Origin of the sequence: Pseudomonas sp. W15Feb34 (assembly GCF_023127765.1) — a bacterium.
In the GTDB taxonomy this organism is placed as follows: Bacteria; Pseudomonadota; Gammaproteobacteria; order Pseudomonadales; family Pseudomonadaceae; genus Aquipseudomonas; species Aquipseudomonas synxantha_A.
The window spans coordinates 1-57,671 of sequence record NZ_SPKN01000016.1 but is presented as its reverse complement, the minus strand read 5'-3'; the positions used below and the strand labels follow the sequence as shown (position 1 = coordinate 57,671).

General features: G+C 63.3%; 42 protein-coding genes (1 of these 42 running past the window's edge). 31 read left to right on the top strand and 11 right to left on the bottom strand.

Features of this window, described 5'->3' with window-relative positions:
- The 3 genes in view from E4O97_RS07585 to E4O97_RS07575 are tightly spaced (at most 33 nt apart) and all read right to left on the bottom strand, a layout consistent with a single transcriptional unit that may run on beyond the window.
- On the bottom strand, window positions 1-1,253 hold the 5' portion of the coding sequence (locus tag E4O97_RS07585) for a TonB-dependent receptor (protein WP_248161069.1). 895 nt of this gene lie to the left of the window's left edge; only the first 1,253 of its 2,148 coding nucleotides appear in the window; its start codon is at window positions 1,251-1,253; the stop codon falls past the left edge of the window.
- A gap of 33 nt (window positions 1,254-1,286) precedes the next feature.
- Window positions 1,287-4,349: a hypothetical protein gene (locus tag E4O97_RS07580; RefSeq protein ID WP_248161068.1), complete on the bottom strand. Its 3,063-nt coding sequence runs from the start codon at window positions 4,347-4,349 to the stop codon at window positions 1,287-1,289.
- On the bottom strand, window positions 4,346-5,230 hold the full coding sequence (locus E4O97_RS07575; RefSeq protein ID WP_248161067.1) for an ABC transporter ATP-binding protein: 885 nt from the start codon (window positions 5,228-5,230) through the stop codon (window positions 4,346-4,348). The genes E4O97_RS07580 and E4O97_RS07575 overlap by 4 nt, the downstream gene beginning before the upstream one ends.
- 300 nt (window positions 5,231-5,530) lie before the next feature.
- Here E4O97_RS07575 and E4O97_RS07570 point away from each other — a divergent pair, with 300 nt between their 5' ends.
- From E4O97_RS07570 to E4O97_RS07505, 14 genes are read left to right on the top strand one after another with little or no spacing between them, the layout of a single operon-like run.
- The gene (locus E4O97_RS07570; protein ID WP_248161066.1) at window positions 5,531-11,941 is read left to right on the top strand and encodes a non-ribosomal peptide synthetase; all 6,411 of its coding nucleotides are present in this window, start codon (window positions 5,531-5,533) and stop codon (window positions 11,939-11,941) included.
- Between the two features lie 38 nt (window positions 11,942-11,979).
- On the top strand, window positions 11,980-17,433 hold the full coding sequence (locus tag E4O97_RS07565; protein WP_248161065.1) for a non-ribosomal peptide synthetase: 5,454 nt from the start codon (window positions 11,980-11,982) through the stop codon (window positions 17,431-17,433).
- Window positions 17,430-19,169, top strand: a complete 1,740-nt coding sequence (locus tag E4O97_RS07560; RefSeq protein WP_216091180.1) for an ABC transporter ATP-binding protein — start codon at window positions 17,430-17,432, stop codon at window positions 19,167-19,169. The genes E4O97_RS07565 and E4O97_RS07560 overlap by 4 nt, the downstream gene beginning before the upstream one ends.
- Window positions 19,166-20,911, top strand: a complete 1,746-nt coding sequence (locus E4O97_RS07555) for an ABC transporter ATP-binding protein (protein ID WP_248161064.1) — start codon at window positions 19,166-19,168, stop codon at window positions 20,909-20,911. The genes E4O97_RS07560 and E4O97_RS07555 overlap by 4 nt, the downstream gene beginning before the upstream one ends.
- The gene (locus tag E4O97_RS07550; protein ID WP_248161062.1) at window positions 20,905-22,008 is read left to right on the top strand and encodes a saccharopine dehydrogenase NADP-binding domain-containing protein; all 1,104 of its coding nucleotides are present in this window, start codon (window positions 20,905-20,907) and stop codon (window positions 22,006-22,008) included. The genes E4O97_RS07555 and E4O97_RS07550 overlap by 7 nt, the downstream gene beginning before the upstream one ends.
- Window positions 22,005-23,033, top strand: a complete 1,029-nt coding sequence (locus E4O97_RS07545; RefSeq protein WP_248161061.1) for a class I SAM-dependent methyltransferase — start codon at window positions 22,005-22,007, stop codon at window positions 23,031-23,033. Before E4O97_RS07550 ends, E4O97_RS07545 begins: the two co-directional genes overlap by 4 nt.
- Before the next feature lie 2 nt (window positions 23,034-23,035).
- Complete coding sequence (locus tag E4O97_RS07540; RefSeq protein WP_248131596.1) at window positions 23,036-24,712, top strand: class I SAM-dependent methyltransferase; 1,677 nt, start codon at window positions 23,036-23,038, stop codon at window positions 24,710-24,712.
- Window positions 24,709-25,887 (top strand): cytochrome P450, encoded by a 1,179-nt coding sequence (locus E4O97_RS07535; protein WP_248161059.1) that lies wholly within the window; start codon window positions 24,709-24,711, stop codon window positions 25,885-25,887. Before E4O97_RS07540 ends, E4O97_RS07535 begins: the two co-directional genes overlap by 4 nt.
- Window positions 25,884-27,023: a Gfo/Idh/MocA family oxidoreductase gene (locus E4O97_RS07530; protein ID WP_078821034.1), complete on the top strand. Its 1,140-nt coding sequence runs from the start codon at window positions 25,884-25,886 to the stop codon at window positions 27,021-27,023. The genes E4O97_RS07535 and E4O97_RS07530 overlap by 4 nt, the downstream gene beginning before the upstream one ends.
- Window positions 27,020-27,739, top strand: coding sequence for a VOC family protein (locus E4O97_RS07525; protein ID WP_248161058.1), 720 nt, complete (start codon window positions 27,020-27,022; stop codon window positions 27,737-27,739). The genes E4O97_RS07530 and E4O97_RS07525 overlap by 4 nt, the downstream gene beginning before the upstream one ends.
- The gene (locus E4O97_RS07520) at window positions 27,732-29,330 is read left to right on the top strand and encodes an AMP-binding protein (RefSeq protein WP_248161057.1); all 1,599 of its coding nucleotides are present in this window, start codon (window positions 27,732-27,734) and stop codon (window positions 29,328-29,330) included. Before E4O97_RS07525 ends, E4O97_RS07520 begins: the two co-directional genes overlap by 8 nt.
- Window positions 29,327-30,073, top strand: coding sequence for an alpha/beta fold hydrolase (locus E4O97_RS07515; protein WP_248161056.1), 747 nt, complete (start codon window positions 29,327-29,329; stop codon window positions 30,071-30,073). Before E4O97_RS07520 ends, E4O97_RS07515 begins: the two co-directional genes overlap by 4 nt.
- A complete protein-coding gene (locus E4O97_RS07510; RefSeq protein ID WP_005787433.1) occupies window positions 30,070-30,378 on the top strand; it encodes an isochorismate lyase in 309 nt (102 codons plus the stop codon). The genes E4O97_RS07515 and E4O97_RS07510 overlap by 4 nt, the downstream gene beginning before the upstream one ends.
- On the top strand, window positions 30,375-31,802 hold the full coding sequence (locus tag E4O97_RS07505; RefSeq protein ID WP_248161055.1) for an isochorismate synthase: 1,428 nt from the start codon (window positions 30,375-30,377) through the stop codon (window positions 31,800-31,802). Before E4O97_RS07510 ends, E4O97_RS07505 begins: the two co-directional genes overlap by 4 nt.
- Here the strand turns inward: E4O97_RS07505 and E4O97_RS07500 are convergent.
- The 4 genes from E4O97_RS07500 to E4O97_RS07485 form a co-directional block, all read right to left on the bottom strand.
- Entirely contained in the window at window positions 31,690-32,895 is a 1,206-nt protein-coding gene (locus tag E4O97_RS07500; RefSeq protein WP_078821030.1) for a XylR family transcriptional regulator, read from the bottom strand. The two genes, E4O97_RS07505 and E4O97_RS07500, sit on opposite strands and share 113 nt — an antisense overlap.
- 194 nt (window positions 32,896-33,089) lie before the next feature.
- The gene (locus tag E4O97_RS07495; RefSeq protein WP_078821029.1) at window positions 33,090-33,479 is read right to left on the bottom strand and encodes a hypothetical protein; all 390 of its coding nucleotides are present in this window, start codon (window positions 33,477-33,479) and stop codon (window positions 33,090-33,092) included.
- Window positions 33,476-34,876: a PAAR domain-containing protein gene (locus E4O97_RS07490; RefSeq protein WP_248161054.1), complete on the bottom strand. Its 1,401-nt coding sequence runs from the start codon at window positions 34,874-34,876 to the stop codon at window positions 33,476-33,478. The genes E4O97_RS07495 and E4O97_RS07490 overlap by 4 nt, the downstream gene beginning before the upstream one ends.
- A 70-nt stretch (window positions 34,877-34,946) precedes the next feature.
- On the bottom strand, window positions 34,947-35,429 hold the full coding sequence (locus E4O97_RS07485) for a hypothetical protein (protein ID WP_248161053.1): 483 nt from the start codon (window positions 35,427-35,429) through the stop codon (window positions 34,947-34,949).
- Between the two features lie 215 nt (window positions 35,430-35,644).
- Here E4O97_RS07485 and xylA point away from each other — a divergent pair, with 215 nt between their 5' ends.
- From xylA to E4O97_RS07465, 4 genes are all read left to right on the top strand, one after another.
- A complete protein-coding gene (xylA, locus tag E4O97_RS07480; RefSeq protein WP_248161052.1) occupies window positions 35,645-36,961 on the top strand; it encodes a xylose isomerase in 1,317 nt (438 codons plus the stop codon).
- A gap of 88 nt (window positions 36,962-37,049) precedes the next feature.
- Window positions 37,050-38,051 carry a D-xylose ABC transporter substrate-binding protein gene (xylF, locus tag E4O97_RS07475; RefSeq protein WP_032876549.1) on the top strand — a complete coding sequence of 334 codons (1,002 nt, stop codon included), beginning with the start codon at window positions 37,050-37,052 and terminating at the stop codon, window positions 38,049-38,051.
- Window positions 38,048-39,604, top strand: a complete 1,557-nt coding sequence (gene xylG / locus E4O97_RS07470; RefSeq protein WP_248161051.1) for a D-xylose ABC transporter ATP-binding protein — start codon at window positions 38,048-38,050, stop codon at window positions 39,602-39,604. The genes xylF and xylG overlap by 4 nt, the downstream gene beginning before the upstream one ends.
- Complete coding sequence (locus E4O97_RS07465; protein ID WP_078821023.1) at window positions 39,605-40,741, top strand: sugar ABC transporter permease; 1,137 nt, start codon at window positions 39,605-39,607, stop codon at window positions 40,739-40,741.
- A 75-nt stretch (window positions 40,742-40,816) separates the two neighbouring features.
- Here the strand turns inward: E4O97_RS07465 and E4O97_RS07460 are convergent, their stop codons facing one another.
- Entirely contained in the window at window positions 40,817-43,309 is a 2,493-nt protein-coding gene (locus E4O97_RS07460; RefSeq protein ID WP_248161050.1) for a hypothetical protein, read from the bottom strand.
- A 436-nt stretch (window positions 43,310-43,745) separates the two neighbouring features.
- Between E4O97_RS07460 and E4O97_RS07455 the strand changes: the two genes are divergently transcribed.
- Genes E4O97_RS07455 through E4O97_RS07445 form a run of 3 tightly spaced genes read left to right on the top strand, consistent with a single transcriptional unit; the run spans window position 43,746 to window position 46,466 of the window.
- On the top strand, window positions 43,746-44,693 hold the full coding sequence (locus E4O97_RS07455; protein ID WP_228309713.1) for an ornithine cyclodeaminase family protein: 948 nt from the start codon (window positions 43,746-43,748) through the stop codon (window positions 44,691-44,693).
- 13 nt (window positions 44,694-44,706) lie between these two features.
- Complete coding sequence (locus E4O97_RS07450; protein ID WP_216091164.1) at window positions 44,707-45,840, top strand: FAD-binding oxidoreductase; 1,134 nt, start codon at window positions 44,707-44,709, stop codon at window positions 45,838-45,840.
- Window positions 45,840-46,466 (top strand): PAS domain-containing protein, encoded by a 627-nt coding sequence (locus E4O97_RS07445; protein WP_005787407.1) that lies wholly within the window; start codon window positions 45,840-45,842, stop codon window positions 46,464-46,466. The genes E4O97_RS07450 and E4O97_RS07445 overlap by 1 nt, the downstream gene beginning before the upstream one ends.
- Window positions 46,467-46,539: 73 nt before the next feature.
- Here the strand turns inward: E4O97_RS07445 and E4O97_RS07440 are convergent, their stop codons facing one another.
- Entirely contained in the window at window positions 46,540-47,316 is a 777-nt protein-coding gene (locus E4O97_RS07440; RefSeq protein ID WP_032876562.1) for an ABC transporter substrate-binding protein, read from the bottom strand.
- Between the two features lie 245 nt (window positions 47,317-47,561).
- Window positions 47,562-49,061: a CoA-acylating methylmalonate-semialdehyde dehydrogenase gene (locus E4O97_RS07435; protein ID WP_248161049.1), complete on the bottom strand. Its 1,500-nt coding sequence runs from the start codon at window positions 49,059-49,061 to the stop codon at window positions 47,562-47,564.
- 109 nt (window positions 49,062-49,170) lie between these two features.
- Here E4O97_RS07435 and E4O97_RS07430 point away from each other — a divergent pair, with 109 nt between their 5' ends.
- The 4 genes from E4O97_RS07430 (at window position 49,171) to E4O97_RS07415 (ending at window position 54,351) form a co-directional block, all read left to right on the top strand.
- A complete protein-coding gene (locus E4O97_RS07430) occupies window positions 49,171-50,112 on the top strand; it encodes a LysR family transcriptional regulator (RefSeq protein ID WP_248161048.1) in 942 nt (313 codons plus the stop codon).
- Between the two features lie 189 nt (window positions 50,113-50,301).
- Window positions 50,302-50,760, top strand: coding sequence for a (2Fe-2S)-binding protein (locus E4O97_RS07425; RefSeq protein ID WP_078821018.1), 459 nt, complete (start codon window positions 50,302-50,304; stop codon window positions 50,758-50,760).
- Complete coding sequence (locus E4O97_RS07420; protein WP_103735315.1) at window positions 50,760-52,994, top strand: xanthine dehydrogenase family protein molybdopterin-binding subunit; 2,235 nt, start codon at window positions 50,760-50,762, stop codon at window positions 52,992-52,994. The genes E4O97_RS07425 and E4O97_RS07420 overlap by 1 nt, the downstream gene beginning before the upstream one ends.
- A gap of 16 nt (window positions 52,995-53,010) precedes the next feature.
- Window positions 53,011-54,351: a cytochrome c gene (locus E4O97_RS07415; protein ID WP_248131573.1), complete on the top strand. Its 1,341-nt coding sequence runs from the start codon at window positions 53,011-53,013 to the stop codon at window positions 54,349-54,351.
- A gap of 118 nt (window positions 54,352-54,469) precedes the next feature.
- On the opposite strand, the gene E4O97_RS07410 is transcribed toward E4O97_RS07415, so the two are convergent.
- Window positions 54,470-54,619, bottom strand: coding sequence for a hypothetical protein (locus E4O97_RS07410; protein ID WP_005787387.1), 150 nt, complete (start codon window positions 54,617-54,619; stop codon window positions 54,470-54,472).
- Window positions 54,620-54,803: 184 nt separating this feature from the next.
- Between E4O97_RS07410 and E4O97_RS07405 the strand changes: the two genes are divergently transcribed.
- The 6 genes from E4O97_RS07405 (at window position 54,804) to E4O97_RS07380 (ending at window position 57,330) form a co-directional block, all read left to right on the top strand.
- Window positions 54,804-55,058 (top strand): hypothetical protein, encoded by a 255-nt coding sequence (locus tag E4O97_RS07405; protein ID WP_248161047.1) that lies wholly within the window; start codon window positions 54,804-54,806, stop codon window positions 55,056-55,058.
- A gap of 24 nt (window positions 55,059-55,082) precedes the next feature.
- A complete protein-coding gene (locus tag E4O97_RS07400; protein ID WP_248161046.1) occupies window positions 55,083-55,361 on the top strand; it encodes a hypothetical protein in 279 nt (92 codons plus the stop codon).
- A 231-nt stretch (window positions 55,362-55,592) separates the two neighbouring features.
- Window positions 55,593-56,357, top strand: coding sequence for an OBAP family protein (locus tag E4O97_RS07395; protein WP_216091160.1), 765 nt, complete (start codon window positions 55,593-55,595; stop codon window positions 56,355-56,357).
- A gap of 98 nt (window positions 56,358-56,455) precedes the next feature.
- A complete protein-coding gene (locus E4O97_RS07390; protein WP_078821011.1) occupies window positions 56,456-56,737 on the top strand; it encodes a hypothetical protein in 282 nt (93 codons plus the stop codon).
- 99 nt (window positions 56,738-56,836) lie between these two features.
- Window positions 56,837-57,094, top strand: a complete 258-nt coding sequence (locus tag E4O97_RS07385; protein ID WP_005787382.1) for a DUF6555 family protein — start codon at window positions 56,837-56,839, stop codon at window positions 57,092-57,094.
- Complete coding sequence (locus E4O97_RS07380; RefSeq protein WP_005787380.1) at window positions 57,091-57,330, top strand: hypothetical protein; 240 nt, start codon at window positions 57,091-57,093, stop codon at window positions 57,328-57,330. The genes E4O97_RS07385 and E4O97_RS07380 overlap by 4 nt, the downstream gene beginning before the upstream one ends.
- The last annotated feature ends 341 nt before the right edge of the window (window positions 57,331-57,671 follow it).

Below are 57,671 nucleotides of genomic sequence, written 5' to 3'. Positions count from 1 at the left end.
ATCGGGAAGGTGACTTCGCCGTAGGCGGCATAACTGTTGGTGGTGAAGTCGCGCAACTGCTTCGCGCCGTTGGTGAAGTTGTTGGAGTCAAAGCTGCGCTCGGAGCGCGACAGGTTCACCCCGGTCACCCAGAACACCTCGGCATCCGCCAGCGAACCCAGCCGCAGGTCCTGGCTCCAGACCCGCTCGTGGGCCGAGTCTTCGATCAGGTATTCAAACGGTTGACCATACAGCGCCTGGGTGATGTTGCGATCATAACCCTTGACCGCATTGAAGTCGGTGCTGGTGTAGGCGCTGATCGAGGTGATCCGGGCCTGGGCCAGGTCATGGTTGAGCTCGAAGGAATAACGCTCGTTGGTCTTCTTGTTGCCATTGAACGTACCCGGGGTGTAATCGAGACTCGGGCGATTGCCGAACGGGCGCAGGATCTCCGAGCCGGCATAATGATCGGCGCGCTGGCGTTCGACGGTCAGCAGGCCGGTGGTCCCTTCATCGTTGTCCCACAACAGGCTGCCGCGCAATGCCAGGTCGCGGGGCTTGGTCAGGGGGTCGCCATCCTGCTGGTCATCGACCCAGTTATCAAAGCCGCTGCGCCGCACGGCAAGTCGCCCGGCCAGGGACTCGGTCAGCGGCCCGCCCACTGCGCCCTCGGTCATGAACTGGCCCTGGTTGCCCACTTCGCCGCGCACATAGCCTTCCAGCTCACGGGTGGGTTTGCGGGTGGTGACGTTAATCGCGCCGGCCTCGCTGTTACGTCCGAACAACGTGCCTTGCGGGCCTTTGAGAACTTCCACTTGCTGCACGTCGAGGGTGGCCATTGCCGCGTTGCGCACCGACATCGGCACGCCGTCCACGTTCAGCACCACCGAGCCGTCATCCATGCTCATCTGGTTCAGCGAGCCGACCCCGCGGATGCGCACGTTGGCGTCGTTGGCGCCGCCCCAGGAGTTCACATCCACCCCAGGCGTGGTGCGCAAGGCATCTTCCAGGGTGCGTAACCGCCGGGTCTCAAGCGTTTTCCCATCAAGCACCGAGAGACCGAATGGAATGTCCTTGGCACTTTCCTGGGTCAACCGCGCACTGACCGTCACCGGCGCCAACTCGATGGTCTCGCTACTGGCGGCGGGTTGATAGTCAGCGGCATAGGCCGTGCACATCTGGCTGGACAAGGTCAGCGCCATGGCTTGGGTCAATACGTTGGCGCGCCAACCGAAAGGACGACGCAGCGGCTGGATAGACAGTTCAGATGACATGGCAAAGCTCCAAAAGACAGGGATGATTCAACTTCATTGCACAGGCCCCCAGCGCTTGAGCGCGGCGGCAATCACAGGATCGGAGGGCGCGCCCAGCAGGCCCTGGATCGCGGTTGGCCATCCCTGGCCGTTACGGACATCGGCGGTCAGCGCCGTGAGCTGTTCGGGAGTTTGCCCGGCGACCCAGTCAAGGCTGACCAGTGCGGCATAACTGGCGGCCCACCCCTGTTCGCGGGCATCGGCCAGGGTGCCGACGGGCTCACCGTCATTGCCCAGGGCACGGGTCAGGTCGTCGGCCATCAGCTTGACCAGCGCTGCACGGGCATCAGCACCGTCGATGTCCTCCACACACAGCAGGCCCAGCGCACCTGCCACACCCTGGCTGAGCCACAGGTAGCCGGGGGTTTGGCGCAGGTTGCTCGCCTCGACCAGCGATTGGCGGGCAAGCAGTTCGGCGATATGGGCACGGCGCGTCCAGCGCCCAACGCCTGTCGGCGCCACGTCCCAATTGGGTGACTGGCCAAGCAGTAAATGGCCATGACTCAGACGGCTGGCACCCATGCCGACAGGCCACTGACTCAGTTGTTCGACGCTGGGACGGCTGCCCAGACGCCGCGCCACACAGGCGCTCATCGCGTCCAGGTCCTCCTGCACTTCACGGGCGGTGTTCTCGCGGCTGATATCCTTCTGAGCCGACGTGGCATAGGCAAAGTCCAGCGGCCCCTCACTGCTGCCGGTAATGGCCTGGCCATCGACCTCAAGCTGCCATTGCCAGTGCCCGGCCGGTGCAACGGCATCCACCGCCACCGCAGCGCCCGTCGGCAACCGGGGCACCGCTGTCGGCAACCCGGCTTCGCTGCGCTGGGCCGGTGCACGCAACAACCGCTCGCTGTCCAGGCCCAAGCGTGGCACCACATGGTGCGCTTGCAGCCACACACCCTGAGGCCCAAGCCAGAATGCTTCACCCTCGGCAGGCCAGCCGTCAGCACTCACCGTCCAGTTCAACACCACCTGACAACCGCTCGCTGCGCACCCCTCCAACGGCACCCGCAGGTGCTCGGTGGCGTGTTCAAACACAACGGGGCGCCCCATCACGCTGACCGCGGTCACCTGCATACCCGGTGGTAACTCGGCATCGAGGCCGGTAGTGAGCACCCCATCCAACGTCCACTGGCCCACCACCTGCCGGGCGGCCGAATCGACCTGCACCTGCAACTGCCCGCCCGCCACCTGCCAGGCACTCGCCCCGGGCAGCCAGCGCCGTTCCCAGTCGGCGCGTTCGGCGCGTTGCTCGGCGACAGACTGGTAATCGCCCTGCTCCACCAAATGCCGCTGCAACAACACGCCGCTGCCAAGCAAGCCGACAGCACCCAGAGCCAGCAACACACCGGGCAAGCCGAGCAAACCGCGGCGCACGTCGCTCAATCGACGACGCTCCGGCCCACGGGGCAAGGCCAGTGCCGCGATCGCGAGCATGACCAGGCAACCGGCCAGTTTCCAACCGGCCAAGGTCGTCAGAAACGCCAGCCACGGCGCCCAGCCGGTCAGCAGCGACACGCTCACATGCGCAGGAATCGCCATGGCATAGGCCGGATAGGTGACCAGGCCCAACTCATGGTTGAGTACCAGGAAAAACGTCAGCAGCATCGAGGCGGCATACGCCAGCCCGGATCGGCGGATCAGCGCATGCACCAGCACTGTGAGCATCGCCAGCTCCACCAATGGAGGCGCGAACACCAACGCCTGATACACCAGCACAAAGCCCGGCGCCAGGCTGTCGGGCGCGGCAATCGCACTGATCAGCAAGCTGGCCAGGCCCGGCACCAGCGCAAGCGTCAAGGTCGCCAGCAGCACACAAGCCACCCGCCCCAGCAATCGCAACCACGCCGGGGCCGCAGTTGCCTGCAACATAGCGCCAAACCCTTCGACGTCATCGCGCCGGCACACCAGCCCAACCAGCGCCGCAACGATAAAGGCGATCACCAGGAACAACGCACTCGACAACAACGGCAGGGTCAGGTCCGCCCGGGGCACCATCGGCCCTCGCGCATGCCACACGCCGTGGACAAAGCCACTGAGCACGCCCATCACCAACAGCAAGCCGAGCGCCACCCACCAGAGGCGCCGGGCAAACAGCTGGCGTACCTGCCAACGTGCCTCATGCCCCAGGGCGCGCGACCATTGGCTATGGGTCAGCGGGCCAGGCAAGGTCACTGCGCCTGTCAGTAACATCGGCGGCTCCGCCAGCACTGCCCCGCTGCGTTTGCCCATCAAGCCCTGGCGCGTGGTGCGCGCCAATACAGCGGCCAATAACAGCAGCGGCACAACGCACCACAACAGCCGGTTAAGCCAGAACCCCGGGGTCAAGGCCAATAGCGATTGGGATTTCTGCGCGGCGCTCCAGGTCTCGACCTGGGCCTGGGCAAAGGTGAACAGCGACGGGTCCAGGCTGGCAGCCAACAGCGGGTTTATATGCCCCCCCTTGAGCACCACCACGGCAAACATCCACAGCAGCATCAACACCGTCGCCAACCCAAACGGTGCCGCCAGGCCACGACTGCGCAAGGCCAGCAGGTAATACAAGGCCCCAACCCCGGTGCTGACCGGCAACAGCAACGCAACCCAGGCAAACCCCAGCGCCGACCACATCGGTGCACCGATACTCTCGGCCGGCACCCAGCCGAGCCAGCCCAGTACCGGGCTGACCAGAAAGCCCACGATCAGCGAACTGGCGAGCAAGCCACCCACCAGCGCCGCGCCGATAAAGCGCCCCCACAGCAGCGCCGGCAGCGACAGCGGCAAGGCCAGCAGCACCTCTTCCAATTGCGCCTCGCGGTCGCGCAGTGCCGGTTGGGCGAACACCCAGGCCCAGGCGAAAAACAGGAAAAACATGCAACCGCACGACATCAGGTAGATCAGGCTCGGCGCATTGCGTGCGATGTCGCTGGCGCCCATTTTCTGCACATAGTCGGCATTGGTCAGGGACATCAGCAAATAGCCGGTGAGGCCCAGGAAGACCAGAAGTGGAATGCCGCTGCGCAGCCCGGCGCGCACTTGCACCCAGGCCTCGCGCATCAGAAGAGCAAAGGTATTCATGCCGCAACTGCCTCGCCAGCCTGGGCCAGCGCCAGGTAATAGATGTCTTCCAGGCGCGGCGCGTGGAGCCTGAAGCGCGGATCAGCCGGACGTTCGCCGTGCACGATCACGCGGCTGCCGTCGGGGCTCGCCGCCACATGCAAGGCGTCGGGCAGCGGCTCACCACGACCGAACGACGCCTCCCATAAACGGCCCTGCTCAGCCTCGAGCAAATCCGCCGGGCGCCCTTCGACAATAATCTGCCCAGCGGCCAGCACCGCCAGACGGCTGCACAGGTTCTCGACGTCTTCAACGATATGGGTCGAGAGCAACACGATGGACTCGGCCGCCACATCCGCCAACACTCGGTGAAAACGGTTGCGCTCGGCCGGGTCGAGCCCGGCGGTCGGCTCATCGACGATCAGCAAGCGCGGCGAGCCGATCAGGGCCATGGCGATGCCGAAGCGACGCAACATGCCGCCCGAATACGTGGCCAGCGCCCGGTGCGCGGCTTCCTGCAGGTTGACCTTGGCCAGCAAGCCCTCGACTTCCTCGCGGCGCTGGCGAGTGTCGGTACGCCCCTTGAGCCAGGCAAACCGATCAAGCACATCCCGCGCACTCACCCCCGGATACGCCCCCAGCTGCTGTGGCAAGTAACCCAGGCGACGACGCAAATGCTCGGCATCGGCCAACACATCCACACCATCCAGGTGGATGCTGCCGGCGTCCGGCTGCTGCAAGGTCGCCAGGGTGCGCATCAGGCTGCTTTTGCCCGCGCCATTGGGGCCGAGCAAACCGTACATGCCCGGCCCCACATTCAGGTCAACACCGCGCAGCGCCTCAACGCCATTGTTGTAGCGCTTGCACAAACCGCGCACCTGCAAACCCGAATCGACTGACATCCACAACTCCCTCAAGGACAAGCCCTGCAAAAGGGCGGCGAGCGACGGTAGTCAAGGGCGGCGGCGCGGCTCTACCCGATTCAAGTCATTTTCCAACCGTATCCCGCACGCTGATCGGCGTTATGCCCCACCCCTCACACGCCCGAAACCGCGCGAGGGAAACGGATACGGGGCAAAAACGATTCGATCCGGGTAGTCGAGACAATGAGAATGACTAGCATCTCCTTCCACGCAATTACCTGCCCCTCAGCGCCTGGGCCAACGCCGGTCCGGGCCCTAGCGATGAGAAGACGTTGAGCCATGGCCACTCCCAGCACCTCAACCCTAACCCTGCTGCGCCGTTCCCTGTCCGAAGCCCTGGGACAGCCTGCCGAGCAGATCCCTCTGGAGGCCAACCTGATCGAATGGGGCCTGGATTCGGTCACCCTGATCCGCCTGGCAGGCCAATGGCGGCGTCAGGGTCTGGCCGCACGTTTCGCCGAGCTGGTGGCCGACCCGCGCCTGTGCGCCTGGCTGGCCCTGCTCGACACCGCGCCGGCTCCTGCCGCGCCCGTCAATCACAGCGCCGACGATGGCCAGCCCTTCGAACTGGCCCCCATGCAACATGCGTACTGGATCGGCCGTGCCCCTGGCCAGGCACTGGGCGGTGTGGCTGCACACTTCTATAACGAATTCGACGGTCACGACGTTGACCCGGCCCGCCTGGAAGCCGCCGTGCACGCCTTGTTGGCCCGCCACCCCATGTTGCGGGCGCAGTTCCTCGACGATGGCCGCCAGCAGATCCTGCCCCGCAGTCCATGGCCGGGACTCAAAGTGCATGACCTGCGCCAGGCCGATGCCGCACAGCGGCAACACCATCTGCACGCCTTGCGCGCCGAACTTTCCCATCGCCAGTTGGCCGTGGAACACGGCCAGGTGCTGGACATCCAGTTATCACTGCTGCCCCAGGGCACGCGCCTGCACCTGAACCTCGACATGCTCGCCGCCGACGCCTTGAGCCTGCGTACCCTGCTCGGCGACCTGGTGCAGTTGTACCGCCTACAGCCGCTGCCCGCGCTGGATTACAGCTTCCCGCGTTACCTGGCCGACCTGCGCCTGGAGCACGCCAGCCCCGAGCACCGCGAGCGCCATCGACACGCCCGCGACTACTGGTTGCAGCGCCTGGACGCCTTGCCCGGCGCCCCACGCTTGCCCATCAAGAGCCAGGGCGATGAGCGCCAGGTGCGCCGCCGTCACCACTGGTTGTCGGCGTCCCAACGCCAGGCGTTCGAACGCCACGCCCGCGAGCACGCCCTGACCCCGGCCATGGCCCTGGCCGCGGTGTTTTGCGAAGCCCTTGGCGCCTGGTGCGAGACGCCTGAGCTGCTGCTCAACCTGCCGTTGTTCAACCGCATGCCTTTGCATACCGATGTCGAGCACCTGGTCGGCGACTTCACCTCCTCGATCCTGCTGGCCTGGGACGGCCGCATGACCGGCACCTTCGCCGCCCGAGCCACAGCGCTGCAACGACGCTTTCATGGCGATGCCGCACACAGTGCGTTTTCCGGCCTTGAGGTGTTGCGTGAACTGTCCCGCCATCGCGGCGAGCAAGTGCTGGCGCCGGTGGTGTACACCAGCGCGCTGGGCCTGGGGGAACTGTTCGCCGAGGGCGTGCAGGAGAGTTTCGGCCAGCCGGCCTGGATCATTTCCCAGGGCCCGCAGGTGTGGCTGGACGCCCAGGTCACCGAGCTGGACGGCGGCATTCTGGTCAACCTCGACGCCCGCGAAGGGTTGTTCGCCGAGGGGGTGCTCGATGGCCTGTTCGATGCCTATACCGGCCTGTTGCAGCGCCTGTGCCATGATGCTGCGGCCTGGGATCAGACGGTGCCGGCGCTGGTTCCCGCCAGCCAGCTTGACGTACGCCGCGCCACCCAAGGCCAGCGCACAGCATTACCGGTGACACGCCTGCACGAAGGTTTTTTCACCCTGGCGCAGTTGACGCCCGCCCGGCCCGCACTGCTGCACGGCAACCACATCATCAGCTACGGCGAGCTGGCCGAGCGAGCCCTCGCCGTAGCGGCCTACCTCGAAGGCCAGGGCGTGCAGCGCGGTGACATCGTGGCGTTGCAACTGCCCAAAGGCCCCGAGCAGGTGATCGCCGTGCTGGGCATCCTGGCGTGCAGCGCCACCTACCTGCCCATCGGCGCCGACCAGCCCGAGGCGCGTTGCCGCAAGATCTGCCAGTCGTCCGGCGCACGCTTGCTGCTCACCCGCTTGCCGCACGCCGACACCACGTTGCAAGCGCCGCGCCCCGGTGCGATCAGCGACCTGGCCTATGTTCTATATACCTCCGGTTCCACTGGTGAGCCCAAGGGCGTAGAGGTCAGCCACCTGGCCGCCGCCAACACCCTGGAAGACCTGCAACGGCGTTTGCAGCTCAATGGCGAAGACCGAATCCTGGCGCTCTCCGCGCTGGAATTCGACCTGTCGGTGTTTGACCTGTTTGCCGCGCTGGCCAACGGCGGGGCGGTGATCCTCATCGAGCCCCAATTGCAACGCGACGCCCCACGCTGGCGTGAACTGGCCGTGCAGCACCGCGCCACTGTGCTCAATTGCGTGCCGGCGCTACTCGACATGTTGCTGAGTTGCGCCGACGCCCCACTGCCCCTGCGCGCTGTATTGCTCGGTGGTGACAAGGTCGCGCCGCAGTTGGCGCCACGTCTGTGGGCCCAGGCGCCCGGTTGCCGCTTCATGGCCCTGGGCGGCGCAACGGAAGCGGCGATTCACTCGACGCTGTTCGAAGTCGCCCCCGGCCAGGCACTGCACTGGCATTGCCTGCCCTACGGCAAGCCGCTGGATAACGTCAGCCTGCGCATCGTCGACCGGCATGGCCATGACTGCCCGGATTGGGTGGCCGGTGAACTGTGGATCGGTGGCGCCGGGGTGGCCGAGGGTTACCGTGGCGACCCGGTACGCAGCGCCGAACGATTTGTGCAGCACCAGGGCCTGCGTTGGTACCGCACCGGCGACAGTGCGCGCTACCACCCCGACGGCACGGTCGAGTTTCTGGGGCGCACTGACTTCCAACTCAAATTGCATGGCTACCGCATCGAAGCCGGTGAAGTAGAACAGGCGCTGCTGGCGTGCCCCGGCGTCGAACAGGCGGTGGCGCTGCTGGTCGGCCAGCACCTGGCAGCGGTGGTGCGCCTTGCAAATGGCCCGGAGCAGCCCACAGTGCTGGAGCTGCCGGACCTGGCCGAGCGCCTGCCGGCCTATATGATTCCCAGCCTGATCCTCGGCTGCGCGCAGTGGCCCCTGACAAGCAATGGCAAGGTGGATCGCAACGCACTCAACGGCTGGCTGGCCGACCACGGCAGCGCCGTCCCTGCCCAGCTGTCGCCGCCCTGCGGAGCCATCGAACAACAGGTGGCCCGCGCCTGGCAGCAATTGCTCGGCTGTGGCGAGGTCTGCCGTGAGCACAACTTCTTTGCCCTCGGTGGTGACTCCCTGAGCGCCACGCGCCTGGTGCGCCTGCTGGCCGAACAAGGGCTGGGGGGCGCACGGATCGCCCAGGTGTTTGCCAAGCCGGTGCTGGCGCAGTTCTGCACAGGCCTGCATCAACAGGCCCAGGCCGAAACACAACGCACCGTGGTACCGGACCTCGACCAACGTCACGCGCCCTTCCCCATGACCGAGGTGCAGCAAGCCTACTGGCTGGGCCGCGACCCCAGCCTGGTATTGGGCGGCGTGAGCTGCCACTTCTACCGCGAATACGACGTCGAAGACCTCGACCTGCCACGCCTGCAACACGCATTGGCACGCCTGATCGAACGCCACGAAACGCTGCGCACGGTGTTCGACCACACAGGCCAGGCACGCATCCTCCCCCAGGTGCCCACCTTCGTGATCGGCCAGCGCTACGCCTGCCTTGAAGACCTGCGCGAACACTGTGCCCACCGCGTGTTCGATCCCGCCCAATGGCCGCTGTTCGATGTGCAGGCGGTGACCCAGGGCCGGCACACGCGGCTGGCGATCAGCCTGGACAACCTGATTCTTGATGCCCTGAGCATCCTGCGTTTCTATGCCGAACTCGACGCGCTGTACCGCGAGCCGACGCTGGCCCTGGCACCGCTGCAGCTTTCATTTCGCGACTATCAAGTGCAATCCCGTGTGGAACCTGACGAATTGCACGCCGCGCAACAGTTCTGGCAGGAACGCCTGCCCACGTTGCCGCCGCACCCGCAACTGCCCCTGGCAACCGACCCCGCCAACCTGGGCCAACCGCGCTTCGAGCGCCTGCAAGGGCAGGTCAAGGCCGATGCCTGGCAAGCGATCCTGGCCAAGGCCCAGCAACACGGCCTGACTGCTTCGGCGGTACTGCTCTGCGCGTTTGCCGAAACCCTCGGGCGCTGGAGTGCGCGCCCCGACCTGAGTCTCAACCTGACCCTGTTTGACCGCCGGCCGGTGCATCCGCAGATCGATCAGGTCATGGGCGATTTCACCTCCCTGACCCTGCTCGGCTATGCGCCCAAGGTCGGCGAACGCTGGATCGACCGCGCACGGCGCACCCAGCAGCAACTCGGCGATGCGCTGGAACACCGCTGCATCGGTTCGGTGAACTTGCTGCGTCAACTGGCGCGGCAACGCGGCGAACAGCAGGTCAACATGCCGGTGGTCTTCACCAGTGCCCTGGGGGTGCCGGATGGCACCGCCGCACCGGTAGACGGGCCGTTCGCCCGGCAGGTATTCGGCCTGACCCAAACCCCACAGGTATGGCTCGATCATCAGGTGGTGGAAGCCGACGGCGGCATCGCCCTGAACTGGGACCGCGTGGTCGGCCTGTTCCCCGAAGGGCTGGTCGAAGCCATGTTCGACGCCTACCTGCGCAGCCTCCACTGGCTGGCCGAACACGCCTGGGACGACGCGCCGCCAGACTTGCTGCCCCTGGCCCAGGCGCAACTGCGCGCCCAGCTGAATGCACCCGGCCCCGGCGTGCCGGGTGATCCGACCTTGCATCAGGGCTTTTTCCAGCATGCGCACCACGCCCCGCATCGCCCTGCGCTGTTGTGGGGTGAGCATGACAGCCTGAGCTACGGCGAACTGGCCGAACGGGCGTTGCGCATCGCCCGTAGCCTGATAGACGCAGGGGTGACAGCCGGTGACCTGGTGGCGGTGTCCCTGGCCAAGGGCCCGCAACAGATCGCGAGTGTATTGGGCGTGCTGGCCGCCGGCGCCGCCTACCTGCCAGTGGGTGTCGACCAGCCGTTGCAGCGTTGCCAGCGCATCCTGCAACAGGCCGGCGTCAGCCTGATCCTTGCCGAGCACGACCCGCAACTGCCGGGCGTCAAACATCTCAAGCCGACCCAGGCGCAAAGCGCTGAACCGCTGCACGCGCCGTTACCCGTGAGCGCCAACCAACTGGCCTACGTGATTTACACCTCCGGCTCCACCGGCCAGCCCAAGGGCGTGGAAATCACCCACCGCGCCGCCATGAACACCGTGGCCGAGATCAACCGCTGCTACGGCATCGACGCGTCGGACCGCGGCCTGGCGCTATCGGCGCTGGACTTCGACCTGTCGGTGTATGACGTGTTCGGCCTGCTCTCGGTGGGCGCCGCCCTGGTGTTGATCGACGAAGACCAGCGCCGCGACGCCCGCGCCTGGCTCAAGGCCCTGCGACACCACCGCGTGAGCCTGTGGAACAGCGTACCGGCGCTGCTCGACATGCTGCTGGAAGCCAACGCCCTTGAGCGCCAACCCCTGGCGCTGAAGGTGGCCCTGCTGTCGGGCGACTGGATCGGCCTCGACCTGCCGCAACGCCTGCGCCAACAAGCCCAGGATTGCCGCTTTATCGCCCTGGGCGGCGCCACCGAAGCGGCGATCTGGTCCAACCATTACGAGGTACGGCAACTGTTGCCGGGCTGGCGCTCGATCCCCTACGGCGTGCCGCTGGCGAACCAGGCTTACCGCGTGGTCGACGCCCTTGGCCGCGACTGCCCGGACTGGGTCACGGGCGAGTTGTGGATTGGCGGCGCCGGCGTCGCACGCGGCTATCGCCATGCGCCGCAATTGAATGCCGAGCGCTTTGTCGAGGGTTGGTACCGCACCGGCGACCTGGGCCGCTACCACCCGGGTGGGTTGCTGGAGTTTCTCGGGCGTGCCGACACCCAGGTGAAGATTCACGGCCATCGTATCGAGCTGGGGGAAATCGAAGCCGCGCTGGCCCGTCATCCCAGCGTGAACCGTGCCGTGGTGCTGGTCGAGGATCAGCGCCTGCTGGCTGCTGTCACCGCCAGCACCTGCGCCGAGGTGCTGGCCAAGCACCTGGTGCAATGCCTGCCCGCCTATATGCGCCCGGAACAGATCCTGGTGCTGGAACGCCTTCCCCTGAGCAGCAATGGCAAGGTAGATCGCCGTGCCTTGCTTGCGCCATTGGCGGCGGCTGCCCGGTCCCACTGCGCCGTGGATGAAGCCCCGCTGAGCGCCGCAGAGCAACTGGTCGCCGAGCTGTGGCAGCAATTGCTCAACGTGCCCAGCGTGTCGCGCCACGACAATTTTTTCCGCCTGGGCGGCGACAGCCTGCTGGCCACGCGGTTTCTCGAAATGCTGCGCAGCCGTGTTGGCCTGGAGTTGCCCATGGGCCAGTTGTTCGGCGCCGCCAGCCTGATGGAAGTGGCCCACGCGGTAGAGCGCCAACCCACCCCGCACACCGTTGAAGAGGGCGTCATCTGATGCCCGCGCAACCTGCCCTTATCCCAGGAGCTGCCCCCATGCCCGCCGCCAAACTGTTAAGCGAACTCAAGTCCCTGGGCGTCGAACTCTGGCCCCAGGATGGTCAACTCAAATTCCGCGCGCCCCAGGGCCTGCTCGACGCCGAGCGCCTGGCGCAACTGCGCGAGCACAAGCAGCAGATCCTGCACCTGCTGCAAACCCAGGAGCGGCCCCAGGTAATGGCCGACCCGGCACAGCGCCACGCGCCGTTCCCGCTCACCGATGTGCAGAACGCCTACCTGCTCGGCCGCCAGTCATCATTCGGCTACGGCAACGTGGCCTGCCACGGTTACCTCGAACTGAGCTGGCCGAGCCTCGACCTGCAGCAGGTCGAACACGCCTGGAACCGCCTGATTGCCCGGCACGACATGCTGCGCGCGGTGATCGCCAGCGAAGGCTCCCAGCGCGTGCTGGCCGAAGTCGCCCATTACCCGGTGGAAGTCGCCGACCTGCGCGGCGCCACTCGTGAACAGCACCAGCACGCCGTGCAGCAGATACGTGAGGCCATGGAGCAGAAGCTCTACCCTACCGATATCTGGCCGTTGTTCGAATTGCGCCTGAGCCGCAGTGACAGCGGCGACACCCTGCACTTCTCCATGGACTCATTGATTGCCGACTGGGCCAGCGCGCAACTGCTGTTCAATGAACTGGAACAGCTACTGCACGACCCCCAGGCCAGCTTGCCCAGCCTGGACATCACCTTTCGCGACTACCTGCTGGCCGAACGGGGCCTGCTCGAAGGCAGCCGCCACCAACGCGACCGTGACTACTGGATGGCGCGTATCGATGAACTGCCCCCCGCCCCGCAACTGCCGGCGCCCCTGAGCGGCGAAGACACCAGCGTGCCACGCTTCCAGCGCCACTGCGCGCAACTCGACGCGCAACCATGGGCAGCCTTGAAAAGCGCCGCCGGCGCCCTCGGCCTCACCCCGTCCATCGTGGTGCTCAGCGCCTACGTCGGCACCTTGCAACGCTGGAGCCAGCAACCCACCTTCAGCCTCAACCTGACACTGCTCAACCGCTTGCCGCTGCATCCGCAAGTGGGTCAACTGGTTGGGGATTTCACCTCGGTCAGCCTGTTGCAGGTCAATGATCCCCAGGGCCAGGATTTCACCAGCCAAGCACGCCAACTGGGCAATCAACTGTTTGCCGACCTGGAGCACCGGCTGTTTTCCGGCATCCAGGTGATGCGCGAAATCGGTCGCCGGCGCGGGCGTGAAGCGGCGTCCATGCCGGTGGTGTTCACCAGTGCTATCGGCCTGGCGATCGAACCACCTCCCGCCAGCCAGCGACAGGTCGGCCACGGCATCACCCAAACTCCGCAGGTGACCCTCGACTGCCAGGTGATGGACGACGCGCAGGGTTTGCACATCCACTGGGATGTGCGCCAAGGCGTGTTCCCCGACGGCCTGATCGAAGACATGCAGCAGGCATTCGTCGCCGAGTTGCAGTTACTGGCCCTCGACCCGGCCGCCTGGGACCACCCCATGCAAGTGCCGTTGCCGGCCTGGCAACAACGTGAGCGCCTGGCCGCCAATGCCACCGCCGCGCCGCTGCCCACCGGCCGCCTGCATGACAGCCTGCTGAGCATGGCCTGGGAACAGCCGCAGGCCCTGGCAGTGATCGATGCCCACGGCAGCCTGACCTACGCCGCCCTGATGGAGCGTGCCTTGGCAGTCGCTGCTGCCCTCAGCGCCGCCGGTTGCCGCGCCCAGGAACCGGTGGCGATCCTGATGCCCAAGGGCCGTGACCAAGTGGTGGCGGCCTACGGCGTACTGCTGGCCGGCGCCGCCTACCTGCCTCTGGACAGCCATGCCCCGGCCGCCCGCCGCGACCGCGTGCTGCACAGCGCCAAGGTGCGCCACGTGCTCGGCCAGTCCCAGGCCCTGCCCCACACGCCATTGCCGGAGGGCTTGCACTGGCATGCCGTGGATCAACTGGCGCCGACCACTTCGGACTTCCCGGCACCGCACGGCAGCCCCGACGATCTCGCTTATGTGATCTACACCTCAGGCTCCACCGGTGAACCCAAGGGCGTGATGATCAGCCATCGCGCTGCGCTCAATACCGTGCAGGACATCAACCGGCGCTTTGCGGTCAACGCCGCCGACCGCGTGCTGGGCCTGGCGCAACTGAGTTTCGATTTGTCGGTGTATGACCTGTTCGGCCCCCTCGCGGTGGGCGGCACCCTGGTGCTGCCCGACCCGGCACGCGGCGCCGACCCGTCGCACTGGGCCGAGCTGGTGCAGCGCCATCAGGTGACGCTGTGGAACTCGGTACCGGCGCAATTGCAGATGCTGGCCCACTACCTGCAAGCCGAGCCGCGCCCCCTGGACAGTCTGCGCCTGGCGTTGTTGTCGGGTGACTGGATCGCGCTGAACCTGGCGCCGCAACTGCACGCGCTGTTGCCGGGCCTGGCCCTGGTGGCCCTGGGCGGCGCCACCGAGGCTTCGATCTGGTCCAACCTGCACCCCATCGGCGCAATTGACCCCGCATGGCGCAGCATTCCCTACGGCTTGCCGCTGGCCAACCAGGGCTTTCGCGTGCTGGACAACCAATGGCGCGACGTGCCGACCTGGGTGCCGGGTGACCTGTACATCACCGGCGTCGGCCTGGCCCAAGGTTACCTGGGCGACCCGGCGTTGACTGAGGCACGCTTCTTTGCACACCCGCTCGACGGTCAGCGCCTGTACCGCACCGGTGACCGTGGCCGCTATCTGCCGGGGGGTGAACTGGAGTTCCTCGGCCGTAACGACGGCCAGGTCAAGATCCGTGGACATCGGGTGGAACTGGGCGAAATCGACGCCGCACTGCTCTCCACCCCGGGCGTGGACAGCGCGGTCAGCCTGTTCAGCGACGAACTGCTGGCCTTCGTCACGCCTGCGCGGGCCGAACCCGAACCGCTATCCGGTGCGCCGTTGCTGACGGCGGTGCAGCGCTACGCCGACAGCCAGGTCGGCAGCTTTGACCCCCAACAGGTACGCGACTATCAGGCGGACCTCAGTGGCGCAGCGTTGAGTTCGATGCTGGACGTGATGCTCAAGGCCAATCTATTCAGCGGCGCGTGGCCCGAGCCGGATGCACCCACCATCCTGCAGGCCCTGCAAGCGCAGCCCCGCCATCACTGGCTGGTGCGGCGCTGGCTCGCGGCCTTGTGTGACGCGGGCCTGTTGCACCGTGAACAGTCCCGCTATCGCCTGCTCGACAGCGCGCCAAACCCGGCGCTGGCCTGGGGCCGGGTGGAACAGGCGGTCGCATCCGGGCTGTGCAGCCAGACGCTGCTCGACTACCAGCTCAACCACGTCGGGCAACTGCAAAAACTGCTGCGCGGCGAGGTCAACCCGTTCGACCTGTTGTTCCCTCAGGGCGAGCAAGACCTGGCATTGCAGCTGTATGGCGGGGATGCCGTGTCGCGCTACAACAACCACAGCATCGCTGCGCTGATCAACCGCCTTGCTACCCACCACGAAGGCGACGGCCCGCTGCGCATCCTCGAAATCGGCGCGGGCACCGGCGCTACCAGTGCGCCGGTGATCAGCCTGCTCGATGGGCTCGAAGTGGATTACCTGTTCACCGACATGACCGCGTTTTTCCTGCCGGCGGCCAGGCAACGCTTTGCCGACCACGCCTGGGTGCGTTATGGCGTGCTGGACATCGATCAGCCCATCCGCCCCCAGGGCCTGGCCAGCAACAGCGTGGATATCGTGCTGTGCGCGGGCATGCTCAACAGCGTCAAGGACATCGACAACGCCCTCGGCCAGATCACCGAACTGCTCAGCCCGGGTGGCTGGCTGGTGTTCAGCGAGCCGACCGGCGAATGGCCGCCGATTCTACTGACCCAGGGCTTCATGATGACGCCGTCAGACAGCGATCACGACCAAGGCCGCAGTGGCTTGTGCAGCGCCGACACCTGGCGTGAGCGTATCCAGGCATTCGGCGGCGAAAGCCTGCCGGCCCTGCCCCACGCCGACCACCCGCTGGCGGCCCTGGGTATGCAAGTGTTCGCCGCACGCTTCAAGGCCGGGTTCCAGCGCCTGAGCGTCGACAGCCTGCGCAGCGCTCTCGCGCAACGCCTGCCGGACTACATGCTGCCAGCGCATGTGCAAGTACTCGACCGCCTGCCCTTGACCGCCAACGGCAAGGTCGACCGCAAGACCCTGGCCAACTGGCGCCCCGCCGTGGATACCCAAGCCGCCAGCAGCGAGCAGGTACCCAGTGACCCACTCACCGCGCAGCTGTGCCAAGTGTGGGCCGAGGCCCTGGGCCTGGCGCAGATCGGTGCCGACGACAGTTTCTACGAAAAAGGCGCCGACTCGCTGATCCTCGCCCGGGTCGCCGGCCAGTTGCGCGAACAACTGCCCCAGGCGCAACGCCTGAGCTACGACGCCTTGTTGCGGCAGATGCTCAACGAGCCGACTGTCAGCGCACTGGCGCGCCTGCTCAGCCATGGAGAAAGCGCACCGTCTGCGGTCAAGCCCGGCGATTCCCAGCGTTCATCCAACAGCAACGCCCTGGTGGTGCCCTTTGGCGGCGGCGACGTCGGCCCGGTGCGGGTGATGTTCCACGCGGCCCTCGGCACCCTGGATTATTTCCAGCACCTGGGCCGTTCACTCGCCGCTCAGCAGGCCGGCCCGGTGATCGGTTTTGCGGTGGCCGACACCGCGCAGTACCTGGCCCTGGAACCCAAGCGCCTGATTGAAAGCGTGGCCCAGGACTACGCCGAACGCTTGATCGCCGACGGCCATCAGCGCTTCCAGTTGATCGGCTACTGCCTGGGCGGCCTGCTCGCCACCGAAGTCGCCCGGCGCCTGCTGGAACGTGGCATGGAGGTGGTGGACCTGAGCCTGATCGACAGTATCCCGATGTTTATCGACACCGACGAAGAGCTGGCCTATGAGGCGATCTTCGTGCCCAACCTCAACCTGGACCCGGTAAAGACCGTGTTCGGCGCGCATATCGAAGACTACGACGTGTACCGCGCCATCGACCTGCTGATGGCCCGCGACAACCGCCGCGTACCCGCCGGGGCTATGGCTGCCTTGGGCGGCGACCCGGGCCTGGACGCGCTGGCATTGGCGGTGCAGCAACAGTCGGCGCGCAGCCAGGAAGAGCGCCTGGCCGAGTATGCGCGCCTGGCCTCCGGCCAGGCCGGGGTGCCCATCGGCCCGGAGCTGGTGCCCACGCTATTCCGAGTATGCCGCCACAGCATGCGGGCGGCGCGGTTCGACCCGCCGCCGTTCCTCGGCAACATGACCTACCTGCGCTGCCTGGAGCAGCAATCGTTCGGGATCACCGGCGGCGTCGGCCATCTGGCGGCGCCGTTCTGGGAGGACGCGTGCCTGGGGCAATTTAACCTGATCGACGTGCCGGGCAACCATTTCAGCGTCATCGAGCCACCCCACGTGCACACCGTCACCGCGCACCTGCTTGAGGCCCTTCGGAAAAACTCATGAGCACCGCACTCGATACCCTCAAACGCCCGGTCAACCGCCTGATCCGCCTCGGTGTGGTATTCGCCGCCGTCGGCGCACTGGTCAACCTGGTGCCCTTTATCGGCCTGACCGAACTGGGCCGCTTGCTGCTGGCCGGCAATGCCCACAGCCACACGTTGTGGCTGTGGGCGGCGCTGGTAGTGGTCGCCCTGAGCCTTGGCTGGATGGCCAGCGGCGTAGCGCTGTGGCTGACCCACCTGGCCGACCACCGCCTGCAATCGAGCTTGCGCGAAGCCATGGTGCGCAAGCTGGGGCGCGTGCCGCTGGGCTGGTACACCGACACCACCTCCGGCGCGGTGCGCAAAGTGGTGCAGGACGACCTGGAAGACCTGCACCACCTGGTTGCCCATCACGCAGTGGAAGTGACGGCGGCGATAGTCACCCCGCTGGCAGGGCTGATCTGGTTGGCCACATTGAACTGGCGCCTGGCGCTGCTGGCGGTGCTGACCCTGCCGATCTACGCGGTGGCCTACAGCCTGATGATGCGCGGCTTCGGCGCCAAGATGCAGTTGCTCGACAAGAGCATGACCCGGGTCAGCGCGGCGATTGTCGAGTTTGTCCACGGCATTGCCGTGGTCAAGGCGTTCGGCCAGGTGGGCCAGGCCCATCGCAGCTATCAGCAGGCGGTCGACCAGTTCAGCACGCAATACGCTGGCTGGGTGCGGCCGCTGCTGCGCCTGGAAGCGTTTTCATCGATGGCCCTGAGCGTGCCGGTAATTCTGTTGGTGAGCCTGGGGGTGGGCAGCCTGTTGCTGGCCCAGGGTTGGATTACAGCGCTGGAGTTGTTCGCCGAAACCCTGGTAGCCGTGGTGATTCCGCAGTCGTTGCTGGTGATCAACCAGAGCCTCACTGCCCAGCGCACTGCCCTCGCGGCCGCCGACCGCATCGAGGCGCTGCTTGAGGTTGAGGAACTGCCCACGCCCAAGGTGTGCAGGATGCCCCAGGGCAGTGATATTCGCTTTGAACAGGTGCAGTTCGGCTATGACCCCGAACACCTGATCCTCAATGGCGTCGACCTGCACTGCCCGGCTGGCAGCGTCACCGCGCTGGTGGGTGCCTCCGGCGCGGGCAAATCGACCCTGGCCAAGTTGGTACCGCGCTTTCACGACGTCAACGCCGGGCGGGTCTGCGTGGGTGGTGTGGATGTGCGCGAGATTGACCCGCGCCAGCTGTATCAACACGTGGGGTTTGTGTTGCAGGACGCGCAACTGGTGCACGGCACCGTCGCCGACAATCTGCGCCTGGGCCGCCCCGAGGCCAGCGATGCCGACGTCGAGGCAGCGGCACGCTCCGCGCAGATTCATCAACGCATCCGCGCCCTGCCCCGCGGCTATCAGTCGGTGATCGGCGAAGACGCGATTTTTTCCGGCGGTGAAGCCCAGCGCTTGTCCATCGCTCGCACGCTGCTGGCCGATACGCCGGTGCTGATCCTCGATGAAGCCACCTCCCACGCCGACCCCGAATCCGAAGCGCTGATCCAGGATGCCCTCTCTGCCCTGGCCCGCGGCCGCACGGTGCTGGTGATTGCCCACCGTCTGGCGAGTATCTGCGGCGTCGACCAGATCGTGGTGCTCGACCAGGGCCGCGTGCTGGAAAACGGTACTCACGAGCAATTGCTGGCGGCGAACGGCACCTATGCCCGCCTGTGGCGCGCCGGCACCGAAACCACCGCCCCCGACCTGGAGATGTCCTTGTGATCCGCAGCCTCGTGACTTTATTGGGCCCGGCCCACGCCGCACGCCTGTACCGCTACCTCGCCTGGCTGGTGACCAGTGCCGTGTTGCAAGGGCTGGCCGTGGCGTTGCTGGTGCCGATCCTGCACGCGCTGTTTGCCGGTGACCTGCACAGCGCGTCCCTCTGGCTGGCTGGCCTGGCGGCGATGGTGGTGCTGACCTGCATCGCCCATTACCAGCAGGCCATGAAGGGCTTTGCCCTGGCGCTGCTGGTGTTGACCACCTTGCATGACCGCCTTGGCCAGCACCTGGTCAGCCTGCCGCTGGGCTGGTTCAACTCCGAGAAGGTCGGGCGTCTGTCGCGCAGTGCCACCAGCGGCACACTGATGGTCACCGGCTTGTTTGCCCATTACCTGGGGCCGGTGGTGTCTGGCGTGGTAGTGCCGGCTACCGTGGCGCTGACCCTGTTCGTGTTCGACTGGCGCCTGGGCCTGACCGCCTCATTGTGCGCGCCGCTGATCTACTTCACCCATCACTGGTCGGCCGCCGCCATCGGCAGCAATGATGCGCGCGTGGAAGCCGCCGCGACTCTGGCCGGTAACCGCGTGGTCGAATTCGCCCGCTACCAGCCAGTGCTGCGCGCCTTTGGTCGCACCCAGGACGGCTACGCGCCGTTGCAGGCCGCCAACCTGGCGCAGAAACACGCGGGCGGCTCGATGCTGTCGCAGACCTTTCCCAAGTTGCTGGCCGGTGGCCTGACCGTACAACTGGCGTTTGCGTTGCTGGTGGGCGTAGGCGTCGCCCTGGCCGCCCATGGCGAAATCGACGCCATCCAGTTGGTCGCCTTACTCGCTCTGGCGGCACGTTTTGTCGGGCCGCTGGCCGAAGCGGCGGCGCGCAGTGGTCTGTTACGCATGGCCGCTAACGACCTGGAGCAACTGGTGGGCATCCTGCGCGAGCCGCCGCTGCCGGAACCCGCGGTGAGCCAACCGCTGACGGCACCCGGCACCCTGGCCTTCGACAAGGTCAGCTTCGGGTACCCCAGCGGACCAAAGGTGCTGCATAACCTGACCTTCAGCGCACCGGCGCATTCGATGACCGCGATTGTCGGCGCCTCGGGCTCGGGCAAAACCACTGTCACCCGCTTGTTGATGCGCTTTTTCGATGCCAGCGAGGGCAGCGTCAGGGTTGGCGGTGTAGACGTACGCGAGCTGTCCAACGCAGCGCTGATGGCGCAGTTGTCCCTGGTGATGCAGGACGTCTACCTGTTCGACGACAGCCTGGAGGCCAACATCCGCGTCGGCAGCCCGGACGCCAGCGCCGAGCAAGTGGCCGAAGCGGCGCGATTGGCCGGTGTGGATGAAATCGTCGCGCGCCTGCCCCAGGGCTGGAACACCCCGGTAGGCGAAGGTGGCGCGGCGCTGTCCGGCGGCGAACGCCAACGGGTATCCCTGGCCCGGGCCCTGCTCAAACGTGCGCCCATCGTACTGCTGGATGAAGCCACGGCGGCCCTGGACCCGCACAACGAAGCCTTCGTGCAGACGGCGATTCACGCCCTGATGCAAAACGCCACAGTACTGGTGATCGCCCACCGCCTGCCCACCATCATGGCCGCCGACCAGATACTGGTGCTGGATGAAGGCCGATTGGTGGAATCGGGGACGCACGCACAATTACTTGCCCAAAACGGTCGTTACGCAGGGTTCTGGCATGACCGCCAGCGCGCCGGCGGCTGGCGCTTGAAAGCCGAGGCGCAGCCATGCTGATCGGGGTGTTGGGCGCCAGTGGCGACGTGGGGCTGGCCAGCGCCCAGGCGTTGTTGACGCTGGGAGTGAACGATCTGCGCCTGGGCGGGCGCGATGCCGCCAAGGGCGCGCACTGCGTGCAGGTTCTCCAGCAGCAGTGGCCCCAAGCCCGTTTGCAATGGGCCGAAGTGGACTTCAACGATGCCGAGGCTTTGGCCACCTTCGCCCGTGGTTGCGCTGTGCTGCTCAACTGCGCGGGCCCCTCGTGGCGCGTGCAGGACCGTGCCGCGCAGGCAGCGTTGCAGGCCGACGCGCATTACGTCGACGCCGCCGGTCATATGCACCTCGACCCCGCCCAATGGCGTGGCCGCTGCGCGATATTGGGCGCAGGCCTGCAACCGGGGTTCACCGGCCTGCTGCCGCGCTGGCTGGCCGAGCAGGAATTCACCCAGGTGCGCAGCCTGACCAGCTATTTCGGCTTGCGCGATCACTTTACCGCCGTGGCTGCCGACGACTTTTTGCACGGTGCGGTGGACGGCAGCAGCGAGCCGTTGGCGGCCTGGCAACACGGGCGTCGCAGCCGCGCACTGCGGCGCCGGCGCGAGGTGTCGGTGCCGTGCTTTCCCGGCTCGGTTCACCTGCTGCCCTACCTGAACCTTGAGGGTGAACGTCTGGCCATGGACCTGAACCTGGACGTCGGCCAGTGGTTCAACGTGATCACCGACGGCTACGTGCTCAAGGCGTTTGACCAGGCTCACGGCTTGCCAAGGGCAGAAGCGGTGCAGCGCTTGTGCGAAGCCAGCCGCCTGGATCTCAGCGGCCAGGCGCCCTTCGTCACCCTGCTGCTGCAACTGGAGGGCCTGCACGATAGCGAGGTCCGGACCCGCAGCCTGGTGCTCAGTGGCGCAGGCAATGCGGCGCTCACCGCAGCCATGGCCGCGATCACGGTGATCAGCGTGGTGGAGGGTGAGATCAGCGCCGGCTGCCATGAAGCGGCCCAGGCCCTGCCGCCCGCCGCCAGCCTGGAGCGCCTGCTGTGCACCTCGGCGATTCTTAGCTTGAACCTGTTGCACGGCCCGCTCGATCAACTGCATGTCGCCCAAGAAGGTTGCCTATGAACACCGCCCTGAACGAGCTGGAACACTTGAGCCTGGGCGTGATGGCCCAGGTGTTACTGCACAGCCAGGCGTTGCCGTTGCAGGCGTGGCGCACTGCCGAGCACATCAACCAGGCCCTGGGCACGGCGGCCCGCCATGCCTGGGTGGTACGCCGCTGGCTGGCCGCGTTGACCCGTGCCGGCCTGCTGCACGAGGAAGGTAAACGCCTGGGTTGGCAAGTGCCCCCCGATGACCCGCAAGTGGGTGAACTGCCGCGCCTGTATGCCGCATTGGGCTTTCCAGCCAGCATGGCGCGCCTGCATACCCAAGTGATCGAATGCCTGCCCGACCTGCTGCGCGATCAGTTCACCCTCACCCACTTGCTGATGCTTGGCGGGGACCCGGTGAAGGTGATGGGCACCTACCAGCACAACCACTTCACTGCGGCGATCAATCAAGCCTTGGGGGCCCGGGCGCGACAAGTCAACGCCGCTGCCGGGCCGCTGCAGGTGCTGGAGCTGGGCGGCGCCGCCGGTTGCACCACCGCTACGGTGCTGACGGCGCTGCAAGAACGCGAGAAGGATTATCGCTTTACCGACATCAGCTCGCTGTTCACCAGTGCGGCCCAGCGTCAGTTTCGTCTTGAGCCGGGGATGCAGTTCGGCCTGCTCGATCTCAATCGCCGCTTCAGCGACCAGGGCATAGCGCCCCGCAGCCAAGACCTGGTGATTGCCGGCAACGCGCTGCACAACGCCCGCGACCTGCCCGACTGCCTCGGCCAGATCCGCACCAGTCTGCGCGACGGCGGCGTCTTGCTGTTCAGTGAATCCATCGCCGACAACCCGGCGATGCTGACCTTCATGCACCTGTTGCTGTCGCCGCCGGCCGATGCGCCGCTGCGTGCTGGCGATGAAGCCTTCATGGCCGTCGACGCGTGGCGCCAGGCCTTGCAGGTTGCAGGTTTTGAGTTGCTGGAGGTGTGGCCTGACGCGGGCGAACCGCTCGCTGCTGCGGGGCAGCGCTTGTTCCAGGCCAGAGGAGTTTGAGCATGAATATCGACACCTTGCTGATCGAACTGCCCGCCGGCAAGCACCCCTGGCGCTTGCCGGTCTTTACCGACCTGGGCCTGCATCAACAGGCCCCGGCCCGTTTGCTGGCAGTGCTCGAACGCCAGCGTCCGGCGGTGGTAATGATGAGCGCCGAACAACTGGAGCGTCTGCTGGACTTTCCCGCCCTGGCCCTGAGTGATCTGAGCCATCTGCAACAACTGTTGTTCATCAGCCTCCGACCGGGCGACTGGCAGTTGGCGGAACGGGCAGCGGCGCAGCTCGATTGCCACGTAGAGGGTTTTACCGATGACGGGCGCGACCTGGTCAGCGTCAAGCGTGAGCACCAGCGCTGGTGCCAGCGGGCACTGGAACATCCCCAGGTGAATGCGGTGGCGCTGCACGGCACGACGCTGTTCGCGGTGCCCCAGCCGTGCGAACCGGCGACAGTGGACGATCAGTTGGACGCGACCGCAGCCGCCGTCGATCAGCAGTTCAGCGTCACGCAGCTGACCGACGCCGTACAGTTGAACCAGCGCTTGAGCCACGCCGCCTTGCTGTCGATGCTCAATGGCCTGGAGCAGTGCGACCTGCTGCCCGCACCACTCAACGATGTGGCGCACAGCCTCGCCAATGCCGGCATCGCCCCCGGCCACCGCCCGCTCATCGCACGCTGGCTCGACGTGCTCCAAGCCGAGGATTTGCTGCGCTGCCAAGGCGACCACCTGCATCCCAGCCTCGACGCCAGCACCTGGAGCGACGCCAGCCTGGAGGGCATCTGGGCACAGTTGAGCCTGGACTGGGCGCGCAACACCGGCGGCAGCGCCACCCTCGATTACGCTCGCGACAACGCTCGCCAGTTGCCGGCGTTGATGCGCGGTGAGTGCGCGGCGGTGCACCTGCTGTTTCCCGAAGGCCGCACCGAACGTGCGGCGGCGTTGTACCGCGAAAGCCTGGCGGCGCAGTACCAGCATCGCGCCGTGGCTCACTGGATTGGCGCCTGGGCTGCGCGCCAGAGCGGCACCGAGCCCTTGCGGGTGCTGGAAGTCGGTGCCGGCACCGGTTCCACCACCCAGGCCGTAGTGCCGGCCCTGGCCAAGGTCACGGTGGACTATCTGTGCACCGACGTGTCGCGCTACTTCAGCGAGCAGGCCGCCGAGCGTCTGCACGCCTGGCCGTGGGTGCGCCACGGGGTGTTTGATATCGACCGCCCCGCCCCTGCCCAAGGCTATCGCACCCAGAGTTGGGACCTGATCGTCGCCGGGGGCGTGCTGAATGCCGCCCGCGACACCGAGCGCTCCCTGGCCACCCTGCTCGCCTTGCTCAAACCCGGCGGCTGGCTGGTGTTCAGCGAGCCGACCCAGGAGGAGTTCTGGGTGATGGCCTCCCAGGCTTTCATGCTCAACCAGGCCAGCGATGAGCGCGCGCTGAGCAGCAGTACCTTCCTCGACCTCAACCAATGGCAAACCGCCCTGGCCCGCGCCGGGTTCCAGGGCAATCGCAGCCTGCCCGCCGCCGACCACCCGCTGGCGTCGCTCGGCCATCGTGTGTTCGTCGCCCAAGTGCCCTGCCAACGCTTGAGCCGCGCCGCGCTGGCCGCGCACCTGGAACACCCAGACCTGCACCTGGAACTGCTCGACCGTTTGCCCGACCTGCCTACCGCCAAGGACTTGCCATGACCCCGCTGGCCTACCCTTTCAATGCCTTCACCGACCTGGAGCTCGCCGAGCCTTACCGCCATGCCCAGCAAGCACCGGGCCTGCTGCGTATCCAGATGCCCATCGGCGCGCCCGCCTGGCTCGCCACCCGCTATGACGATGTGCGCCTGGTGCTGGGCGACCGGCGCTTCAGCCGCAGCGAAGCATTTCGCCGCGACGATGCCCCGCGAGCATTCCCGCGAATTGCCGGCGGCATCGTGATGATGGACCCGCCGCAACTCACTCGGATCCGCTCCCGCGCCGCCCAGGCGTTTACCCGGCGGCGCGTCGAAGCACTGCGCCCCCATGCCCGGGCCTACGCCCATGAGTTGATCGACCGTATGCTCGCCGCCGGCCCGCCCGCCGACTTGGTTGGCGACTATGCCTTACCGTTGCCCCTGGCGTTGATTTGCGAGCTGCTGGGCGTACCGCTGCAAGACCGTGAACGCTTTAAGGTATGGAACGACTCATTGCTGTCGACCCGCGCCGAAGACGCCGCGTTGACCCAACAGCACTTGGGTGAACTGGCCGAGTACATCAAGGGCCTGGTCGCCGAGCGGCGCCGTCAGCCTCAGGACGATTTCATGACCGCCCTGGCCCAGGCCGATGACCAAGGCGAGCGCCTGAACGAAGACCAACTGCTGCTGTTGTGCATCGCCATCCTCGTCGCCGGCTACGAAGGCAGTGCTTCGCAGATCCCCAATTTCATTCTGGTGTTGCTGGACAACCCCGAACAGTGGCAACAACTCAAGGCCCATCCCGAGCAGATTCCGCAGGCGGTGGAAGAACTGCTGCGCTATATCCCGCTGGCGTCGGCGGCGATGTTTGTGCATTACGCCCTCGAAGATATCCAGGTGGGTGAAACCCTGGTTCGCCAGGGCGAAGCCGTTTTCGCGTCCATCGGTGCGGCCAACCATGACCCGGCGCGCTTTGCCGACCCGCAAACCCTCAACCTGCAACGCAATGCCGGCGGCCATTTCGGCTTCGGCCACGGCCTGCATCACTGCATCGGCTCGGCGCTGGCGCGGGTGGAGTTGCAAGAGGCGTTGCAAGCCTTGGTAGAACGCCTGCCCAACCTGCAACGCTGCGGGCAGGTGCAGTGGAAAACGGCGACGTTCTTTCGCGGTACCCACTGCCTGCCGGTGACCTGGTCATGAGCCGCGCTCGTCCACGCGTGATCGTCGCCGGCACCGCGTTCGGCCGCATCTACCTGCAAGCCTTGGCTCGTGCCCATGAGCGCTATGAATTGGTCGGCATCCTGTCGCGTGGCAATGCCTATTCAAAGGCCTGCGCCGATCACTACGGGGTGGCGCTGTACGAGGCCGTCGAGCAGGTGCCCGATAGCGTCGACATTGCCTGCGTGGTGGTGCGTTCCGGCGCCACCGGTGGCGTGGGCAGCGAACTGGCCCAGCAGTTCTTGCGCCGTGGCATTCACGTATTGCAGGAACACCCGGTGCATCACCGCGAAATCGCCGCGTGCATGCAGGCGGCGCGTCAGGGCCAGGCGGCCTATGCGGTCAATACGCTGTACCCGAATATCCTTGCGATCCGGCGTTTTCTGGCGGTAGCCGCGTACCTGCGTGAGCAACAAGGGCTGGCCTATATCGACGCGGCCTGTAACAGCCAGGTGGCCTACCCGTTGCTGGATATTCTCGGGCGCCTGGCCGGTGGTTTGCGGCCCTGGGTATTTGCGGCGCCGGCCGCCAGTGTCGGTGCGCAACCCTTCACGCGGTTGAACGCCAGCTTCAATGGCGTGCCGATCAGCCTGCGCGTGCAAAACCAGGTACATCCCCAGGACCCGGATAACCACTCGTTCCTGCTGCATCGCCTTGAAGTCGGCTGTGAAGGCGGCGTGCTGAGCCTGTGCGACACCCACGGCCCGGTGCTGTGGAACCCACGCCTGCACGCACCACGGGACGACACCGACCGCCTGATCATGGCAGGCAAAGGCAGTGAACGATTGGCCGGGCCGAGCATGGTGGTGCTCGACCCGCACATACCCGCCAGCTATCACCAGGTGTTCAACCAGCTCTGGCCCGATGCGGTCAGCCTCGCCCTGGATGCGCTGTGCGCCGACATCGCCGAACCGGCGCAGCGCCTGCGCAGCGGCATGTGGGCCACCGAGGTGTCGATGGCCTGGCGTGAAATGAACAGCCTGATCGGCATGCCGGAACTGATTGAACCGCCGATTCCCCGCGCGCTGCCGATGACCGAACTGCATCGCTGCGCCGACGCCGTACAGCCGCCTGGCGCTGACCCCAGCGCGCAACTCGTGGGAGCCCTGCCCTTTTGAACACTGCCCAATCCCGTTCGTCCTGCAGCCATGTGCTGCTGTGGGTTCGCGACCTGCACCAGGCGGTGGCGAACTTTCGCGCCGCCGGTTTCGAGGTCATCTACGCCACCGCCGAGGCCCGCGCGCAACACGCGCATATCTGGTTCAGCCACGGGCCGATCATCGAGCTGCTCACCACCCCGCGTCATGCCTGGTTGTTCAAGTGGCCCATCGACTGCCTGGCCGGGCGTGGCGCCGGGCGGCGCATGTTGCGCTGGGCTGCCCAGGGTGAAGGTTTTTGCGACCTGGCGCTGCTCTGCGATGATCTGGCCCTGGCCCCCCGTCTGACAAACCTGGCGGCCGGCGGCGTGGCCATGGGCCGTGTGGTGAAGTGGCAACGCACCTGTGCGGACGGCAGCCAGACGCGCTTTCGGTTTGTTTACCCACGGCATGAGCGCCTGCCGTTTCTGGTCACGCCCTATTCGCCCTCCCAGCACCCGCAGCGACTGATCCATCCCAACGGCGCCACGGGGCTGGCGGCCATTCACCTGGGCGTAAGCCCCGCCGATCACAGCGCCCTCAACCTGCTCGCGGGCGAAGACCCGATGTTGCACCTGCAACCCGCCGAATTTACCGGCGTACAGGCGGTGCAAGTCGCCGGCCTGGCGCAACCATTGACGTTACACGGTGCGCAATTGCTGAGCTGCCCGACTGCACATGGAGATAGCCATGCTTGATGGATTCACAGACTGGCCCGAAGATTTTATCCGCCGCTACCGCGAGCAAGGCTACTGGCAAGGCGTGCCACTGGGCCAACTGCTGCGTGAGCAAGCCCAGCGTACGCCGCAGCAAGAGGCGCTGGTGGACGGCAACCGACGCTGGAGCTACGCCGAGCTGGACCAACACGCCGACCGCCTGGCCGCTGGCCTCGCCGCGCGCGGGCTGGTCGCCGGCCAGCGAGTGCTGGTGCAACTGCCCAATATCGCCGAGTTTTTCAGCCTGACCTTCGCTCTGTTGCGCCTTGGAGCGATCCCGGTGTTTGCGTTGCCGGCCCACCGCGAACATGAATTGGCCCACTTGGCGCACCTTAGCCAAGCGGTGGCCTATGTGATTATCGACCAGCACCTGGGCTTCGATTATCGGCCCCTGGCGCGTACGTTGCGTAGCCAGGTGTCGAGCCTGCAACAGGTGTGGGTGGTAGGCGCAGCCGAGGAATTCGTGGCCCTGGCCGACTGCGTCGCCACCCCCCACCCGTTCCCGGCGCCGGACGCTCGCGATGTGGCGGTGCTATTGCTGTCCGGCGGCACCACTGGCCTGCCCAAGCTGATCCCACGCACCCATGACGACTATGCGTGCAATGCCCGGCTGGCGGCGCAAGCCTGCGGTTTCGACCGCCACACCCGTTACCTGGCGGCGCTGCCGGTGGCACATAACTTCCCGCTGGCCTCGCCGGGCGCACTCGGGGTGTTCAGTGTCGGCGCCACCTTGGTACTGGCGCCGGAACCAAGCCCCGACACCGCCTTCGAACTGATCGAGCGCGAACGCATTACCCACACGGCGTTGATTCCGCCATTGGTGTTGCTGTGGCTGGAAGTGGCGCAATGGTCCGACAACGACCTCAGCAGCCTGCAATGGCTGCAAGTCGGTGGCGCACGCCTCAAGGCCGAGATCGCCGCACGCATCCGCCCCACCCTGGGCTGTGGCCTGCAACAGGTGTACGGCATGGCCGAAGGATTGCTGTGCTTTACCAGGCTGGATGACCCGCAGGCGCTGGTCTTCGACACCCAGGGCCTGCCGCTGACCGCTGCGGATGAGATCCGTATTGTCGATGCCGACGATGTGCCGGTGGCTCCCGGCGCCGTCGGTGAATTGCTGGTGCGCGGGCCCTACACCATTCGCGGTTACTACAACGCTCGCGAGCACAACCAGCGCGCCTTTACCGCCGATGGCTTTTATCGCAGCGGCGACCTGGTACGGCGCCTGCCCGAAGGGCATTTGATCGTCGAGGGGCGCAGCAAGGATGTGATCAACCGGGGCGGCGAAAAGATTCCGGTGGAAGAGATCGAGAACCTGCTGCTCGGCCATCCGCTGATCCGCGATGTGGCACTGGTGGCGCTGGCCGACGAGTTGCTGGGTGAGCGCAGTTGCGCCTGCGTACTGGCCCACAGCGCGCCATTGGACCTGGCGTCGATCAACGCCTGGCTGCGCGAACGTGGGCTGGCGGCCTACAAGTTGCCAGACCGCTTGCAGGTGCTGCGCGAGTTTCCGCTGACGCGCCTGGGCAAGGTCAACCGCAAGGCCCTGGCGGAACAGGTGCTGGCCTTATGAGCCCGTGGCTACGTGTATTGCGTGAGGGGCAACAGCCCCGCGCACGCCTGGTGTGCCTGCCCCACGCCGGTGGCAGCGCGAGCTTTTTTCGGCCGTGGCTGGCGCATTTGCCGGGTGACATTGACCTGTTGGCAGTGCAGTACCCCGGGCGCGAAGAGCGCTTCAACGAAGCGCATATCCCATGCCTGGCGACCCTCGCCGAGCACATCAGCCAGGCGTTGCTGACCTTGCCTGCGCGGCCCCTGTGGCTGTTCGGCCACAGCATGGGCGCAGCGCTTGCCTATGCCGTGGGCGCACTGCTGGAAGCCGCCGGGGTAGGCCCTGATCACGTGTTTGTCTCGGCCCATGCACCGCCGCACCGGCAACCGTCCAGCGACCTGCATCGCCAGGACGACAGCGCGTTGATTGCCGACATCCTGCGCCAGGACGCCCAGGCCGCCGACCTGTGGGCCAACCCGCAGTTACGCACGCTGTTTCTGCCGGCATTGCGCAGCGACTACCAGGCCATCGAAACCTGGCGCCCCGCGAACCTGCAGCCGTTAACGGCACCGCTGGACGTGCTGCTGGCCCGCGATGACGCCGAAGTCAGCCTGGAGCAGGCTCGCGCCTGGGCCGACCTGAGCCGCCATACCCCGGACATCCGCCTGTTCGACGGCGACCACTTTTACCTCAAGCATCAGCCGCGACCGGTGATCGACCACCTGTTGCAGCGCACCGCCTACCTTCAGGGAGACGCACGATGAAAACCCCGGAACACTGCACTGGCCTTCACGACATTCGCCATGCCATCGACAGCCTCGACAAGCAGATCATCGACGCCCTCGGCCTGCGCATGCAATACGTCAAGGCCGCCTCCGCATTCAAACCCGACCAGGCCAGCATTGCCGCACCCGATCGCGTTGCGGCGATGTTGCCCCAGCGCCGGCAGTGGGCGCAGGAGGTCGGGCTGGATGGAGAATTTGTCGAGGGCCTGTTCAACCAGATCATCCACTGGTACATCGCCGAGCAGACGGCCTTCTGGCTACAGAAAAAGAGCCAGTGCGTATGAACGCGGCCGATTTGCTCAAGACCTTCCAGGCCGCGCACCAACGGGCGGTGGCGTACCAGCGCCCCGTTATTGCCGTCAGCGCCTACCCCGCGCCGACGCTGGCGCCCTTGGTAGTGTACAAGGCCCATCGCCAGGGTTTCTTCTGGTGTGCGCACTCGCCGGACTTAAGTTTGTTCGGCCTCGGCTGCACCTGGCAGATCGAAGCCTCGGGGCCCCAGCGCATGGCCGAAGTGGATCGCCAATGGTTCGCACTGTGCGCCGATGCGCTGGTGGACGGCCCGCATCCGCCCTTGCTGCTGGGCGGTATGCGCTTTGATGAGCAGCAGCCCTGCGCATCCCATTGGGCGCCGTTTGCCGATGCCAGTTTCCACCTTGCCCACTGGTTGCTCAGCGAGGACACCCACGGGCGCTGGCTACGCTGCCAGCGCGTGGTCGAGCCCGGCAGCGATCCTGCGGCCTTGGTGCAAGCAAGCCTGGCCGCCCTTGAACAACTGCTCAACCCAGCCACCCACGTTGCTCCTACCCCCCATGTATTGGAACGCGTCGCACTGCCGCGGGATCAATGGCAGGTCAAGGTCGAGACCGCCTTGCACGCCATCGCCCAGGGTGACTTGAGCAAGGTGGTGCTGGCGCGGCATATCGACCACCACCTGGACGCCGCGCTCGACACTGGCGCGGTGATGGGCCGCCTGCACGCTCGGCGTAACGCCTCGCACTTGTTCGCGATTCACCGGGGCGAACACTGCTTCATGGGTGCCACGCCCGAGCGGTTGCTCAGTTGCGAGGCGGGCCGTCTCACCACCCACGCCCTGGCAGGCAGCACCCGTCGTGGGTTCAAGCCCAATGAAGACCAAGTGCTGGGGGAACGTTTATTGGCCGACCCGAAAGAGCAGCACGAGCATCAACTGGTGGTGCAGACCATTACCCAAGCCTTGGGTGACAAGGTCAGCGACCTGTACGCCGCGCCGCACCCCGGCTTGCTGAAACTTGCTACCGTGCAGCATTTGAGCACGCCCATCACCGCAAGGCTCAACGCCGGCAAGCGCCTGCTGGACGGTATCCAGGCATTGCACCCTACCCCCGCCGTCGGCGGTTTACCGCGCGCGCCTGCGCTGGATTTTATCCGTGAACACGAAGGCTTTGATCGCGGTTGGTATGCCGCACCAGTGGGCTGGCTGGACGCCGAAGGCAATGGCGATTTTCTCGTGGCCCTGCGCTCGGCGCTGATCACCCCCAGGCACTGCCATGCGTTTGCCGGCTGTGGGGTTGTCGAGGGCTCGCTGCCAGCCAATGAGTACGAAGAAACCCAGATCAAGCTGGCAAGCATGCAACAGGCGCTGCAACCGACCTGCCCTGCTGATACTGACGTGGCGTACAGCCAAACTCGCGGCGAAACACCGTATGCAAGTACTGCGCAGAGGTGAAGCCGCAGCGGGCGGCGATGTCGGCGATGGCCAGGTCCTGGTTCTCCAGGCCCTTGGCGGCGGCGGCGAGTTTGAAGCGCAGGATTTCGTCATGCACGCTGCACCCGCGCACCTTGCGAAAGTGCGCCTCCAATGACGAGCGTGAGACCCCGACATAGGCGGCCACCTGGTCGGTCTTGATCCCCTGGCACGCGTACTGGCGGATAAACAGCAATGCCTGCATCACATAAGGGTTACCCAAGGGCTGATGCAGGCTGGAGGCCTGCACGTTGATCGCGTCCGGCGGCACCAGCACCTGCGTGCCGGTGCAGGGCTTGCCGTGCAGCATCTGATGCAGCAAGGCCGCGGCAGTACGGCCCATGGTCTCGGTGCCCTGGATCACCGAACTCAGCGGCACCCGCGTCAGGGTGCGAGTCAGCGGGTCGTTGTCGATCCCGATCAACGCCACCTCCTCCGGCACCGCAATGCCCGCCGTCAGGCAAGCTTGCAACAACTGCCGGGCGCGAGCATCGGTGACCGCGATAATACCGATGGGCTTGGGCAGGCTGTGCAGCCAGGCAATCTGCTGCTCCACCGCGCTGTCCCACAACGGCGCACTGGTGCCCAGGCCGCGATAGATCTCCACCGGCAAACCATCGCGTTGCACCAAGCCGCGAAAGGCTTTCTCACGCTCCTGCGCCCAGCGATTGGCCTGGGCCTCGGGCAGGCTGAAACAGGCAAACCGCGTCAGCCCGGCCTCGATCAAATGCTCGTAGGCCAGCTTCATCAAGGCATGGTTATCGGTCGCAACATAGGGAATGCCCTTGGGGTACGCGCTGACATCCTCGTAAGATCCCCCCACCGCCACCACCGGTATCCGACTCCCGGCCAACGCCTCGCCAATCAGCGGGTCATCGAAGTCGGCAATGATCCCATCGCCCTGCCAGCGCTCGATACCGCGCAGACGGCAGAGAAAATCCTCTTCCAGGAACAGGTCCCAGGAAGCGCGGGTGCTGCTCAGGTAATTGCCGATACCGGTGATGATCCCACGGTCGTAGATTTTGCTGCCGTTGAAGAGCAAGGCGATGCGGTGCACGGGCGGTAGGGTTTTCATTGTTTTTGTCCTGGGGCCGGTGGGTGCAGATTAGGCGGGCAGGTCGGGGTTCTCAATAGGTAGGTGGGAGAATTGGCAAGCATAAACAGTGCCTCGATTTGAGGTTTGCCTCGGCGTACCAACCGAAACCACAGATGCGGCAGGCTGAGGTTGGAAATGCCGAGGCTTTACAGTCATGTTTGTCGCCGTTCAAACTACCTAAACTTCAGCAGTGCAACGCCGATCAACATCCAAATGAAGGCAATGATCATTATCTTCAAATTAACGGTGAGGCGACGCTTTAAGTAAGGTGGAAAATTTTTCAGATCGACTGGGTCCAATTCTCCAAGAATGAGAGAAGCTTTCGGCCACATTATCATTCCAGTGATTTTCGACATTTCCAAGAGAGACCAAATCAAACCTCGTTTTCCGAGGCTTGGGCCCCAGATATAAATATAACGGCTATTCTTTAAGGCATCTTTTATCGCGTCCAAATGGCGATGGGTCAGGTAAAGGCTGTATGCAAAGGTCCAAGCTGCAAGCAGCATGGGGCCGCCCAGAAAAGCGATTGCAACCCACGGAGACCACGTGTCGATATTGCTCATGGTTGATTAACTTCGTAGAGTTTTTCTCCCATAGCCTCACCAGCCATCGCTCCTCCTGTCGTACCCACCCATGTGCCTGCTCCCACTATAGCCGCGACACAAACAACCCCGCCGATGCCTCCAGTCGCTACGCCGATCGCCATGCAAATAGAACCGCTGGCAGCACCCGCCATCACCCCGCTCAAAGCTCCAAGAGAAGCAGATCCCACAAATTTTCCTACTTCCGTAAACTTGACCTTCTCGCAAGCCGCACCAGAATCGCCATTACACACCTGCTGAATTGCCAACAACGAAGACACCCCACCAAGGCCTATACCGATATAACCACCTGCCTTCATATACTTCGTGGCACGACTAACCGCCTCCACATGAGCGGCATACCCCGGAATCTGCCCCGGCCCGCCCGCCTTGTCCCAGTGATGCACCAGGCTACGGCTGGAAATACCCAGGGCTGTTTTCAACTTCGGGTGATCGCCCAGCGTGGTTTGGCCACGCAAGCGGGTGGAGTTGAGCAAATGGGCATCCAGTTGACTCATAAGCCGCTGACGATCAGCAAAGAACTGCGGCGATCTAAGGTGGCCGTGCTGCCGATAGCTTTCCTGGTGCAGGCGCTCCATCGCCTGGAGTGTGTCGCGCAGATTACTCAGGTGCTTCTCCATCACCACCGCACTCACGCCGAGCCAGGTTGAGGTATGACCGATAAAGCCTGCGATCTCGGCGCCATGACGATACAGAAAGTCGGCCTCGTCTGGCGTCAGGGCATCCAAGGACGCATCGACGTGTCGAGCAGCCTGCATCAGCTGCGCTTCCTGATAGGTGCAGGAGGTATTGCTCGGATCGCTGAGCACGATCATTGAGCCGGCTTTGACATGGCCTTTATTGGGGTTCAAGGATTGAAACTTGCGCATCACCACCAGGTCGCGAGCCGGAAACAGCGAGGCCTCCAATGCTTCGCGGGTCATGCTTTCGGGCGCGATATAAAAACCTGGCTCCTGGCTTTGCAGGCCGGGGAATATAGCCAGGGGCAAATTGCTTGAGGGGGTGTGCGCAACTGAGTTGCTGCTGGCCGTTGTTCGGGCCGGTTCTGCTGCACTACGGGTGACTTGCAGTGCGGTGTTTCGGCTTTCATAGGTAGCTGTAAAAACCGAGGGAATCAGCCGGGCTTTGCACGGGCAGTCACTATGGCTGTCCAGCGTGCCGGCCATCAGCTTGCCGTGACTGTTCATGTAGTAAATGCCGCCGACGATCTTATAGGTTTTGCCATCTTTGCCACAGCTGACGCGATCACCTTCACGCGCGTGAAGGAGGCCATACAAGTTGATGCGACTGTCACCGTCCAGCACTTTGCCGCCACAGGTGGTTTTATCACCCAGGCCGATGAAATAACCTATGCTCATTGTGTTCCCTTAAATTCATTTCGAATGAACCAGCATGTTCTCAATAGGGCGTTGCGCCCTGGCCGGTTCATCACTCAATAGTGGGTAGGAAGTCTTCTGCCAGTGGTACGCCATGACGTTCGATAAAGACTAACGAGTCCTGAGGTGTATTAATGATCTGATCACCGTTACTGAGATAACTGCTTACCAACGCGAGATTGCTATTTGCTTCGCCCGAGCCGGTCACAATAAGCGCCTGAGTTCCGTCGGGGTATTCCACACAATCCCCCTTGTGCGCACCGCGTATTTGCGAACCATCCGCCAATCGAAATTCAAATGCCGAAGCGGTGTGCTTGATGACACCACCGTTACGGGTCTGACTGCCTTCGGCAGCGACTCGGTAAATAGCAATGGGCGGGTGAGCGATGCAATAAGTCTGCTGATCTTTAACGACCTGTAAAGCGCACTCATCAAAGGTGGATAATTGCTGCTCCGTAAATGGTGGGCTATCTAATTGGTTTAATAATTCAGGCGTCACATCATTGGTAAACAGCAAGGAGTGCGATGCGCTCATAGTTTCTTCCTTAATGGTTGGTTTTAGCTGACACCCCAAACTTTGAAGAGGCATATCCCCAACGTAAAGTCAGACGTTTCCTTTAATCCTGTACTCCCTGAGCCGTTCTGAGCCATTCACTCAAAATCGCACTCCCCTTTGGTGATTTTCATAATCAGCGGCCAAGGCGCCGTTGCTAGTATCCAGACACCGCCCAGAACAATAAGGAAACCGCCATGCCGTATTTCCCCGGTGTCGACAAGGTTCGCTTCGAAGGCCCTGCCAGCACATCCCCCCTCGCCTTTCGCCATTACGACGCCAACAAACTGATCCTCGGCAAACCCATGCGCGAACACCTGCGCATGGCCGCCTGTTACTGGCATACCTTTGTGTGGCCGGGGGCGGATATGTTTGGCATGGGTACGTTCAAACGCCCATGGCAGCGCAATGGCGATCCGATGGAGGTGGCAATCAGCAAAGCGGAGGCGGCCTTTGAGTTTTTCTCCAAATTGGGCATCGACTACTACAGCTTTCACGACACCGACGTAGCGCCGGAAGGCAGCTCGCTCAAGGAGTACCGCAACCATTTCGCACAGATGGTCGATCACCTGGAGCGCCATCAGGAACAGACCGGCATCAAGCTGCTGTGGGGCACCGCCAATTGCTTCAGCAACCCGCGCTTTGCCGCCGGGGCCGCGAGCAATCCCGACCCGGAGGTGTTTGCCTACGCCGCCGCGCAAGTGTTCAGTGCGATGAATGCCACGCTGCGTCTCAAGGGTGCCAACTACGTGCTATGGGGCGGCCGTGAAGGTTATGAAACCCTGCTCAACACCGACCTCAAGCGTGAGCGAGAGCAGCTCGGCCGGTTTATGCGCATGGTGGTGGAGCACAAGCACAAGATCGGCTTTACGGGTGACCTGTTGATCGAGCCAAAACCCCAGGAGCCTACCAAGCACCAGTACGATTACGACAGCGCTACGGTGTTCGGCTTCCTGCATGAGTACGGCCTGGAGAACGAAATCAAGGTGAACATCGAGGCCAACCACGCGACGCTGGCCGGGCACAGTTTTCATCATGAAATTGCCACGGCCGTGTCCCTCGGGATCTTCGGCAGCATCGACGCCAACCGCGGCGACCCGCAGAACGGCTGGGACACCGACCAATTCCCCAACAGCGTCGAAGAAATGACCCTGGCCACCTATGAAATCCTCAAGGCCGGAGGCTTCAAGAACGGTGGCTACAATTTCGATTCCAAGGTGCGCCGCCAGAGCCTGGACGAGGTGGACCTGTTCCACGGGCATGTGGCAGCCATGGATGTGCTGGCGCTGGCCCTGGAACGTGCGGCGGCGATGGTGCAGAACGACACGTTGCAGCAATTCAAGGACCAGCGTTACGCCGGGTGGGAGCAGCCATTGGGCCAGGCGGTGCTGGCAGGTCAGTTCAGCCTGGAATCATTGGCTGAACATGCGTTTGCCCACGAACTGAATCCGCAGGCCGTGAGTGGTCGACAGGAGATGCTTGAGGGGGTTGTGAATCGGTTTATCTACACCTGAGTGTCCTGTGGCGAGGGAGCAAGCTTTCTCGCCACAATGAGAGTCTTCACCTAGTGTCTTTCCAACAACAATAAAAGGACGCACCACCATGAAGTCATTCAAACGCACCCTGCTCGCAACTGCCCTGGCCCTGCTCGCCTTGCCGGTGATGGCCGATCCGGCCCATCCGAAAATCGGGTTTTCCATCGATGACTTGCGCCTGGAGCGCTGGTCCCGCGACCGCGATTACTTCGTCGCCGCCGCGGAAAAACTTGATGCCAAGGTCTTCGTGCAGTCCGCTGATGCCAACGAGCAAAAGCAAATCTCGCAAATCGAAAACCTGATCTCCCGTGGCGTCGATGTGATCGTGATCGTGCCGTTCAACGCCACGGTGCTGACCAACGCCGTAGCCGAAGCCAAGAAGGCCGGGATCAAAGTGGTGTCATACGACCGCCTGATCCTCAACGCAGACATCGACGCGTACATCTCGTTTGATAACGAAAAAGTCGGTGAGATGCAGGCCAACGGCGTGCTGCAAGCGGCGCCCAAGGGCAATTACTTCCTGCTCGGCGGCGCACCGACGGATAACAACGCCAAGGTGCTGCGCGAAGGCCAGATGAAGGTGCTGCAACCGGCTATCGACAAGGGCGACATCAAGATTGTCGGCCAGCAGTGGGTCAAGGAGTGGAACCCTACCGAAGCCTTGAGCATTGTCGAAAACGCCCTGACCCGTAATGACAACAAGATCGATGCCATCGTTGCCTCCAACGACGCCACCGCCGGCGGCGCGATCCAGGCCCTGGCCGCACAGAAGCTGGCGGGCAAGGTGCCGATCTCCGGCCAGGACGCTGACCTTGCGGCAATCAAGCGCGTGATCGACGGCACCCAGACCATGACCGTCTACAAGCCGCTCAAGCTGATCGCCACCGAAGCCGCCAAGCTCTCGGTGCAACTAGCGCGCAGCGAAAAGCCAACCTACAGCTCGCAGTACGACAACGGCAGCAAGAAAGTCGACACCATCCTGCTCACCCCAACACCGCTGACCAAAGCCAATATCGACGTACTGGAGAAGGATGGGTTCTACACCAAAGAGCAGATCGGCGGGCAATGACCGCCATGGCCACCGACTATCTGCTGCAAATGAACGGCATCGTCAAAAGCTTTGGCGGTGTCAACGCCCTCAATGGCATCGATATCAAGGTACGCCCGGGAGAGTGCGTCGGGCTGTGCGGTGAGAACGGTGCCGGGAAATCCACCTTGATGAAGGTGCTGTCGGCGGTCTACCCCTACGGTACCTGGGAGGGCGAAATCCTCTGGGACGGGCAACCGCTCAAGGCCCAGTCCATTCGCGAAACCGAGGCCGCCGGCATCGTCATCATTCACCAGGAACTGACCCTGGTGCCCGACCTGTCGGTGGCCGAAAACATCTTCATGGGCCACGAGCTGACCCTGCCCGGCGGGCGCATGAACTATCCGGCGATGCTGCAACGGGCCGAAGCCTTGATGCGCGACCTCAAGGTACCGGACATGAACGTGGCGCTGCCAGTGTCGCAGTACGGCGGCGGCTACCAGCAACTGGTGGAAATCGCCAAGGCCCTCAACAAGCAAGCACGCCTGTTGATCCTTGACGAGCCGTCCTCAGCCCTGACCCGCTCGGAAATCGAAGTGCTGCTGGGCATCATCCAGGGCCTCAAGGCCAAGGGCGTGGCCTGCGTGTATATCTCGCACAAGCTCGATGAAGTGGCGGCGGTGTGCGACACCATCGCAGTGATCCGCGACGGCAAGCACATCGCGACCACCGCCATGGCGGACATGGACATTGCACAGATCATCACCCAGATGGTCGGCCGCGAAATGAGCAACCTCTACCCCACCGAGCCACATGCAGTGGGCGAGGTGATTTTTGAAGCGCGCAACGTCACCTGCTACGACGTCGACAACCCCAAGCGCAAGCGCGTCGACGATATTTCGTTTGTGCTCAAGCGCGGCGAAATCCTCGGCATTGCAGGGCTCGTGGGCGCCGGGCGCACCGAACTGGTGTCGGCACTGTTCGGCGCCTACCCCGGCCGCTACAGCGCGCAGGTGTGGCTGGACGGCCAAATCGTCGATACGCGAACGCCGCTCAAATCGATCCGCGCAGGGTTGTGCATGGTGCCCGAAGACCGCAAGCGCCAAGGCATCATTCCCGACCTGGGCGTCGGCCATAACATCACCCTGGCTGTGCTCGACACCTACGCGCACCTGAGCCGCATCGACGCCGAAGCCGAACTGGGCAGCATCGACCAGCAAATCGCACGTATGCACCTCAAGACCGCCAGCCCGTTGCTGCCGATCACCAGCCTGTCCGGCGGCAATCAGCAAAAGGCCGTGCTCGCGAAAATGCTGATGGCCAAGCCCAAGGTGCTGATCCTCGACGAACCCACACGCGGGGTGGATGTGGGCGCCAAGTATGAGATCTACAAACTGATGGGCGCGCTGGCGGCCGAAGGTGTGTCGATCATCATGGTTTCCTCGGAGCTGGCCGAAGTGCTTGGCGTATCCAACCGCGTGCTGGTAATCGGCGACGGCCAACTGCGCGGTGACTTCATCAACGAGGGGCTTACCCAGGAACAGGTGCTCGCCGCTGCGCTCAGCCAACACCCTAATAATCGGAAGACCGCGTAGATGAATCAGGTCAAACAGCTTTTCACCCGCTACAAAATGCTCGCCCTGGTGATCGCCGTGGCGTTCATCTGGCTGTTTTTCAGTTGGCAGACCGAGGGCGGCTTCGTCACGCCGCGCAACTTGTCCAACCTGCTGCGGCAGATGTCGATCACCGGCATATTGGCGTGCGGTATGGTGCTGGTGATTATCAGCGGCGAGATCGATTTGTCGGTGGGTTCGTTGCTCGGACTGTTGGGCGGGCTGGCGGCGATTCTGGACGTGGTCTATCACGTACCGCTGCTGGCCAACCTCAGCCTGGTGGCGCTGTGCGGGTTAATGATCGGCCTGGCCAACGGTTACATGACCGCCTATCTGCGCATCCCCTCGTTTATCGTCGGCCTGGGCGGGATGCTGGCGTTTCGCGGGATTTTGCTGGGGATTACCGGCGGCACCACCATTGCACCGGTGTCGCCGTCGCTGGTGTATGTGGGCCAGGGGTATTTGCCCCACACCGTCGGTATCGGGCTCGGGGTGTTGCTGTTTGCCCTGACGGTATTCCTCACCTGGAAACAACGGCGCAACCGCGCGCTGCATGGTTTGGCCGCGCACTCTCTGATGCGTGATGGATTGCGCGTGGTGCTGATCGGTGCGGTGCTCGCCGGGTTTGTCACCACGCTGAACCGCTACGACGGCATTCCAGTACCGGTGCTGTTGTTACTGGTGCTGCTCGGCGTTTTCAGCTACGTCACTCGCCAGACCGTGTTCGGCCGCCGCGTCTATGCGGTGGGCAGCAATATGGAAGCCACGCGCCTGTCGGGCATCAATGTGCAAGCGGTGAAACTGTGGATCTTCGGCATCATGGGCGTGATGTGCGCCCTCGCCGGTCTGGTCAACACCGCCCGCCTCGCCGCCGGGTCACCGTCGGCGGGCAACATGGGCGAACTCGACGCCATCGCCGCATGTTTTATTGGCGGCACCTCGATGCGCGGTGGCTCGGGCACGGTGTATGGCGCGTTGCTCGGAGCATTGGTGATTACCAGCCTGGATAACGGCATGTCGATGCTCGACGTGGACAGTTACTGGCAGATGATCGTCAAGGGCAGCATTTTGGTAGTGGCGGTGTGGGTGGATGTGAGTACGCGGGCAGGACGGCGCTGATTCGCCAGTCCCTCAAAACGGCGGCGTGGCGCACATAGTCATGCCGCCATCCAGCCGACTGAGGGGCTCAGGCAATCAGTAAATGATCTTCCCATCAAATAGATTGTAAACATGCTTCGGTATTTTGGAGGGCGAAGCGAGGTACACAAACAACTTTTGGCCCTGCTCTTTGAAAGCCAGCACCTGCAAAACCTTTCCAGCACCTATGGCAACATGGTCCTTCAAAAAGTCCGTCGACATATTCATTTTCGGCACTGACTCATCAAATACATACACCACCTGCTGGGTGGCATGGGTTCGCTGCTTCGCCGCGCCTTTGGCCCATCCTTCCCATTCGGCAGAATTACGCACCGTCGCCGAAGCAGATTGTACCCCCGGGTCCTGGAACACTTTCCCAACACCATCTTTAAGCCTTTTCGCGCCTTCATCCGTAACAAAAGCCGAGCGATAAGCTTTGCCTTCATAAGGGTTCAATTGATTGAACTCGCCGAGAAACGCTTCAAGCTCAGGCGTGGTCTTACCCGCTCTCAGTGGTCCGTTGACAAAGTCGGAATCCGCGTGAGTGTAGGTTTCAATCCATTCGAACTCACCCGCATTACTCTCGCCCATAAGTGTAACCAGCGTCTTTGTAAACTGCTCTACCTCGTGTTCCTTGACGGGGAGCGCCATGTCGGCATGTTGTTGAGCAACGGCGTCCAACGTTTCCCGTGCCTGTCTGTATTTACGGGAAAAATATTCTTTCAGCCCCCCACCCGGGACTCCCATTCTTGTCCACACTCCCGCCTCATCCGGCTTGGCGGCAATGCCGCTATATGCCAATTTTGAGGGGGCTTGCGCGTCGGGTACTCGCAACTTGTAATGTTCACCATCTGCCACATCGGGTTTGTCAGCAACAAAATACTTCTTGCCCCTGAACTCCACCTCGCGCATTCCCGCAAAGGTTGGCGCTGGGGTGGACGGCGTAGTGGCCGGAGCATTTGATATTCGCGTCAGTTCAACTTCGTTAGGCTGCACTGCAGGGTGCCATTGGTAACGATCATTGGCGCTGGCGTTAAACGGTATGAGTGGCGGCTCCTGCGCCTCTGGCCCGACTGGCGACAGCTCGTGCGCCAGCTGCAAAGCTGAAATGGCCGCTGCGGCATTGCCTGCTACGCGATCATTAGCCGTCATGCCATAAATGGAGTCGTGCACTCCGAAAACGATCTGGCCCAGATTGCCAACGACGGGCGCATAACCAAAGGTACTGCCCCATACTTCTTTTATTGCCTTCCATCGTTGCTGCGAGGCGCCAAATACCTGTGTCTGGTCATTCCACACCGCATTATTGGCATTTAACCCTTGGTACGCTGCGGCAATACCGGAGCTGAGGCTACCGTGCTTCAAAAAATAATCACTGCCTCGCGACTTCGTATAATTGAATGTTTCCCACACCGGCACAGCCTTGTCTTTGACTATGTTTTGACGCCCCGGATAGGTAGCAAGATTGCCCGCAATGTAATGATCAAGTACCTCGCCAGCTTTGGGCCAATGCGCGTCTTTACCGCCTTGTCTGTCGCTGGCATTGAATCGACTGACGATGCTATCGCGATTTTCTTTGGCCCACTCGGAAAACCCTCTATCGCCCGATATTTCACTGGCCTTGCCGCTCTTCAAATCAATCATCAACCCCTTATTGGGTCGATGCTCGACATTCCCATCAAAGGGCAAGTCAGGAATAAAGGCATAGCCTGCCAATGGGTAACCATAGAGATTGGGAATAATGACTTGGCCGTTCCAATATAATGTTCGATGGATCGCCTCTTGTGTTTCAACGCTTAACTGTTCGAAGCCAGTCTTATCGTTTAACAGGCTTTGCAAGGTGCCGCGCAGCACATAGACATCCGCTTTGCCCGAGCGCTCGGCCAGTGGCCCTGACTCATCGCTCATTGGCTTGGCTACCTCAGCTTCCCAATGGCCCTGGAGTCGCGCTCCCAACGCCTCCAGATCACTGATCCTGCTGCGGTCTTGTGGCTCGATGTGGGTTGTTCGGAAATTGACCAGGCCACCTTCCGATGTCCGGTCGTGCTTTAGCGCGCCGGCTGCTATTTCCCATGCAAAGTAGGTGCGTGTGTCCGTGTTGGTTTTTACCTCCGGCATCCATTTCCCTACGTAAGTGTTGAATGTCACGCTGATTTTTTCATGGGGGTCGTACCCAGCGGCCAACAATCCGGCGCTAAAGTAACCTGCAGGTTCCAGGAACTGACGAGTCTGTTGGAACCGGATATTGCGCTCACCTTCGTTCCCCCGTTCTATGCTATCGATCAGCGCGGTAACCCGGAGGGCATACGCATCGATACACTGCAGCTGTTCTTCCAGGGTATTGCGCAAAGAGCCCGTGAAAGGTCCATGGATGATCGTAGTGTAAAGCGCCTCTTGGGACAGAGGTCGGGCCAGAATGCTCGATGTTTCGCTGAGAGGGTCAGCTGTATTGTTGCTGGGGAAATCCAGTGCGCCCGTGATCTCTGAATACGAGGGATCACCGGGCAAATAGCAATCGGGGCTCAGTGAAGAAAAATCATCCAAAAACATTGATTAGGTACCTTTTTCAGACAATTGCGATTACCCCACCTGACTGCATCATAGGGGGCAGGCTGCGCTGGTGGAGTTTGCGTACACAGATCGCGCCCCCTCGTAACTACATCAGCCGTCAGATGAGTCGCACCTCCAAGCGAATAGGTTCCTCCAATAAGCGTGGCACGTGTTACATGCCGTTTTCGCTATTGCTCACTGTCGATATTGCACATTGGTTAGTGGCGCCTTTGGGCGCGCCATGGTTAAAACTGTGGGAGGGGGCTTGCTCCCGATGAGGGAGTGTCAGAAGCACATCTGTGACTGACCCGCCGCCATCGGGGGCAAGTCGAATCGTCGCACCGCCCCTCCCACATTGATCTGATTTTTTCCATGGGTTATTGCGAACGCAAACTAAAAGTCCATAATGGACAAATAGGTTTATTCAGAGGCGTCCATGTCCAATCCCCCCCTCATCATCGACCAGGCCCAGGCCCGTACCTTGCTGGCTCAAATCGACGTGCCCGCTATCCTGCGCAAGCTGTTTCGCGAGCTCGCCGCCGGGCAGGCGGTGCAGCCGGCGCAGCAGTGGGTGGAGTTTCCCCAAGGCGCGGGAGATTTCATCAATTACCTGGGAGTGCTGGCAGAAGATGGCGTGTATGGCGTCAAGACCTCGCCCTACATCGTGCGTGAACAGGGCCCGCTGGTGACGGCGTGGACCCTGCTGATGTCGATGCACAGCGGCCAGCCGCTGCTGTTGTGCGATGCCGCTGAATTGACCACCGCACGCACGGCCGCCACCACCGCATTGGCAGTCGACGCGCTGGCGCCGCTGTCGGCGCAGCGCCTGGCGATTATCGGCAGCGGCAAGGTCGCCCAGGCACACCTGCGCTATGTGCAAAACCTGCGTGACTGGCAGCACATCCGCCTGTATTCCCCAAGCCTTGGCAGTGCCAGCGCCGAAACGCGCGCGCAACTCAACGCGCTGGACCCGCGCCTGAGCCTCGCCGCCAGCTGCGATGCCGCGCTGCAAGATGCCGATGTGATTCTGCTCTGCACCTCATCGGCAGGCCCAGTGATCGACCCGATGCGCCTGAGCAAGCCCGCGTTGATCACCTCCATCAGCACCAACGCACCGCGTGCCCACGAAGTGCCTCCCGTGTGCCTCGAACAGATGCAGGTGTACTGCGATTATCGCCAGACCACCCCGGATGCGGCGGGCGACATGCTGATTGCCAGCGAACAGCACGGCTGGGATAAACGTGCGGTGCTCGGCGACCTGCCCGAACTGCTCAGCGATATGGCGCAGCGCCCGGACCCTCAGCGCCATGTGTTTTTCCGCTCTATCGGCCTGGGCCTGGAAGATATTGCATTGGCCAATGCCCTGTACCAACGCCAGCGCTAATCAGGAGATTCACATGCACCACGCAGACTTCATCATCATCGGCGGCGGCATTGCCGGCGCGTCCACCGGCTTCTGGTTGTCGCAGCACGCCAAGGTGCTGGTGCTGGAGCGCGAAAACCATCCGGCCTATCACTCCACGGGGCGCTCGGCGGCGCTCTACACCGCTGCATACGGCACCCCGCAAGTGCGCGCGCTGACCCTGGCCAGCCGGGCGTTTTTCGACCAGCCGCCAGCAGGTTTCTGCGAACACCCACTGCTCACCCCGCGGGGCGAAATGACCGTCGATTTCACCGGCGACCCGGCCGAACTCGATAGTCAATACCTGAGCGCCAAAGCCACCGTGGCACAGGTGCAACGCTTGAGCGCCGACGAGGCCTGTAAACGCTTGCCGATCCTGCGCCGGGAAAAAGTCCACGGCGCAATCTATGACCCAACGGCGTGCGACATCGATACCGACGCCCTGCACCAGGGCTACCTGCGCGGCATCCGTCGCAACAATGGCCAAGTGCGCACCGACAGCCATGTGCTGAGCTTGAGCCGCGACATCGACGGCCTGTGGCACGTGCGTACCCAGGATGGGACCTTCACCGCGCCGGTCATCATCAATGCTGCCGGCGCCTGGGCCGACCATATCGGCGGCCTGGCAGGCGCGGCGTCCATCGGTTTGCAACCCAAACGTCGCTCCGCATTTATCTTCGCCGGCCCGGACGGCGTCGATGCCCATGACTGGCCGATGCTGGTGGCCCTTGACGAAGCCTTCTACATGAAGCCCGACGCGGGCATGTTCCTCGGCTCGCCCGCCAATGCCGACCCGGTCCAGGCCCAGGACGTGCAACCCGAAGAGCTGGATATCGCCATGGGCATCTACCAGATCGAGGAAGCCACCACCCTGACCATCCGCCGCCCGACGCGCACCTGGGCCGGCCTGCGCAGTTTTGTGGCCGATGGGGATTTGCTCAGCGGTTTTGACCCACAGGTACCGGGGCTGTTCTGGGTGGCGGCACAGGGCGGTTATGGCATCCAGACCTCACCGGCCATGGGCCAGGCCAGCGCTGCACTGGTGCGCGGCGAGCCGCTGCCCGAGCACCTCGTACAGTTCGGGCTGGACGCTGGTATGCTCTCCCCCGTCCGCCTGGAGCCCCTTTGATGAACACCGCTGAACACGACAACGTCATGCAGAACTTTCGTGCGATTGCCGATGCGATCGCCACGCTGTTCTTTCCCCATGCAGAGGTGGTCCTGCATGACCTGCGCACGCAAACCGTCGATTACATCGCCAACAATCTGTCCAAACGCAGCCTGGGTGACGACTCGTCGCTGGAGGACATGCTCGACGGTGACGTCAGTGAAGTGAATATCGGGCCTTATGAAAAGCTCAACTGGGACGGCCAGAAAATCCGCAGCCTGAGCACCGTGCTGCACGACCACAACGGACGCCGGCTGGCCGTGCTGTGCATCAACCTGAATATCTCACTGCTGGAAAACGCCAAGGCCGCGCTGGATCTGTTCCTGTCGCCGAGCAAGCTGATCGCCCAGCCGGACGCGCTGTTTCGCGATGATTGGCAGGAGCGCATCAACACCTTTCTGCATGGCTGGCTGCGTGAGCGTCAGTTGAGCCTGAACCTGCTGACCCGCGACCACAAACGTGAACTGGTGTTGGCGTTACACGCCGAAGGCGCGTTCAAGGGCAAGAGCGCGTCCAACTATGTCGCCAACGTACTGGGCATGGGGCGGGCGACGGTCTACAAGCATTTGAAGGAACTCAAGGGTTGAGCCCTTTCTGAAGACAGCGCCGCCCCCCTGTGGGAGCTCGACAGCTCCCACATTGACCGCGTATTTCCCGGGATCAGTCGCCGTAGATATCGGCCTTGAAGTACTGCTGTGAAATCTTCTGGTATTCACCACTGGCACGAATGCCGTCGATGGCCGCGTTCAATTCGCTGACCAACTCGCCATTGCCCTTGCGCACCGCAATCCCCGCACCCTCGCCCACGTATTTCGGATCCTTGAGTTCCGGCCCCACAAACGCGTAACCCTGGCCGCGTGGCATCGAGAGGAAGTCACTCAAGGGGATGGTGTCAGCAAAAATCGCGTCCAGGCGCCCCGCGGCCAGGTCCATGTAGATTTCTTCGTTATTGCTGTAGCGCTTGACGTTGATGCCCTTGGGTTCGAACACCTCGGTGGCATAACGGTCGGTGGTGGTGGCGCGCTGTACGCCGACGTTCTTGCCCTTGAGGCTGGCGTACTGGTCATCCACCACCGCGCCGTCCTTCATCACCAGGCGTGAGGAGGTGAAGTAGTATTTGTGGGTGAAATCCACCGACTTCTTGCGGTCCTCGTTGATGGTCATGGACGACAGCGCCAGGTCGATTTTCTTGACCTTGAGGGACGGGATCAAACCATCGAACTCACCTTCAACCCACACGCACTTGACCTTCATTTGCGCGCACAGGGCGTTGCCGATGTCGTAGTCGAAGCCGACGATCTTGCCGTCGCCGGTCTTGGACGCAAACGGTGGGTAAGCGGCCTCGATGCCGATGCGCAGGGTTTTCTCGGCGGCCAGCAGGTGGCTGGCAGCGAACAGACTCAGGGCCAGGGCGGGAATAAGGTGGCGTTTCTTCATGATCGGGTTCTCGCGGGTTGTTGTTGGTTTGGCAAGAGTGAAGAAAAACGGACAGCAGCTGTTTTGTACTTATAATTCCATACTGGACTTTTATGCTCATCGCGTCAATTCAGAACAAACGCGTACGAAATGTGGGAGGGGGCTTGCTCCCGATAGAGGTGTTTCAGTCACATAGAGACTGACTGACACTCTGCTATCGGGAGCAAGCCCCCTCCCACACTTGGACTTACAGTGCTCGTGAGACCTTACTTCGACACCGGCATCGCAAACTCCGCGCCCTGTTCAATACTCTCTGACCAACGCTGCATGATCGACTTCTGCTTGGTGTAGAAACGCACCCCCTCAGTGCCGTAGGCATGCATGTCGCCAAACAGGCTCTTCTTCCAGCCGCCAAAACCATGCCAGGCCATCGGTACAGGGATCGGCACGTTGATGCCAACCATGCCCACTTCAATGCGCCGGGCGAATTCGCGGGCGATGTTGCCGTCGCGGGTGAAGCAGCTGACGCCGTTGCCAAACTCGTGGTCGTTGACCAGCTTCACCGCTTCGGCGAAATCGTTGACGCGCACGCAGGCCAGCACCGGGCCGAAGATTTCTTCGCGGTAGATGCTCATGTCTTGGGTCACGTGGTCGAACAGCGTGGCGCCAAGCCAGAAGCCGTTTTCCAGGCCGAGTTCGGTGGGCACGTAGTCACGACCGTCGAGTAGCAATTGCGCGCCGGCCTGTACACCTTGCTCGATATAGCCGCTGATGCGCTCCAGGGCGGCCCGCGACACGATCGGGCCCATCTCGGCTTTTAAGTCGCGGCCATCAGTGATGCGCAGCGTCTTGGCGCGCTCGCTCAAGGCGGCGATGACCTTATCCCCCACATCCCCCACCAGCACCGCCACCGAAATGGCCATGCAGCGCTCGCCGGCGCTACCGTAGGCAGCGCCCATCAGTGCATCGACGGTGCGCTCGATATCGGCGTCGGGCATCACCACCATGTGGTTTTTCGCCCCGCCCAGGCCTTGTACGCGCTTGCCGTTGCGGGCGCCGCTCTCATAGATGTACTGGGCAATCGGCGTAGAACCGACAAAGCTCACGGCCTTGACGTCCGGGTGTTCGATCAGCGCATCCACCGATTCCTTGTCGCCCTGCACCACGTTGAACACGCCTTTGGGCAAGCCCGCTTCACGCAGCAGCTCGGCCATGAACAACGAAGCGCTCGGGTCGGTGGGGCTTGGCTTGAGGATGAAGGTGTTGCCCGCCGCGATGGCGATCGGGTACATCCACATCGGCACCATCACCGGGAAGTTGAATGGCGTCACGCCGGCCACCACGCCCAGCGGCTGGCGCATGGTCCAGTTGTCCATGCCACGGGAGACCTGGTCGGAATGCTCGCCCTTGAGCAGGTTGGGAATGCCGCAGGCAAATTCGAGAATGTCGATGCCACGGTCGACTTCGCCCTGGGCGTCGGTGAAGACCTTGCCGTGCTCGGCGACAATGATGCGCGCCAAGTCATCCTTGCGCTCACGCAGCAGGTGCAGGTATTCAAACAACACGCGGGCGCGGCGGATCGGCGGGGTGTCGGCCCAGCCGGCGAATGCAGTCTGGGCGGCAGCGACGGCTTCGCCTACGGTCTGGCGGCTGGCCAGGGCCACGCGCGCGGTGACGTCACCGGTGGCCGGGTTGTAGACGTCCTGATAGCGATCATCGCGGCTCACGCGCTGGTCGTTGATGTAGTGCTCAATGGTCGTGGTCATGGCAATGGATCTCAGGTGGGTAGCGTTGGGACACACGATAGGCTTTTGATTTGTTCCAAACCAGAGCAGAATCCAGAACTTATTGTCCTTTTATGCGAACAATACACTCATGGAAAAGGCTGAGATCGAAGGGCTGTGGACCCATATCCACTGGCTGTCGGTGCTGGAAGAACAAGGCACCTACACCGCCGCCGCGGCACGGTTGGGGGTGAGCAAATCGGCGGTCAGCCAGCGCATCTCCGATCTGGAGAAAGCCACCGGTACGCGCCTGGTGACCCGCACCACCCGCAGCGTGCGATTGACCGAAGCCGGGCTGTCTTTGACCCGCGAAGTGCGCAGTGCCTATGCGCAGATTGCCCGCAGCTTCTCGTCGGTGCGCGACTCCGTCGGCGAAATTCGCGGCCTGGTGCGCCTGACCGCCCCCGTGGCGTTTGCCCGGCAACAACTGGTGCCGCACCTTTCCGGCTTTTTGCAGCAGTACCCGCAAGTGCGCATCCAGCTAGACGTGTCCGACGCCTTGAGCTCACTGGCGGCCGAAGGCTACGACCTGGCGGTGCGCCACGGTTTCCAGGTGCCGGAGACGCATGTGGCGTGGAAGCTGTGCGATACCACCTCGGTGCTGGTGGCGACCCGGGACTACCTGCAACGCCACGGTGAACCGCGAACCCCGGCAGACCTGGGCGCCCACAACTGCCTTTACTACCCACGGGGCAGCGACCAGCCGGCCTGGACCTTCGAACGCGGCAGCAAAAATATCGAGCGCATCACCGTGCCCATCGCCGGCAGCTTTTCAACCAACAACAGCGAGGCCTTGCGCGACGCGGCGCTCAATCACTTGGGCGTTGCCTTGCTGCCGGACTTCAGCGCCCATGCCGCCCTGGCCAGCGGCAAGCTGGTGCAGGTGTTGAAGGGCTGGACGCTCAAGGGCGCGTTTGCCGATGAAATTTATCTGATTCGGCCCTACTCGCCCCATGTGCCCAGGTCCGTGACGGTGCTGGTGGGGTATTTGAAGGAAAAACTGTCAGGCGGGTTTCAATTCACTGGCGGCTGATGAAGACTCCCCTCTACAGAGGACAGTGACCCAATCCTGTTGAATTCTTGCCTGATCCTCTGAACTTGAAGTCGATTGCATAGATAGCTGTTGCGCGGTGGTCTAGAGTTCGACGATGGGCGACGTACAGTCGCACCGTTCCTATAAGAATTTTGCAGCACCAACCGATGATCAGCAGGTGAGCCAGCCATGGAATTACGTATTAACCAAAAGGCCTATCAAGTCGAGGCCGAGGCAGACACGCCGTTGTTGTGGGTGATCCGCGACAACCTGGGCCTGACCGGCACCAAGTACGGCTGCGGCCTGGCCCAGTGCGGCGCCTGTTCGGTGCTGGTGGACGGCAATGTGGTGCGCTCGTGCGTGACGCCGGTAGCCGGGGTGGTCGGTCGCGAGATCACCACCATCGAAGCCATCGAGGCCGACGAGGTGGGCAAACGCGTGGTCTCTGCCTGGGTCGAGCACCAGGTGGCGCAGTGCGGCTACTGCCAGTCCGGGCAAGTGATGGCGGCCACCGCGCTGCTCAAGCACACCCCCGCTCCGTCGCAAGCGCAGATCGATGCGGCAATGGTCAACCTGTGCCGCTGCGGCACTTACAACGCCATCCATGCTGCCATGGATGGCCTGGCCGCCGGGAAGGAGACCGCCTGATGAATATGTCCGAGATCCTGCCCGGCGTTAAATTGGACGAGCCGATCAACCTGTCGCGTCGGCGCTTTCTCGCCAGTACCGCCGTAGGTGCGCTGGTCATCGGCTTTGGCTTGCCCCTGGGCTCGTCGCGGGTGCAGGCCGCCACCGGCGCTGCTGAACGCGGCACCCAAGTGCCGGCGTTCCTGGAAATTCGCCCGGACGGTAGCGTGCGCCTGCTCAGCCCCTTCATGGAAGGCGGCCAGGGCACCCACACCGCCATGGCACAGATCATCGGCGAAGAGTTGGATGCCGACCCCGCCACCTTCATCGTCGAAGCCGCCCCCCCGGGTGAAGCCTACGTGGTAATGGAAAACGGCCTGCGCATCACCGGCGGCAGCATGTCGGTGCGCATGAGCTACCCGACCATGCGCCGCCTCGGCGCCCTCGCCCGCGCCATGCTGATGCAGGCCGGCGCCGAGCAACTGCGCGTGCCGCTCAGCGAGCTGACCACCCAGCCTGGCCGCGTGGTACACGCCGCTTCCGGCCGCTCCGTGGGCTACGGTGAACTGGCCGGTCGTGCCCTCGATATGCCGGTGCCCGACCCCGCTACCATCACCCTGCGCGACCCTAGCCAGTTCCGTTGGATCGGCAAGCCGGTCAAACGCCTGGATGCCTATGACAAATCCACCGGCAAGGCGCTTTACACCATCGACCTTAAACTCGACAACATGCTCCACGCCGCCGTCCAGCACGCGCCGCGCCTGGGCATGAGCGTGGGCAGCCTGCGCAACCAGGCCCAAGTCGAGGCCATGCCGGGGGTGCATTCGGTTCATACCTTGCCAGGCGCCGTGGCGGTGGTGGCCGAACGCTGGTGGCACGCCAAGCGTGCGGTGGAGGCCATCCAGGTTGAATGGCAGGAAGCCTCTGCCGACTCGACCGTACGGGCGATGCCGGCGGATTTTTCCAGCGACAAATACCTCGACTTCCTCGCCGCCCAGCAGGGCCCGGCCCGCGATGACGAAAACCAGGGCGATGTCGCCGGCGCCCTGGCTGGCGCCAAGACTCGGGTCGAAGCCACCTACCATAACCAATACCTCAACCATGCCCAGCTGGAGCCGCCTTCAGCCTTGGCGCGCTTCAACCCCGACGGCACGCTTGAGGTGTGGCTGCCCAACCAGGCGCCGGATATGTTCCGCGCCGACATTGCCAAGCGCACCGGCCTCGCCACCGAGCAAATCACCCTGCACTCCCCGCTGCTGGGGGGCTTTTTTGGTCGGCATTTCCTGTATGACTCGGCTAATCCGTACCCGCAGGCTATCGCGCTGGCCAAGGCGGTCGGCCGCCCGATCAAGCTGATCTGGAGCCGTGAAGAAGAGTTCCTGCGCGATGTGTTGCGCCCGCTCGCCGTGGTGAAGTTTCGTGCCGCACTGGACGACAAGGGCCTGCCGGTAGCCATCGAAGCGGTGAGTGCCACCGAAGGCCCTACTGAAGCCCTCAGTGGCAAACAGGGCGAGCAGATCGACCCCACCGCCCTGGAGGGCCTGTCGGGCAAGAGTTATGCGATCCCCAACAAGCGTATTGCGCAGATCTACGTCAAGGGCGCGCCCATGCTCGGCTACTGGCGTTCAGTGGGTAATTCCCTTAACGATTTTTTCTACGAATCATTCCTGGATGAGCTGGCGGACAAGGGCGGTCACGACCCTTATGAGTTGCGCCTGCACCTGCTGCGCGACAACCCGCGGCTGACCACCTTGCTGCAAGCGGTGGGCGAGCTGTCCGGTGGCTGGAAGCGTGGCCCCTACACCGCCGAAGACGGCACGCGCCGTGCACGCGGGGTGGCCATGGCTTCGCCCTTTGGCTCTCACGCGGCGGTAGTCGCCGAAGTGTCGATCGAGAACGGCCAGGTCAAGGTTCACCATATCTGGGAGGCCATCGACCCGGGCAGCATCGTCAACCCGGCGATCATTCAAGCCCAGGTCAGCGGCGCGGTAGCCTTGGGGCTGTCGCAAACGTTGCTGGAGGAAGCGGTGTACGTGGACGGTATGCCACGGGCGCGTAACTACGACCTGTATCCGATCCTGCCGCCCTCGCGTATGGCGCAGGTCCACGTGAAGATCGTCGAGAGCGGCGAAAAGATGGGTGGCATCGGTGAACCGCCATTGCCCGCCGTGGCACCTGCGGTGATCAATGCGGTGGCACAGTTGACCGGCCAGCGCATCCGCAGCTTGCCGTTGAGCCGCCACACCTTCAGTTAACCCACAGGGAACGCCCATGAACAACCGCCGATTCGCAAGAACCGCAGGCTGGCTGGCGCTGCCCTGCCTGGTCGCCGCAGGCCTGCTGGCCTGGTACGTCACCCGCGAGCCCGCCTCGCCGTTTGAACAGCAACAGGCCACCAGTTTCGACCCTGCATTGGTCAGTCGCGGCGAATACGTCGCGCGGGTGAGTGACTGTGTGGCTTGCCACAGCCTGGCCGGCAAGCAGCCCTTCGCCGGTGGCCTGGAAATGGCCACGCCCCTGGGGGCGATCCACGCCACCAACATCACCCCCGACCGCGAGCATGGCATCGGCACCTACAGCCTGGCCGACTTCGATCGCGCCGTACGCCAGGGTGTCGCACCGGGCGGCCGCCGGCTGTACCCGGCCATGCCCTACCCGTCTTACGTCAAGCTCAGCGACGACGATGTGAAAGCGCTGTATGCGTTTTTTATGAAGGGCGTGCAACCGGCCAACCAGCCGAACATCCCCAGCGATATACCCTGGCCGCTCAACCTGCGCTGGCCCATCGCCCTGTGGAATGGCGTGTTTGCGCCCACCGCCACTTACGCCGCCAAGCCCGACCAGGACGCGCTGTGGAACCGTGGCGCCTACATTGTCCAGGGCCCCGGCCACTGCGGCAGTTGCCACACACCGCGTGGCCTGGCCTTCAACGAGAAAGCCCTGGACGAATCCGGCGCGCCGTTCCTCGCTGGAGCGCTGCTTGACGGCTGGTACGCACCCAGCCTGCGCCAGGATCCCAACACCGGCCTGGGCCGCTGGAGCGAAGCGCAGATCGTGCAGTTCCTCAAGACGGGGCGCAATGCCCATGCCGTGGTCTACGGCTCAATGACCGAAGCCTTCAACAACTCCACGCAGTTCATGCAGGACGAGGACCTGGCCGCTATCGCCCGCTATCTCAAATCACTGCCCGGTGACCCGCAGCGTGATGGCAGCCCCTGGCAGTATCAGGCGGTGACAGCAAACCAGGATGCGCCCGGCGCCCACACTTATGCGACCCGCTGCGCCTCCTGCCACGGCCTCGACGGCAAAGGCCAGCCCGAATGGATGCCGCCCCTGGCCGGCGCCACGTCGGCACTGGCCAAGGAAAACGCCTCGGCGATCAACATCACCCTCAACGGCTCGCAGCGCGTGGTGGCGGCGGGGATGCCGGACGCCTACCGGATGCCGGCGTTTCGTGAGCAGCTGTCCGACCAGGAAATCGCTGATGTGCTGAGCTACGTGCGCGGAACCTGGGGCAACAACGGTGGCGCGGTCGAGGCGAAGGCGGTGAGCAAGTTGCGCGGGCATACTGACCCTGCGAGCAGCAGCCCGATCATCCTGCATATGCGCTGAGTGATGTATGAACCGTGGGAGGGGGCTTGCTCCCGATTGCGGTGGTTCAGTCACAGTTACATAGACTGACACACTTATATCGGCAGCAGGCCCCCTCTCACATTTGGCCCGGGGACCTCTATTTGCTTTCGTCCGCCTTGCCTTCCTGCATCTGCACCGAAGACTTGCTGCCGCTGGTGTTGTCTTTGGTGGTGTTATCGGAACTGTCAAAACAACCGTGCAGCATGAACACACTGCACAAGCCCAGGCACATATATAACTTCTTCATGAGATTCCCCTAGCGATGTTTGGGTGATGCATCAGCCTATGCTGTATCAGGCTGACGCAACCGCCCATATGTTCAATGCGCAGCCTCAGCGACTGACGAGTGGCTTGCCATCAACTCGCTAGCCTTTACGCACGACCAATTTGAGCTACCCTTGATCCGTTAAGGCCTGCTATCCGGTGACCCCATGGACACGTTGACCAAAGCGCAAATCCAGCGCGCGCTTGCGAGGCGGCTGTGCAACTGCCGTGTCTCCTGCAAGATCAATCCGGATAACAGCCTGTCGGTGACGGTGCTCGCGCCCGATGCCAACCAGTTCACCATCGCCAACATCAACCGTGCCCAGTATCACGGCGAGCCAGGGATCAATCGGCTCGTTCGGGAAATCCTGGAAGACATGGTAGTTTCGCGACAATCGTCCCGCCTCTCCTCCGTGGAGTAAACGCAAAAATCAACGAGGCTTGCCATGCACGCTGGTGCTGCTACCCCCTTGCAACGCGTCACAATCGACTACCTTCAAGACACGCTGCTCGGCGTGAACCCCCTGTCTTGCGAGTGCATGGCGAAGGTCATGGAAGCGGGTGCGGGCGTGTCGCCGCAAATTCTCTCGCCGTGGCCGGAACAACTATTGAAGGCCCATACGGTTCAGATCAAAACCGAAGGCCGCACCTATCACGGCGTTGTCGTTGATGCCGGCAAGAACAACGCCAATGAACTGCTGGTGACCATCAAACTCCAGGGCTAGGGACTCGCTACAGATGGTCCCGGCCGGAATGCCGTCCTTGCCGTCAGGCACCAGTAAACCGGTGTGGCGACTGCCATTTGCGCCGAACTGCACGCTTGTGAAAAAGGACCCGGTACGCTGAACGCTTGTTCCACAAATCGTCGCAAACCATGCGCCCCCCTATCCGGTTGAACACCCTCCTCGGCAGGCTTTCTAGATGTTCTCGACAACTGCCCATGGAGGGAATCCCCGATGAACATTCACCGCCTGCAACCTGCACTGCCATCGCTGTGCCTGGCAATTTGCGTCGCCTCGTTGACAGCGTGCGCGGGCAACGACTCAGCCTCAAACGTGGTGGCGCCGGGTGATGCCAAATCGCCAGGCACGCGAGCACTCGATACCGGTGCCGCCCTGCTGCAGTCACGTCCGCCCATCGACGCGCTCAATGCCTACCTGGACGGCTTTCACTTCTACAACGGCCACCCCGACGTGCAGATGGAAGCGCACCACTACTGCGCCATCCTCAATGAGGAGGTGATCCAGTGCGTGATTTACGACGGCAACCGCAAGGACGCCAAGTTGATGGGCGTGGAATACATCATCAGCGAGCAGTTGTTCAACAGCCTGCCGGCACCGGAGAAAGCCTTGTGGCACAGCCATGTGCATGAGGTGAAGTCCGGCCAGCTGGTCGCGCCTGGCATTCCCGCGGTGGCCGAGCACGCGCTGATGGAAAAGCTGGTGCACACCTACGGCAAGACCTGGCACACCTGGCATACCGACCTGCACAAGCGCCTGCCATTGGGTGTGCCTCAACTGATGATGGGGTTTACCGCTGACGGCCAGGCTGATCCAAGGATGGTCGCCGAGCGCGATCAACGCCTGGGTATCGACAGCACCGAGAAGAAGCACTCTCGCGCCGATATAGCCCCACCGGCCATTGCACCCGGGGCGGATGCCTGGCGCCACGGCACGATCATCCAGATCGACGACCCTACCGCAACGCCCCACAGGCACTGACGGCGCCGCCGGGTCATCTGGATTGAACAATCATTGACCCGCGCTTGCCACACAAGAACACGGCTGCATTCGCCGCCCTTTGCATGAGGTATTGCAACATGTCTTACGATTATCAAGGCCCCGCCAGCATCATCACGGCTTCGCGTCACCTCGGAACCCAAGCAGATGAACGCCTCAACGAACACGTTGACGTAAATCTGACAGGTAGTGGTAAACCAACCCTGGTTCGCCTGGACTTTGACACTCCACTGCAGTGGCCCGGCCATCCCAATTTCGTCATGGTGAACTTGCCAGACGGTACCTCCGTCGGCGGTGTAATCGCCGAGATAGAGCGGCCCGCTGACGGAGCCGGGTGGGTAGCGTTTACCGTGGATGACTGACTGCCACAGCGCTGACAGCCCGCCATCGAATTGCCCGACAAGTTCTTTGAATTTTTTTTGACGTCAATTATCTGTAGTTCATGAGCATAGGGAGGCCTCATGAAAACCAACGAGCTATTTACCATCAAGTATCAACTTCACGGCGAGCCGAGGTCCTTTATCGTGCGTACGGCACGCATGAACAATGCTGAAGCATGGCACTGGGCCAGTTGCGATGCCGGCGTGGCGGTCATCCCCAGGTTCGGTCAAAACAACCTCAAGCGCGTGTCCAAGCCGATGGCGGAAAAATACGGCATTACCGATGTGCGCTGGTGCGGGGCGGAAGAAATTCAGTGGGCGGAGGGTGTCACACAATGAACAGTCAGGTGCTGGATTACACAATCAGTCAAAGGTGGGATGAGGAGATTGCGCAGAACACCCAGATGTTTTTCGAAGCGGATCGACTGGATGCGCAGGCGTATAACATCATCGAACACTACAGCGGCGATGCAACGACCTGGGCGCGCTTCACGGAGGCGAAGAAGCTTGCGGATGCGCAGCGGACTGCGGCTTATCGAGAGTGGATGCGTATACGGCGGGCTATGAGAACGTAGGAGCGAGCTTGCTCGCGAAAAACGTCAACGATAATGCGTAAACCTGAAGGGACGCGGCGCTTGTGAGCCTTTCGCGAGCAAGCTTGCTCCTACAAAAAAGACACGCCCCGTCCGGGGCGTGTCAGTCAACAAAGCGTGGACTGGTTTGTCGCTATCGGGGCATGGGTGTCTACACACCTTTGGTGTGACGCCGGACCTGTGGGAGGGGGCTTGCCCCCGATGGCGGCCTAAGAGCCGACCAGGATGCTGGACTTTGACCGAGTACATATCCGTTATTTGAGTCACGGCTGCTATTGGTTCCGCTTTTACAGCGGGTCACTTTCGAAAAGCGCGAAAGTAAC

Coding starts and splice junctions, on each gene's coding strand:
- xylF (WP_032876549.1), top strand. CDS start 37,050: ATGAAGTCATTCAAACGCACCCTGCTCGCAACTGCCCTGGCCCTGCTC.
- E4O97_RS07460 (WP_248161050.1), bottom strand. CDS start 43,309: ATGTTTTTGGATGATTTTTCTTCACTGAGCCCCGATTGCTATTTGCCC.
- E4O97_RS07395 (WP_216091160.1), top strand. CDS start 55,593: ATGAACATTCACCGCCTGCAACCTGCACTGCCATCGCTGTGCCTGGCA.
- E4O97_RS07550 (WP_248161062.1), top strand. CDS start 20,905: ATGCTGATCGGGGTGTTGGGCGCCAGTGGCGACGTGGGGCTGGCCAGC.
- E4O97_RS07415 (WP_248131573.1), top strand. CDS start 53,011: ATGAACAACCGCCGATTCGCAAGAACCGCAGGCTGGCTGGCGCTGCCC.
- E4O97_RS07430 (WP_248161048.1), top strand. CDS start 49,171: ATGGAAAAGGCTGAGATCGAAGGGCTGTGGACCCATATCCACTGGCTG.
- E4O97_RS07390 (WP_078821011.1), top strand. CDS start 56,456: ATGTCTTACGATTATCAAGGCCCCGCCAGCATCATCACGGCTTCGCGT.
- E4O97_RS07490 (WP_248161054.1), bottom strand. CDS start 34,876: ATGAGCATAGGTTATTTCATCGGCCTGGGTGATAAAACCACCTGTGGC.
- E4O97_RS07560 (WP_216091180.1), top strand. CDS start 17,430: ATGAGCACCGCACTCGATACCCTCAAACGCCCGGTCAACCGCCTGATC.
- E4O97_RS07380 (WP_005787380.1), top strand. CDS start 57,091: ATGAACAGTCAGGTGCTGGATTACACAATCAGTCAAAGGTGGGATGAG.
- E4O97_RS07440 (WP_032876562.1), bottom strand. CDS start 47,316: ATGAAGAAACGCCACCTTATTCCCGCCCTGGCCCTGAGTCTGTTCGCT.
- E4O97_RS07565 (WP_248161065.1), top strand. CDS start 11,980: ATGCCCGCCGCCAAACTGTTAAGCGAACTCAAGTCCCTGGGCGTCGAA.
- E4O97_RS07580 (WP_248161068.1), bottom strand. CDS start 4,349: ATGAATACCTTTGCTCTTCTGATGCGCGAGGCCTGGGTGCAAGTGCGC.
- xylG (WP_248161051.1), top strand. CDS start 38,048: ATGACCGCCATGGCCACCGACTATCTGCTGCAAATGAACGGCATCGTC.
- E4O97_RS07500 (WP_078821030.1), bottom strand. CDS start 32,895: ATGAAAACCCTACCGCCCGTGCACCGCATCGCCTTGCTCTTCAACGGC.
- E4O97_RS07455 (WP_228309713.1), top strand. CDS start 43,746: ATGTCCAATCCCCCCCTCATCATCGACCAGGCCCAGGCCCGTACCTTG.
- E4O97_RS07575 (WP_248161067.1), bottom strand. CDS start 5,230: ATGTCAGTCGATTCGGGTTTGCAGGTGCGCGGTTTGTGCAAGCGCTAC.
- E4O97_RS07570 (WP_248161066.1), top strand. CDS start 5,531: ATGGCCACTCCCAGCACCTCAACCCTAACCCTGCTGCGCCGTTCCCTG.
- xylA (WP_248161052.1), top strand. CDS start 35,645: ATGCCGTATTTCCCCGGTGTCGACAAGGTTCGCTTCGAAGGCCCTGCC.
- E4O97_RS07510 (WP_005787433.1), top strand. CDS start 30,070: ATGAAAACCCCGGAACACTGCACTGGCCTTCACGACATTCGCCATGCC.
- E4O97_RS07505 (WP_248161055.1), top strand. CDS start 30,375: ATGAACGCGGCCGATTTGCTCAAGACCTTCCAGGCCGCGCACCAACGG.
- E4O97_RS07405 (WP_248161047.1), top strand. CDS start 54,804: ATGGACACGTTGACCAAAGCGCAAATCCAGCGCGCGCTTGCGAGGCGG.
- E4O97_RS07545 (WP_248161061.1), top strand. CDS start 22,005: ATGAACACCGCCCTGAACGAGCTGGAACACTTGAGCCTGGGCGTGATG.
- E4O97_RS07385 (WP_005787382.1), top strand. CDS start 56,837: ATGAAAACCAACGAGCTATTTACCATCAAGTATCAACTTCACGGCGAG.
- E4O97_RS07520 (WP_248161057.1), top strand. CDS start 27,732: ATGCTTGATGGATTCACAGACTGGCCCGAAGATTTTATCCGCCGCTAC.
- E4O97_RS07410 (WP_005787387.1), bottom strand. CDS start 54,619: ATGAAGAAGTTATATATGTGCCTGGGCTTGTGCAGTGTGTTCATGCTG.
- E4O97_RS07435 (WP_248161049.1), bottom strand. CDS start 49,061: ATGACCACGACCATTGAGCACTACATCAACGACCAGCGCGTGAGCCGC.
- E4O97_RS07535 (WP_248161059.1), top strand. CDS start 24,709: ATGACCCCGCTGGCCTACCCTTTCAATGCCTTCACCGACCTGGAGCTC.
- E4O97_RS07530 (WP_078821034.1), top strand. CDS start 25,884: ATGAGCCGCGCTCGTCCACGCGTGATCGTCGCCGGCACCGCGTTCGGC.
- E4O97_RS07445 (WP_005787407.1), top strand. CDS start 45,840: ATGAACACCGCTGAACACGACAACGTCATGCAGAACTTTCGTGCGATT.
- E4O97_RS07495 (WP_078821029.1), bottom strand. CDS start 33,479: ATGAGCAATATCGACACGTGGTCTCCGTGGGTTGCAATCGCTTTTCTG.
- E4O97_RS07465 (WP_078821023.1), top strand. CDS start 39,605: ATGAATCAGGTCAAACAGCTTTTCACCCGCTACAAAATGCTCGCCCTG.
- E4O97_RS07515 (WP_248161056.1), top strand. CDS start 29,327: ATGAGCCCGTGGCTACGTGTATTGCGTGAGGGGCAACAGCCCCGCGCA.
- E4O97_RS07450 (WP_216091164.1), top strand. CDS start 44,707: ATGCACCACGCAGACTTCATCATCATCGGCGGCGGCATTGCCGGCGCG.
- E4O97_RS07425 (WP_078821018.1), top strand. CDS start 50,302: ATGGAATTACGTATTAACCAAAAGGCCTATCAAGTCGAGGCCGAGGCA.
- E4O97_RS07540 (WP_248131596.1), top strand. CDS start 23,036: ATGAATATCGACACCTTGCTGATCGAACTGCCCGCCGGCAAGCACCCC.
- E4O97_RS07400 (WP_248161046.1), top strand. CDS start 55,083: ATGCACGCTGGTGCTGCTACCCCCTTGCAACGCGTCACAATCGACTAC.
- E4O97_RS07485 (WP_248161053.1), bottom strand. CDS start 35,429: ATGAGCGCATCGCACTCCTTGCTGTTTACCAATGATGTGACGCCTGAA.
- E4O97_RS07420 (WP_103735315.1), top strand. CDS start 50,760: ATGAATATGTCCGAGATCCTGCCCGGCGTTAAATTGGACGAGCCGATC.